This is a genomic window from Rickettsia endosymbiont of Urophora cardui (assembly GCF_964030725.1).
Classification (GTDB): domain Bacteria; phylum Pseudomonadota; class Alphaproteobacteria; order Rickettsiales; family Rickettsiaceae; genus Rickettsia.
Window position 1 is genome coordinate 230,686 of the sequence record NZ_CAXIPY010000007.1, and the last position, 57,671, is coordinate 288,356.

Below are 57,671 nucleotides of genomic sequence, written 5' to 3' on the forward strand. Positions count from 1 at the left end.
AGTATCGTCAAATATTACTGCTTTACGTCTTCTGATAGTATGAAAATATACAACAATATTTCCTGAAGCCATGTTTTTAAGTAAGGCATTCCTTATATTCTTTTTAATATCTAAATCTTCATCATCGGCTGTTTCAAAAGAAAAGCCATTTATTTTAATAACTTGTACAAGCGAATTATCTTTAGTTAGAATGGTATTACTATCCCAATGGCATTTATAAGGGATAAAATGCGAAGTAGGTCTATCTTGTTTCGCTCTTAATTCATTAGCTGCTCTAGTTCTAAATAACTTCATTGTGTAACTCAACTTAACTATTTTGATTTTTGGTTCTTATAATGTCATTCCCGCTTAAGGCTTTGCCTGCCTGGATTGCAAAGCACCCTAAGGTAAGTCATACCTTGGCTTGTCCACGGTATCCAGAAAATAATAAAAAATACTAATTTTATTAGTATTTTTAACTGGATCCCGTGAATAAATCACGGGATGACAGAGGAAAAATCGATCCACGCGGGTAAAACCTTAAGCGGGAATGACATATAATCCACACAATAGGCTAATCCCTAATAGGAATGATATTAAATTCAAATTCCGTATGAATTTGCCCCATAATAAAATTTATTAGGACATTGGCTAGTCCTAGACATTTTATTCATATACAACTCTATAAATCGTGGCTCTTTAAAGCATATAATATAGGCTATTAAATGTAGACCTGCTGCAATAAATAAAATCATAATGCCGTTATTCCAAATAAATACTATCATAGTCATGATCATATTTAATGCTGCAAATTTAATACTCACACCAAATATCATGGGTGGTCTAGTTAGCCCTACGAATAAAAGATCGGTTGCTAATGTTCCTGCCATATCCTTTTCCTCTTTTATATTTTTTATTCAATAATAAACATAAACTTAAAAATTCTTAATATAAATTTATATTTTTATTTGCAAACATAGTTACTGAAGTTTTGACAAAAATTCTAATTTTTCTGACTAAAGTAAAAATTTATGAAGAACTCGGCCGCAAGCGACCGAGTTTCAAAACAGGTTAAACTGCTTTGTTTCTTTTTCAATTTTATCCATTGCGTTTAGTTGATTTTGGTATCCACACACAGTGATACATTATTCTAAAAACATGATGACTATTACGCCTCAATTCCATTCTACTAAATTATAATATGCCAACGCTTATATTATAACGCTATCCATCTAGGGAGCAAGCTCCCTAGATTTTCGCTATGCGGTTAAAGTTAAATATTTAGTGCTTTTATCAGCTTAAAAGCGATATTTCTACAATTTAAAGTAAATTATTTGATATATAATACAAATTATAGATTGATACACTCGCCACTTTTTTTAATAAAAATTTTTTGTCAAAACTTCAGTAGTTAATAATATTGAGTTTGGTATCTTACTATTAACAAAATGCACATTATTACCTATACTTTCAATCACCTTAATCTCTCAGGGTTTAATTCCCCGAAGCTCTGCTTCGTGATATCATAAGAAACAACTAAAACTTTTTTAGATACCTCGTAGCTCTGCTGCGAGGAGCATCATTTTGCTATTTTGATTAATTCTTCTTCTAAATAATGATTACTATCATTTAGCATTGATTTTAACAAATTAGCATTTTGTATTTTCATATTATACTAAAATCCTCTAAATATCTGGGACATTTCATATGGAAATATTAGATGCTCTGCTCCTAAAGTAACAGCAATTGTCGCAGCAGTTAAATTAACATTTAGTAAATGGGTCTTTTCTTGGTCATCATTAGCAAAAGGAGTGATTACAGGTATAGCTTATTTCACTAAGGTCCTTACATGGTGGTAATGTTTAATATGTCATATAATAAGGCATCCCACAAATTTAGTGTCAGTATCTTAATGGATTAAGCTATATAATATTACTATCTTCAACATTTAATAGAATTTCTGGGTTAACTATAATAGGCTCGCTTACAAAGCCAATATCTATAACGTCACGATTTGCAACTCTTCTATGTCAGGAGTTTCGCACTTAGCAAAGTTGCGAATCAGTTAAAAGCCATCTGATATTGTTTTGAATTGATGTTTTTATAACTTCCCAAGTTTGTTGATATAAAGTAATGTTTTCATTTATCCTCCTTTTATTCATATCAAGCCAGGCAAATACTGCAAGGCAAATATGATTTCTTTGAGCTCGGCCCGTGCGTGCCTGACAGCGTTCAATACCACAAGTTTGTTTTAATTCTCGATGATAAACCTCTATAGACCAACGTGCCTTAACAATTTTCTCTATTTGCTCACGTGTGGGATTTTCCAAGTTCGTTGTTATGTAATCAATGCGACCATTCTTTGCCACAAACTTAAATACCGTGGCTTTGTTGCATAAATAAGATTTGTAGAGCAAGAGTGGTGATAATCTGGTAAGATGTCCTGAATTCAAAATAATCCAGATTATATGAGATCTCGGAAGAAAGCCCCTTTTAGTAAATCACGCAAGTATTCTAAATATAAAATAACGAATTGGTCAGAATATAATAATTTTTTACGCAATAGGGGTCGCATAGATTTTATGATTGCCAGTGATTTGGCGATTGGCTGGTATGCTGATTACAGAGAGGAAATGAAACGAGGAAGACCTAGACGCTATAGTGATCACGCTATATTACAGTGTTTGAAGATCAGATGCTTATTCGGTCTTAAGTTACGCCAAACCCAAGGCTTTATAAACTGGCTCTTTGAAATATCGGGTTTATCTATTAGATGTCCAGACTATACAACATTAAGTAAGCGTATGAAGTCATTAGATCTTAGGTATTTACATGGAAATCAAGATAAAGAATTTAGTTGTATTTCAATGGATAGTACAGGGATACAAGCCTACACATGGAACGAATGGCTAGAAAATAAGCATGGTAAGCAATATAAGCGTCGCATATGGCAAAAGCTACATATCGTTATAGAAGATCAAGGTATGATACTTGCCGATAGTACCACAGAGCATACTATAGATGATAGATCACAGATTGGACTACTAATAGCTAATGTCAGAGCCAAGGATTTTCTGGGAGATCGAGGGTATGACGGTGAATCTACATATCAATTGTTGAGAAAGAAGAAGATAAAACCAGTTATTAGACCCCCAAACTCTTCAGTAAAAGTTCAATCGCTTAGGGATAAAACTGAGAGAGATGCAGCTGTTATATATCAACAAAACAAAGGATACCAAGCATGGAGGGTAAAGAATAATTATGGTAGAAGGGAGCGTGTAGAGAACACGTTCTTTCGATTTAAAACTTCTTTTGGTAGTAAGTTTCTATCAAGACATGATCAAGATATGACAAAAGAAATGTCTATTAAATGCCACTTATTAAACAAAATGTTTGAAATTGGTAAACCTATCTCTGTGCCTGTTGGCTAGGCTAGCATTGCGGGGTTAGGGGCAGTATATTCAAAAGCTTATTTATGCAACAAAGCCAGAATGAAGGAGCTAAATTTTGGCTTGGTAATTTTACTGAAATGAAGAATCGAGGAGTAAAAGATATCTTAATTGCTTGTAGTGATAATCTAACTGGTATGTCTGATGCTATTGCATCAGTATATCCGAAAACTGAACATCAAATTTGTATTGTCCATCAGATCAGGAATAGCCTCAAATATGTATCATATAAAGATAGAAAGCAATTAGCAGCGGATTTGAAACTAATCTATACTTCTGCTACTGAAAAAGAAGCAGAATTAGCTCTTGAGTCATTTGATCAAAAATGGAGTAAGCAATATCCGCATATAGCTAAATCTTGGTATAATAATTGGGATAATTTGATAATTTTCTTGCAATATCCAAAGGAGATTCGTAAGATTATTTACACTACAAATGCGATAGAATCGCTGAATAGCCAATTGAGAAAAGTTACTAAGAATAAACGCATCTTTCCAAATGATGACGCAGTATTTAAAGTTTTATATCTGACAATTGATTATATGTAATAGTTGAGATTATATCTTACATTTAGTAAAATAAATTAATTATTAAATGGAGATAAAGAATGAACTTAAATCAAAAAATAATAAAACCAAAATTAGGTTTACTTGAATTAGCTAAGAGCCTTGGTAGTATATCATCAGCATGTAAAGCGATGGGATATAGTAGAGATAGTTATTACAGATTTAAAGAACTGTATGAAACTGGTGGCGAAGAAGCGTTGTATGAAATTAGTCGAAGAAAGCCAATAATAGCGAATAGAGTTGATCCTGCTGTAGAGAAAGCAGTACTAGATATGGCAATAGAATATCCAGCATATGGTCAGCTAAGAGTATCAAATGAGCTTAAAAAAACTGGTGTACTTGTATCACCTGGGGGAGTAAGATCAATTTGGTTACGTAATGATTTAAACAACATCAGTAAAAGACTTAAAGCATTAGAAGCAAAAATGGCTCAAGATGGTATTGTGCTTACTGAGGCACAATTACAAGTGCTAGAGAAGCGTCGTAATGAAAAAGAAGCTCATGGAGAAATTGAGACACAGCATCCAGGGTATCTAGGATGCCAAGATACATATTATGTAGGCAACTTTAAGGGTATAGGTAAGGTTTATTCTCAGGTATTTATTGATAGCTACAGCAGAGTAGCTGATGTTAAACTATATACTGATAAAACAGCTTTAACTGCTGCTGATATGCTTAATGACCGAGTGTTACCATGGTATGAGACTCAAGGGATACCAATACTTCGTATTCTTACAGATCGTGGGTCAGAATATAAGGGGAATATAGAGCATCATGCTTTTGAATTATTTCTAAGTATCGAAGGTATAGAGCATACTACTACTAAAGCATATTCTCCTCAAACAAACGGTATGTGTGAGCGTTTTAATAAAACAATGAAACAAGAATTCTTTGATACAGCTATGCGGAAAAAGATTTATACAAATCTTGATGACCTACAATTAGATCTTGATATCTGGCTAGAGTATTTCAATAATGAAAGACCTCATTCTGGTAAATATTGTTATGGTAAAACTCCTATGCAAACTTTTAAGGATAGTAAGAAATTAGCTGTTGAAAAGAATAATGAAATCTTGTATCTTGAATATGTATCTGACAGTCAAAATTTAACTGACAATCAGGTACGAAATTTATAGTGTCTGTAAGATCAAATCTTGACTTCTACAGATTATATTACCAAAAAATGGTCTATGCCTATCCCCAATTGGAATGAAGCTATGGCTCATTTTATGATCAAATTTGATGGTAGAATTTAATGGTTCACGAAATTTACACAATTGATGAGACAGAGCCATTTCTTGTGCCAAAAAATATCATGAAGGACAGTTTAGGCATTCAGGAGAGCCTTTTTATACAGGAGTTTCGCACTTAGCAAAATTGTGTATTAGTTAGAAGCCATTTAATGTTGTTCTGAATTGATGTTTTTATAACTTCCCAAGTTTGTTGATATAAAGTAATTTTTTCATTTATCCTCCTTTTGTTCATATCAAGCCATGCCAATACAGCAAGGCAAATATGATTTCTTTGAGCTCGACCCGTGCGTGCCTGACAGCATTCAATACCACAAGTTTGTTTTAATTCTCGATGATAAACTTCTATAGACCAACGTGCCTTAACAATTTTCTCTATTTGCTCACGTGTAGGATTCTCTAAATTAGTTGTTATGTAATCAATGCGACCATTTTTTGCCACAAACTTAAATACCGTAACCCAACCGTATCCACGTAGGTGAATTTTTAGCCCTTCATCGGGAATCTCCAAAGTGTCCAAGCTAACATTACGATTAACTTTTCTATTTTTTCTTAGGTTAGTAACCCATATCCAACCTAAATTACGTATATGTTTTAAATTATCCAAACCACTATACCTAGCATCCATGACTATGGCATCAGGATTGATACCTCTTTCTTTAGCTAAAGTAAGCATATCACAAAAATGCTCGTTCTTTGTTTTGCCATCAGTTTCTTTATCATATATTCTATAATCTACAGGAGTAGATTGATCAATTTGAGTATTGTAATGCAGTAAGTTTACCATTCCTATACCAGGTATAACATCATGTACAGCCCCAGAATATTGATAATTTACAATCTCGATCCTCTTACTGTATTGCTTTGACAATAAGGTGTCATCTCCTACTAATAAACAAGGGGCCTCTAGATCAAGATATTTTGACACTTTGCTATAGATTTCGCTAGGGCGAAAATCCTTACTCTTTAACCATCGACTTGCACTATCGTGCGATAGATCTACTGGGCTTACTTCAGATAATGCTTTGCCAGTATATCTTACACTACTTGCTTGTAAAAATGATTTATATAAATCTTTACTACATTTTGATCTTGTCATTTTTATCTAAAACTATTTTTCTCTAGATTAGCATATTCTTTGCTAAGTGCGAAACTCCTGAGTTAGTAGGTAAAGATTAAAAATCCCTACTAACTATGCCACGCCTGTATTCGTTGGATTTTGGATACTTGCATGTTCTGCTCAGCATTTAGTAAGCCTCATACACGGAACATTTACCTTTTCATAGAATATGCAGAGTTTAATAAGGAACTCAAAGGTACAACCTTGATGGAACACCAGCAACGCTAGTGACTAAAACAGAAATACCGTCTATAATAAACAAACCTAAGCTTGTTAAAAAAGCTAAAAATAGTACAGATGTTTCGAAAACTGTTAGCAACGTAATAGAACAACAACACAATGAATGAAAAAGATATTAGTAGCACAGAAGAAGATTTAAGTGTAGATAGCGATGCTGATGATGCTAGCAGCAACAGTGCAAGTGCTACTTGCAATGATGGTTCTTCTGAGCGTCCAAGGCATGATGCCCTTATTCGCAAGGCTCTAGAGAACCCAATAGTAGCCAAAGAGTTCTTTGAGATGCATCTACCAAAAGAGATTAAGGCTATGTTCTCTTCCCATACCCTTAAGATGGAAAAAGAAAGCTTTGTTGAAGCCGATCTTAAGAACTCTATATCTGATATTCTATTTTCTGCTAAGTTTAAAGATAATACTGGTTATTTATGGATTCTTTTAGAGCATCAAAGTACTCCTGATCACTTCATGGCTTTTAGACTCTTTAAATACATGATGGATATTATAGGAAGACATTTAACCTTAAAACCAAATTGTAAACATTTACCGCTCGTCTACCCACTAGTGTTTTACAATGGTAAAAAGCAATATAATGCTCCAAAGAATATTTGGGATCTATGCCAGCATAAAGAACTAATGCAAGATATTTGGACTAAAGATCATCAAGTAATTAATGTCCATGATATTCCCGATGAGGAATTAAAGAAGAAAGCGTGGGCTGGAATATTGCAGTTCTTCATGAAACATATTCATGAAAGAGATTTACTTAAAAGATGGTATGAGGTAGCAGAGCTATTACCAGAACTTGCTAAACTTAATATTGGTATAGATTACCTAGAGCTGATATTAACCTATACATTGATTAAAATTGAAAAATCTGATAAAATAGAGTTAGAAAAAATACTTAAAAGTCGTCTTAATACCGAACAAGGAGAAAAACTTATGACTAGTCTTGCTCATCATTGGAAAGAAGAAGGTATACAACAAGGCATGCAGATTGGGGAAGCTAAAGGCATGCAGATTGGGGAAGCTAAAAAAACTATGGAAGTAGCTAACAATATGATTGCTGCTGGCTCTGATACTGACTTTATCGCTAAAGTCACTGGTCTTTCAATTGATGAAATAAATAAACTAAAAAACAGTTAGTTAAATATTATGCAAACAGCAAAATCTACATTAAAGCTTAAAGTACCAGTTAGTGTTGTGACTCCAATCCTTAAAAAACAAGTAGGAGTATTCGATAAGCAAACAGTACAAAACAAACCTGTTAATACTAACATTACTAAGGATATTAAGCCTGATACTAGTAAGAGCACTAAAGCTCAAGAGAGTAAAGCTGCTCAAGCTCAAATTAAAGAAGAAAAAGCAATCGCTTTAGCCAAAGAGCAAAAAGAAGCCCTAAAGGCTAAACTGTCGAAATGGAAAGAAGAATCAAAACAAATCTTAAAATTACTGCAATCAAAATATCCTCTATGCTTTTCTATCCCTGCAAAACCTCTTGCTATAGGTATTAGTAAAGAAAGTTCTAGAGAAAGATAATTTCTCAAAACAACAAATTAAGAGATTTTTTAGAAGATACTGCTCTGATTACAGATATAAAAAACTTCTTGTTGAAGGAGCCCAGCGTTTTAACTTAGATGGGACGAATGCTAGCTTAGTTACTAAAGAAGAAGTGCCTACAAAAACTAACAAATTCTCTAAACTTAAAAAATCTTAAATTTCTGTTCTTTACAGATATTCTTTTTAAACAAAAAGTAAAACTCCTTTTATCATCATTTTTTTGAAAAAATTATTCGGAATAACATATGCAAACAAAACGCTCATACAATAATTCTGTTTTCATCGATGAAAATACAGATCCAAAAATAGACGGCATAATTCCATACAATTATAAAAAACGACGTGAGGAATTAAATCAGATAGTAAAGCGTCAAGTAGCAAAACAACAACAAAAATTAACACAAAAAAACAAATCTATAGTAAGATAGTTAATTTTTTATTAAGATATTAGTATAATATTAATTTGTATTGTTATCATCACCTAGCTCTAGGATCTGTACAAATAACTGTGTTAATTTCTGTAAAAGTCAAGATTTGATATGACACCCTATACAATATAGATTACCCCTCCCCTACTAATTCTTTATCTTCAATTACTGGGGCATAGCTACTATATGCAAGCCTATGAGCATAATCCGAATCCTTAGGTTCGTTAACAACTTCTTGGGTTATCTCACATTTTGCACTACTACATTTTTTACCAAATAATAAGTACCCCAACAATAAATTACCTTGCCAATCTACTACTAATTTATTATTGACACTATCTCTTATAGTAGATGTTTTATCACCTATAAGTTTAGTTGCATCTTGTGATATTGTCTGTTTTGCGTCAATGGCATTATGCATTATTATAGGATGTAGTCTACTATCAGTATTACTTTTACCAATATCATCTTTAAAATCTAGCATATTATTATCATAATTGTCGCCAACTATCTTTGGCAATTTATCTACTATACGCCCCCGATGATGATCTGCAATATCCTTATGATGATGATCTCCTCTATGAAAAATTTCTCCATGATGATGACGATGTTTATGATAATACGTATTTTCTAAATCTTTGCTTCTTATAGTTAGATCTTCTATATCATAATCTTTATATGGCATTGGTGTTGGAAGTTGGAACTGCTCGACATCCATACCATACTCTTTTGCCAACTGTATAGCTGTCTTATTATCTTTATTCTTTAGATTTAAATTGGCGTTATTCTCTAGAAGCATCTCAAATATTTTGATATTACGTATTCCTGCTGATAAATGTATTGGTGTATTACCACGCATATCCTGTATATTTATATTAACTTTGTATCCTATTAGATATTCAACCAACTCTTCATTACTACTAGCTACAGCTAAATGTATAGCTGTATACCCATCTTTATCTACAATGTTTAGATCCACTTTGTTTTTGATTAATAAACCGATGATCTCTTTTGCATTATTTTTGACTGCTAAATGTAATATACTACTGCCTGAATAATCACGAAAATTTATAAAGCATGATATCATTTTATAATCACCACTGATTAAGGCTAATTTTACTATCGTATCACCATTATTATTTTCTATATATAATAATATACCATCCATTACTGCATTTAATAGTAACTCAACAACTTCTATAGCATGTTTTTTAACTGCTAAATGTAAAGCTGTATCATCATGATTATTCTGAATACTTAAATTAGCATTATGTTGAACTAAAATAGATATTATTTTTTTAGTCTTAGTATCAATGTTACTATTTATAACATCTGTTTTAATATCTCGTGTAGTGCGTCCCCCCCTATATCTGATATTATTTGTTGCAATGTGTAACGGGGTTTCGCCTAAATGATTCCTTGCATCTATATTTGCGTTATTATTTATACATAATTCAACCATTTCTACATCATTATTTGCTGCGGCATGATGTAGAGGAGTATTGCCAAAACTATCTACAACATTTAAATTTGCTCCATGTTCTATTAAGTTTTCTAATATCTCACTATCGCTATTGTCTACTCTACTATATGATCCTATAGCTTTTGCATAGGCTGCTCCACCCGCACCCATAATACCTCCTCCTATTACTCCGCTGCTTACTCCTCCTATTACTCCTCCTATTACTCCGCTGCCTACTCCTACTCCTACTATTGTTGGTATTGCACTATCTCCATCATCATTCTTTGCGTTTACATCTATTAGATCATTCACTAATTCTTTGTTCTTGATAGCTGTTGCTATAATTACAGGAGTATTACCTTTTGCATCTTGAGCATTAACATTTGCTCCTTTCTCTATTAATAACTTGCAGATATCCGTATTATTATTCTTGATTGCTAAATGTATTGGGCTATCACCATCATAGTTATGTATATTTAAATTTGCTCCTTCCTCTATTAATAACTTAATTACTGCTTTATCATTCTTTTTAATAGCATAATATAAGGCTGTATTACCTTTTGTATCTTGAGCATTAACATTTGCTCCTTTCTCTATTAATAACTTGCAGATATCCGTATTATTATTCTTGATTGCTAAATGTATTGGGCTTAAATTTGCTCCTTCCTCTATTAATAACTTAATTACTGCTTTATCATTCTTTTTAATAGCATAATATAAGGCTGTATTACCTTTTGTATCTTGAGCATTAACATTTGCACCTTTCTCTATTAATAATCTTGTCCATGCTATATTCAATGCCTCTACCGAATGAATTATAAATGTTTCCTTACTGATTATTTCTAATATATTTAAATCTTTAATATTATCTAAGACTCTGCTTAATTGACTGATATCTTGACTAGCAAAAGCCTTTTGTATCTTAATACGCAATACCTCAATATCCACCCCATGTATCTTACTATATAATGCAGCATAAAAACTATGAATAAGCTTACTAAAGCTATCACAACTCTCAACATCTACCACTAATTGCTTCCAATGTATTAATTTCAGTAACTCAAAACCTAGCATATGTGGCTTTAAGTCACGTTTACAATCATCTAAAAACTGCTTATTAATTATAATTTTATTATGAACTTCACTAGTACTTCTCTTATGTTTTGTCTGCAATATGGAAGCTACTCCAGCCCAAATCATACAATCTAAAGATGCTGCAAAACTGCTCTGATCGTCCTCTATCACTTGTGGTAGCATACCAATATTTATTAAGGTTCCTTGACGGATTATATCATTCTCAAGCTCACTTGCTATATCTCTTCTGAGTACTTGTAATTCATGATCATTATATGATCGTAAGCTATTTTGTATAGCATAAATATTTGCATTCCTATCACCTAATAATCGCTGACTAATCCTATGTACATTATCTAATGCAAATAATCCACAATTATGACCATCTCTTTGTTGTATAATACTTATATCATGCACTAATATCTTATTCTGATCTAAAATCTCTACTATGTTACTAGCAATATGATTGCCTAAAGAATCAGTATAATAAGCATGATGTTGATTATTGACTCTATGTAAAACTATACTAACCCAATGACTACCACCATGACCATCTTGTCCTATATTGAGGATGATAGTGCATGGCCTGATATAATTGCTAGCACGGGTAAATTCCAGTATTAATTAAGCCAGATTTATATTTTCTTCCCATACCTCATTGGGTGTTTTATAACCGAGCACTTTTCTTGGTAAATTATTTAAAAAATCCTCAATTTCTTGTAATTGCTTTATTGTTAATTTTTTTATATCTAAAGATTTAGAGTATACTCTGTGCACCATTGAGTTAATCTTCTCTATCAATGGTTGGTAAATTCCAGTATTAATTAAGCCAGATTTATATTTTCTTCCCATACCTCATTGGGTGTTTTATAACCGAGCACTTTTCTTGGTAAATTATTTAAAAAATCCTCAATTTCTTGTAATTGCTTTATTGTTAATTTTTTTATATCTAAAGATTTAGAGTATACTCTGTGCACCATTGAGTTAATCTTCTCTATCAATGGTTTTTGCCATGGAGAATGGCTTTGTTGCATAAATAAGATTTGTAGAGCAAGAGTGGTGATAATCTGGTAAGATGTCCTGAATTCAAAATAATCCAGATTATATGAGATCTCGGAAGAAAGCCCCTTTTAGTAAATCACGCAAGTATTCTAAATATAAAATAACGAATTGGTCAGAATATAATAATTTTTTACGCAATAGGGGTCGCATAGATTTTATGATTGCCAGTGATTTGGCGATTGGCTGGTATGCTGATTACAGAGAGGAAATGAAACGAGGAAGACCTAGACGCTATAGTGATCACGCTATATTACAGTGTTTGAAGATCAGATGCTTATTCGGTCTTAAGTTACGCCAAACCCAAGGCTTTATAAACTGGCTCTTTGAAATATCGGGTTTATCTATTAGATGTCCAGACTATACAACATTAAGTAAGCGTATGAAGTCATTAGATCTTAGGTATTTACATGGAAATCAAGATAAAGAATTTAGTTGTATTTCAATGGATAGTACAGGGATACAAGCCTACACATGGAACGAATGGCTAGAAAATAAGCATGGTAAGCAATATAAGCGTCGCATATGGAAAAAGCTACATATCGTTATAGAAGATCAAGGTATGATACTTGCCGATAGTACCACAGAGCATACTATAGGTGATAGATCACAGATTGGACTACTAATAGCTAATGTCAGAGCCAAGGATTTTCTGGGAGATCGAGGGTATGACGGTGGGCTTTGTTGCATAAATAAGATTTGTAGAGCAAGAGTGGTGATAATCTGGTAAGATGTCCTGAATTAAAAATAATCCAGATTATATGAGATCTCGGAAGAAAGCCCCTTTTAGTAAATCACGCAAGTATTCTAAATATAAAATAACGAATTGGTCAGAATATAATAATTTTTTACGCAATAGGGGTCGCATAGATTTTATGATTGCCAGTGATTTGGCGATTGGCTGGTATGCTGATTACAGAGAGGAAATGAAACGAGGAAGACCTAGACGCTATAGTGATCACGCTATATTACAGTGTTTGAAGATCAGATGCTTATTCGGTCTTAAGTTACGCCAAACCCAAGGCTTTATAAACTGGCTCTTTGAAATATCGGGTTTATCTATTAGATGTCCAGACTATACAACATTAAGTAAGCGTATGAAGTCATTAGATCTTAGGTATTTACATGGAAATCAAGATAAAGAATTTAGTTGTATTTCAATGGATAGTACAGGGATACAAGCCTACACAGGGAACGAATGGCTAGAAAATAAGCATGGTAAGCAATATAAGCGTCGCATATGGAAAAAGCTACATATCGTTATAGAAGATCAAGGTATGATACTTGCCGATAGTACCACAGAGCATACTATAGATGATAGATCACAGATTGGACTACTAATAGCTAATGTCAGAGCCAAGGATTTTCTGGGAGATCGAGGGTATGACGGTGAATCTACATATCAATTGTTGAGAAAGAAGAAGATAAAACCAGTTATTAGACCCCCAAACTCTTCAGTAAAAGTTCAATCGCTTAGGGATAAAACTGAGAGAGATGCAGCTGTTATATATCAACAAAACAAAGGATACCAAGCATGGAGGGTAAAGAATAATTATGGTAGAAGGGAGCGTGTAGAGAACACGTTCTTTCGATTTAAAACTTCTTTTGGTAGTAAGTTTCTATCAAGACATGATCAAAATATGACAAAAGAAATGTCTATTAAATGCCACTTATTAAACAAAATGTTTGAAATTGGTAAACCTATCTCTGTGCCTGTTGGCTAGGCTAGCATTGCGGGGTTAGGGGCAGTATATTCAAAAGCTTATTTATGCAACAAAGCCATAGCTCGCGATATATAGGGACAAAGATTGGCCGTGATAAAAGCACTATATGTTATGAACTCAAGAGAATGAGGCATAATTATAGACCAGATAGGGCTAACACACTTGCTTGCAGTTTAAGGCAAGGTAAGAGAAAAAGAAAATTAGATATTGATAATAATTTACGAGCAGAAATAATAAAGCAGTTAACACAGGGTATTTCACCAGATATAATTTCAGGTAGACGTAAACTATCACGAGATACTGTCAATATTTCTACAGAGAGTATATACCAGTTTATTTATACATCTCCTATAGCACAAAGGCAAAAATTATATTTATCTTTAGCAAGAAAAAGGAAAAATAGGTTGCATCATGGTACAAGAATCAGAAACAAAAGAATTACAATACCAAATCGCGTTTCCATTACTGAAAGACCAGAGATAAATAGAAAGATAGCAGCAATAGGTCATTTAGAAGGTGATTTAACTTTTAACAAAGGTAATCAAAGTCGTAATATAGGCGCTCTTGTGGATATCAGAACACAAAAAGTGTTTCTCACTTTAAACCGTTCAAAAAGAACACAAGATGTGATTGGTAACATGAATAAAAAACTTAAACAATTGTCGCATATAATCAAAAGCATAACGTTAGATAATGGCAAAGAATTTACCAATCATGAACAACTATTGCCAAAATCTGAACGAAAAGTATATTTTTGCAATCCTTATTCTCCATGGCAAAAACCATTGATAGAGAAGATTAACTGTAGAAGTTAAGATTTGATCTTACAGACACTATAAATTTTGCCCCTGATTGTCAGTTAAATTTTGACTGTCAGATACATATTCAAGATACAAGATTTCATTATTCTTTTCAACAGCTAATTTCTTACTATCCTTAAAAGTTTGCATAGGAGTTTTTCCATAACAATATTTACCAGAATGAGGTCTTTCATTATTGAAATACTCTAGCCAGATATCAAGATCTAATTGTAGGTCATCAAGAGCTGTATAAATCTTTTTCCGCATAGCTGTATCAAAGAATTCTTGTTTCATGGTTTTATTAAAACGCTCACACATACCGTTTGTTTGAGGAGAATATGCTTTAGTAGTAGTATGCTCTATACCTTCGATAGTCCGTCCGCCAAAACTCTAAAAGCCTTATAGGCAATAGGGTTTTAAGGCAAAAATGCATAGTAAAATCCATAAGAAAATGAAAGGTTTTATATCAAAAGCTTATGGAAATACAAAAAAATGACAATAAAAAAATGAATGCATTTTGGGAAATAGTGTGGTTTTTAATACAAAAATTTAAAATCAGCCCTCAAAATTAGAGTAATTTGCTCTAAAATCGCACTATTTTTGGAAATTAGTGACACAAGTGATATTTTTTAGAGTTTTGGCGGAGGGACTCGATACTTAGAAATAATTCAAAAGCATGATGCTCTATATTCCCCTTATATTCTGACCCACGATCTGTCAGAATACGAAGTATTGGTATCCCTTGAGTCTCATACCATGGTAACACTCGGTCATTAAGCATATCAGCAGCAGTTAAAGCTGTTTTATCAGTATATAGTTTAACATCAGCTACTCTGCTGTAGCTATCAATAAATACCTGAGAATAAACCTTACCTATACCCTTAAAGTTGCCTACATAATATGTATCTTGGCATCCTAGATACCCTGGATGCTGTGTCTCAATTTCTCCATGAGCTTCTTTTTCATTACGACGCTTCTCTAGCACTTGTAATTGTGCCTCAGTAAGCACAATACCATCTTGAGCCATTTTTGCTTCTAATGCTTTAAGTCTTTTACTGATGTTGTTTAAATCATTACGTAACCAAATTGATCTTACTCCCCCAGGTGATACAAGTACACCTGTCTTTTTAAGCTCATTTGATACTCTTAGCTGACCATATGCTGGATATTCTATTGCCATATCTAGTACTGCTTTCTCTACAGCAGGATCAACTCTATTCGCTATTATTGGCTTTCTTCGACTAATTTCATACAACGCTTCTTCGCCACCAGTTTCATACAGTTCTTTAAATCTGTAATAACTATCTCTACTATATCCCATCGCTTTACATGCTGATGATATACTACCAAGGCTCTTAGCTAATTCAAGTAAACCTAATTTTGGTTTTATTATTTTTTGATTTAAGTTCATTCTTTATCTCCATTTAATAATTAATTTATTTTACTAAATGTAAGATATAATCTCAACTATTACAGATTAACTCAATGGTGCACAGAGTATACTCTAAATCTTTAGATATAAAAAAATTAACAATAAAGCAATTACAAGAAATTGAGGATTTTTTAAATAATTTACCAAGAAAAGTGCTCGGTTATAAAACACCCAATGAGGTATGGGAAGAAAATATAAATCTGGCTTAATTAATACTGGAATTTACCACTGTTTTTGTTGAAATGCTTTATAAGAAGGTTTGCCTGAACCTTGATTCTGTACATAATTACGTAATTTCTGCTCATCACCATGTTTACCTACTGTGCTCATAAAATATCCTTTACTCCAAAACTCACTTCCCCATAATTTTTCTTTAAGATTTGGATATTTCTCAAACATTTTCTTAGAAGTAATACTTTTTATGATTTGAGTTATTTTTGTTGGGCTATACATTGGTATTGACTGTAATAAAAAATGTACGTGATCTTTATCTACTCCTATTTCTAAAAATCTAATTTCATAACGATCTTCTATGTGCTCACAAATTTTACACAAATAATCATCTAGTTCTTGATTGAATATTACTCTTCTATACTTTGCCGGCGTTACTAAATGATATATTAGTACTGTGACATTATGACTCTTATGTATATAACTGCTTTCTTCCATTCAAGTAGTATATCACGACGCAGAGCTCCGGGGAATTAAACCCTGAGAGATTAAATATTCTCTCTTAGCCAATCGAAAACTTTGTTGATCCAGCTGCTATTTTCATCAAGTTTCATATGGGAAAATTCTTTTTGCTGTTTTAGAGCGTGAATTTTTAGCATACCTATAACTGCCGAATAAGCAGCGGGATTATAGTCTTCAGTAAAGCCATCAATAAGCTCTGGCTTACCTATTCTAGTTTGTTTCTCAAAAACCTTACTTGAAAGCTCCTTTAAACCTCTAAGCTGCGATCCGCCTCCAGTAATAACAGTACGATACACTGATATTTGTCCTTTTATTGCCTTATCATATTCAGACTTTACCATTAACAATATTTCTGCCGCTCTTGCTTTTATTACTTCAGCAAGTTTATAAACCGTTACTGCTCCTGCAGGGCTATGGTGAGCATCAACATTAAAATCTTCCATATTAATAATACTATCTTTATCAAAAGAGGATAAAATTGCGTTACCATATAAAATCTTTAATTTTTCAGCTGTAGCAAGGTCAGTACCGAAAACTTTTGCAATATCAGAACTAATATGAAAACTACCTATATTTACGTGTCCTGTATATATCAATTTACCGGCAAAGAAAATACCAAAAGAAGTGGTTTTATCACCTATATCTATAATCAATGAACCGAGGTTTTTTTCATCATTTGTAAGACAGCTAATCGCAGAAGCATAAATGGCTAGAGTAATATTTGTAACTTCAATATGGCATTTAGCAAAACACTGCACGATATTTGATAGCATATTTGACTCAGCTGCAATAATATGTAATTCACAGCCAAGCTCTCTTCCGTACATACCTATAGGATTTTCAACCCTATTATTATCAAGAATAAACTCAAGAGGAAAGTAATGAATAATTTCTTGATCCTTAAATTTAAACTCCTGTAATGCTTTTTGTAAAAGCTTTTTTATATCTTGCTCGGTTATAGTGGCTGTACTAATTTTAATAGTATAATTTATATAATAAGATTTAGTAGTAGCTCCTGATAGCGATAATATAACTTTTTTGATATTTTTATTACAATCTTTTTCTAACGCATAAATTGCTGAAACAATACTACTTTCAGCATTCTTTAAATCTGTTATAACCCCTGATTTTATGCCTTTAGAGTGATGTAAATTTTGACTTGCTACCTTAATCTCACCTTTTTTACTAATATAGGCAGCAATCGCAGCAATTTTACTACTGCCAAAATCAAGTGCTACAAAATTCGATATTTTCTCTTTCATTTTTTATGTTTGTTGTAATTCCAAAAACGTCATTGCGAGGAGTATAGCGACGAGGTAATCTCGTTAAACGTCCTGAGATTGCCACGTCGATGCATTGCATCTCCTCGCAATGACGAGTCTAATTAATACTTCTCAATATAGTACTTATTCTTGTCTCTCAAATCTAACTGTTTGTAGTTTTGATTAAATAGTTTATTTGCTTTATTGAGTGCATCTATATATTTTAAAGCTTCTTCAAAATTCTTTGCCGGTAATTTAATATTTATTCCACCCTTAAGATTTAAATCCCATCTTCTATCCCCACATCTAATAGCAGATGAGGTTTTATTTATTAATGCCGGATATTTTTGTAGCTCATTTACTAGCTTGCTAGCATATATATTTGCCCCCTCCCCTACAACATGTAATAAATGAGGAAATGGCTCTATGTTCTTACTGATTTCATAACCCTCTTCATCAATTAAGAAGAGTTGATTATGGATCTGCCAAATGGCAATAGGTTCTCTTTCAAACAGTTTTATATATATAGTGTTTGGTAATCTTCTTGAAACATATACTTCCTTAATCCATCTATTATTCTTTAAATTATTCCTAATTTTATCTAAATTAAGAGCAAAAATAGAACTACCTTTTTTAGCATTTAAAACTTTTAATATTGTAGGTTCATCAACATTTTGTTGTCCCTCAATTATTACATTCTCAAGTTTAAAGCCAAGTTCTGTAGTTGTTTGATATATATTTGTTGTTAAATAGCTTTTTAACGAAGCAAAATATTTTGTGAAAGCAAACAAACATATAAAGATAATTAAAACGATTTTAAGTATTAATATTGTTTTCTTATAGATTAGTCCTAACTTTCGACGCAATGAAATGTTATTGTTTTTTTTAGCGGTATTTTTTTTATTTGAGCTTGTTTTTTTTCTCATGATTCAAAGCTTGCTGTCTTTAAAATTTCTTCAATCAAATTAACAAAATTTATACCTGCATGAGCTGCAATTTCTGGTACTATCGATAAAGGAGTCATGCCAGGATGCGTATTTATTTCTAAAGCGTATAATTTATTTGTACTGTCTTCTAAAATAAATTCAGCTCTAGCCGCCCCCTTACAATTCACTGTATTATAAATCTTTTCCGACTCTTTAAGCAATTTATCATATATATCGGTAGGCAAAGGAGCAGGACATAGATGCTCGGCAAATCCTTCAGTATATTTAGTTTCATAATCATAGAAACGGTTTTTTAATAGCTTAATTTCTAAAGCTCCTAAGGCTTTACCGTTTAACACTGCTACTTGTAATTCACGCCCTTTTATATATTTCTCTATTATTACCTCATCACCATAAGGCAAATCATAATTAGCAAAGTTAAAATCATCTTTCTCAAATATCACCTCAACACCAATACTTGAGCCTTGTGTAAGCGGCTTAATCACGTATGGGCGTTTTATAGGATCAGTTTTAACATTATCGTTTTTATTTATGACAATACTTTCTGCCATATTAATGTTATTGGTTAAAAACCAGCTTCTAGAATGTACTTTATCAAAAGCAAGGCTTGAGGCTAAAACCCCGCTATGAGTATAAGGAATTCGCATAATATTAAGCAGTCCAGGCAGGCAACCATCTTCACCATATGTGCCATGCAGACAATTAAAAACAATATCAGGCTTTATTTCATTCAGCTTAACAGCAATATCAGCTCCCATATCTATAAAAGTAACTTTATATCCTGCTTCTATTAAAGCTTTGCCTACTCCCTCTGCTGATATCAGCGATACTTCACGTTCAGCAGACATACCGCCCGCTACTAATGCTATATGTTTCTTGCCTTTATCACTTAATATTTTAATTTCTGAGATTTCAACCCAATGTGTTTGATATTTATGCATATTTTATTTTTTTTAATAACGTCTTACAATAATGCGTGTATACATTCCACTTCTGTCATCCCGTGGCTTGTCCACGGGATCCAGTAAATTTAATCCCTGTTGGGTTAAATTCCCCGTGGCTTGCCACGATTATTTGAATCAAAGCAGGACGGTCCGCAGGAAAATTTGCCGTAAATACCCCGTAGGCTTGCCTCGGGGATAGGCAAATTTAGTTCTGCGAATTTATTTTATAATTTTTCTCTGGATCCCGTGGTCAAGCCACGGGATGACACTTTCCCGATTCGCTTTATTTCCCAATTTAATTTAACACCACTATCTTCAAATACTTTCTGTTGGACGAAGTTACCTAGATCCTCTAATGCTTTAGCGGTAGCATTTCCATTGTTTATCATAAAGTTACAGTGAAGTTCTGAGATAGAAGCGTCGCCTATTCTATAGCCTCTAAGTCCTGCTTTGTCAATAAGTTGCCACGATTTAAATCCTTTCGGATTTGCAAAAGTACTGCCGCCAGTACGCTCCTTGATAGGCTGCGTTGATGATCTTGCAGCATTTATTTCATTCATCCGCACTAATATATCTTCACTATTACCTTTATTAACTTTAAAAACAGCTTTGAGAATAATTAAATCTTTTGGCAAATTATTACCACGATATTTAAAACCAATTTCTTTGTTGGTAAATGTTAGAAAGTTTCCTGCAAAATCAATAGCTTCGATTCTTACAACAATATCTTTAAACTCACGTCCGTAAGCTCCGGCATTCATCGCAACACCACCGCCGATAGTTCCAGGGATGCCGACTAAAAACTCAAAGCCGCTAATAGCATTTACCTGACAAAATTTAGCTAAACTAAAATTAAGGCAACTACTACCAACTATTAAATGACCATCATCCGTACAATCGATATTGCTAAAATTTTGACCAAGCTTTATGGTGACGCCCTCTATACCTCCGTCTCGTATGATAATATTCGAGCCTACACCAAAGGTAGTTATTGGTAATTTTTGTTTATTTTGCACTAAGAAGCTTGCTAAATCTTCGCTATCTACAGGCTTAAAAAATATTTCAGCATTACCGCCTACTTTAAACCATGTTAAATGCTTTAAGTTATAGTCTTTCCTATATTCACCTTTTACTATAGGGAGGTTCATGACAAATTACCAAATTTTTGTGGTAATTCATTTGCAAAATTTGAAATATTACCTGCTCCCATCATAATGATCATATCACCAGGTGATGCTTTATTCATTATAACTTCTACAGTGTCATCTAATTTTGCTAAGAAATGTGCTTGATTATGATATTTGAGCTTAGTAATATTATCAATTAAACTTTGCCCACTAATCCCCTCTATAGGGCTTTCACCTGCCGCATATACATCTGTAATATAAAGTAAATCCGCATCATCAAAGCAACGCATAAAATCATCAAATAAATGCTGCATTCTTGAATATCTATGTGGCTGGAAAATGGCAATAACCTTACCATGCTGTTTGTTTGCTATGTTTTTAGCAGTAGATAATGTTGCCTTAATTTCTTCAGGGTGATGAGCATAATCATCAATAACCGAAGCATGATTATATTCAGCCACTTTAGTAAATCTTCTTTTTACTCCTTTAAAGCTATTAAAGCCGTTTTTAATAGCCTTAATACCGAAATCTAACTCCAACCCTACACTGATTGCAGCAAGGCTATTTAAAATATTATGCCTTCCTGGAGTGGGAATAGTAATTTTTGCTATAATTGTAACACCACTTACATTTGGCAAACTAATTTTTACATCAAAGGTAGATGAAGTAATATCTGTACTAATATTAAACGCGGTAATATGAGCATCATCGGAATCAATACCATAAGTGATAACTTTCCGCTCGGTAATATTATTTACTAACTCACGTACTATTTTATGGTCAATACAACAAACGGCAAAACCATAAAAAGGTAAATTTGTAATGAAACTCCTAAAGGCATTAATTAATGTATCAAAATCTTTGTAATAATCTAAATGTTCCGGATCAATATTGGTTATTATTGCAATAGTCGACGGAATACTGATAAAAGTTGCATCTGACTCATCTGCTTCAGCAATTAAATAGTTACTTGAACCAAGATAAGCATTTGTTGACCTATTATTAATAATACCACCATTAATGACTGTAGGATGTAAACCAGCTGCCTCAAATAAGCAAGCAACTAAAGAAGTGGTAGTAGTCTTACCATGCGAACCAGATACCGCTACCGAGCATTTTAACCTCATAAGTTCAGCAAGCATTTCTGCACGTCTGATAATTGGGATTTTACGCTCCAAAGCTTCTTTTACTTCCGGATTATTTCGATTAATTGCCGAAGAAACAACAACATACGAGACATTTGTAATATTTTGTGGTGTATGACCAACAAATATTTTAATGCCATATGCTTCTAAACGTTTGGTATTATAATTTTCTGATAAATCAGAGCCTTGCACCTTATAACCAAGATTATGTAATATCTCAGCAATGCCGCTCATTCCAACGCCGCCAATGCCAATAAAATGTATAGTTTCTAAAGTTTGATTAGTTTTTTTTAATTCAAGTAACAGCATTTAAGTTAATTTTTAAAATTGAGTTGTGCATATATGGTTTTAGGGATTTTGTCAAGTACTATAAAACGTCATTGCGAGAAGATGCATAGCATCGCCGAAGCAATCTCAGAATGTTAATACTAGATTGCCGCGTCGAAACTGCGTTTCTCCTCGCAATGACACTACTCCACCCTATCAAATTTTGCTTCGGAGTAGTAATTGCCTTGCAAGCCACCTACTTTTAGATCTATTAAAAACTTAGCTATTTCGCCATTTTCGACAAATTCAGCTACTGTTTCAATATTTAAATCTTCTGAGATCTTTATTAGTCTTGCAACAAAATATCTACTTTGTACATCGCTTGTAATACTACGGACATATTTGCCATCAATTTTTATAATATCAATAGGCAAGCTTTGAAGTTGTTTAAAGGAAGTAAAGCCTGAGCCGAAATCGTCTAAAGCAAATTTACAACCAAACTTACGTAACTTATTGATAAATACGTTTATTTTATCATAATTCTCGTTAAAAGAAGTCTCGGTAATTTCGATAATTAAACGATCTCGAACATCATAAGTTTTTAATAAACTTTCTGCTATCTCCCATAAAGCTTCATCAGTCGTGCCAATATTTGAAATATTAACAGATAGCATTAAATTAGGATTGTTTACAAGCTCATGAATACTCATCTCTAAAACAATCTGATCAATTACAAAAATTAATCCTTTATTTTCAGCAATAGGAATTATAGGACCAACAGAAATATAAGCACCATTCTCATCCGGTATTCGAAGCAGACATTCATAATAATGTACTTTCAAAGTTTTTCGATCGATTATAGGCTGATAAGCAAATCGCATAGTTTTTTTAGCTAAAGCTTGTCTAAGCAAATTGAGTTGTAAATTAGACTTTTTTATATTCTCTAAATCATGATCATCAGAGTTATATTCACGATAATAATAATTATTATTCTGTGAAAGTAACATATTTAGTATTTTCTCAATCTCTTCTGCATTAGCACTTACTTTTGGGAACTCACTACTCGCAATACAACAATTTATATAGATTTCCGGTCGCTCATCATTTATATATAGCTGGGAAGATAAATATAACTTTCTGGCAAAACTTTTAATTAGATCAGAATCGGTAATATCTAATATAAATAATATGACATCTTTTTTTGTTTTTCTAAATTTTAGAGGAATATCAAGCTTTTTGCTTACATTTTCAATAATTTTTTCTAAATCCTGAATTATGAAATTCTTATTTGGTTCGATGAATACGATTTCATCATAATTCAATAATTTACAGGCAAAACATACTCCCCTCCCTACTTCATCCATTTCAGCTTGCAAAACTTTATATTCTGCGATTAATTCTGACATTGCCATTTTGATAATAAAATTATATATTCTAACAAATACTAAGATATTTTTTCTATAAATAAAATAAAAATATGAGCAGAATAGACAGGGTAACTAAAAGCTTAAGTGTCTTAAAACCACATTTTTGCGAAATAATAGACGAAAGTCATAAACATGCTAGTCATTATGACGGAATTCACAGCCATATTAAAATAAAAATCTCTGCGGAAATTTTACAAGGCAAAAGCCTAGTCGCCAATCATCGTACCATTAACAACCTCCTTGCCGATGAATTCCAAAATGGCTTGCATGCTCTATCACTTGAGGTATTTTAAAATGAAAACAAATGATTTATTAAAAGTAGCGACAGGTGCTAGCAGCGTTTTACATAAAGCGATAAATAATATAAAAGATAAAAGCTGCGACGTGATTGAGGATAAAATACTTAAAGGTAATTATGTTACTAGGGAAGAATTTGAACAATTACAAACCCTAGTAATAAAATTAAAGAAAGAAATAGCGGAGATGAAAAAATAATTATACTCCTAATAAATGAAAAGTTGGGTAGACGAAGTTTTATTTGAAAAAGAACATGGAGTCTGTAAGCCGAAGAGCGGAGCGTATACTTAATGATAGTACCGGACAGTTTTTGTTATGTGTCATTCCCGCGGAAGCTGGAATCCAGCATAAAGCAAGATACCTAAGCTTTTAATTTTAAAAACTTGCTGCTTTTATATTTATTTTTCTGGATTCCCGCCGTTGCTAAGAATGACATATAAGGTCACCTATACCTGAATAAAATATAACATTTTTTTAAAACTGTCAGGTATAGCTTAATCCATTAAGATACTGACACTAAATTGTCTATCCGCCAAAAACACTTCAAATCCTGATCATTTGTAATGGGATAGAGTTTTGACAACAAATTGCTAAGATTTTCAATAAAAATTAATAAGTTATGTTAATTTTTACTGATACATTTCTGTGTTGGTCTAATTTTGATATGGAGCTATTGTTAACGATTTTTTATCGTTCATCTAGTTTTTGCATGATGATATTTTTGATTTATGTGGAGTTAGACACGATTTGTAAATGATTTGCAATGCATCGTAAATTCAAACCAATAGCAGAGATTATTGGATTGATAATATCTCCTATCATACCTTTCAAGAAGTTTCTACCCATCCGACCATATTGCTTTAAGTGACCTATTATTGGTTCTATGGCACTGCGTCTCTTGATCATAGACTTGTCCTCTTGTAACAACTTCTTCCGCGTTTTTGGGGTATATACCTTACTCTTCTCCTTTACATTGCTACCACTATACCCAAGATCAACAAATGATTTCTTTATCTTGATTCCAGTGACACTCTCTACTGCTTCAAAGCTCTGATGCAATGTATGACCATCATAAGGATTATTATGAAACGATTTTGCGGATAAAACAAAATTTCTACGACCACTTACTACTACCGCTACTTTATTGCCAAACTCATATGGCTTGTTGCGTTTTCCCTTTCCTATACACTCTACTTCAGGGGCATGAAAACTATATAATACTTTGTTATCTTCTTTATATTGCTTTTTAGCTTCTCTTTTTAAAACAGATTGGTTATGTATTTGTTTTATTTTTTGCAATACTTCTTGATTTTTGAGAGACAAGTTTAATTGCTTATTTTTGATCTCACGCTCACATACTCTAATCAAACGACCCAGTAATATTTTTAAATGCTTCATTATTTTCCAACGCTTCTTGGCTTTACTATGTTCTTTATATTTCCATAGCTTTACTATATCGCGTTTATAGGTTCTAGCGTATGTTTCATTCAAATGTATACCCAAACTGTTGCAAAGCTTTACTATGCTAAGCCTAGCTTTATCCATTAAATAAACATCGTGTGGGTGTTTGATATTCTTAATTTGTACAGTCGTATCAGCGATGATTAATTCCAAATCTTTTTTTTTAATTGTGTTAGTTTTTATCCCAACCCTGATCAACTCCGATAATATCTCATTATATCCAGCTTCACCTAATACACTACGAAACCGTCGTATACTAGTTTCCGAGATAGCTATGTCTTTTTCTATATATTCCCACCCGCAGAAATACTGCCAATACATATTCTCTTTTAGCTCTTCCTCTGATAATGAATCTGAAAAATTATACATTGCTTGTAGCATCGTTATGCCAAGCATCACTCTATGACATTTTCTATTTCTACCAAATTTCTTAATACAAACATTTTTTGATAACCACTCTTCGAGCCTAGACCAATTTATTAATTCTCTTAATTTATATAGCTTATTATTTGGGTTTAATTCTTCTTTTAATTTATAACCAAACAGTTTCCCTTGTTCTTGCGATTTGATAATGTTGTCTATTGGCATTGACTGAAATCCATAAGGTTTATGACCATATTTTATCATTTTCTTACGGATTGTTGTATTACTTCTTGTCTTAAAACCATATTATCTATAAGGCTTGTAGAGTTTTGGCGGACGGACTAAATTCTGAAGTTTTGACAAAAATTCTAATTTTTCTGACTAAAGTAAAAATTTATATTTAAAGATGAAGAACTCGGCCGCAAGCGACCGAGTTTCAAAACAGGTTAAACTGCTTTGTTTCTTTTTCAATTTTATCCATTGCGTTTAGTTGATTTTGGTATCCACACAAAGTGATACATTATTCTAAAAACATGATGACTATTACGCCTCAATTCCATTCTACTAAATTATAATATGCCAACGCTTATATTATAACGCTATCCATCTAGGGAGCAAGCTCCCTAGATTTTCGCTATGCGGTTAAATATTTAGTGCTTTTATCAGCTTAAAAGCGATATTTCTACAATTTAAAGTAAATTATTTGATATATAATACAAATTATAGATTGATACACTCGCCACTTTTGTTCATAAAAATTTTTTGTCAAAACTTCAGTAAATTTGTGGGATGCCTTATTATATGACATATTAAACATTACCACCATGTAACTGCAGTTTTGACAAAAATTCTAATTTTTCTGACTAAAGTAAAAATTTATATTTAAAGTTAAATATTTAGTGCTTTTATCGTAAGCGTCTTGTAAAGGCGGTCTAGTATAAATAGTGAGCAATACATATTATTCTATAGTGGCATAAGCAAAGGATAATATAGTATGAAGAATATCACAATCCCCACTATTACAGAAGCACAAAAGAACCAAATCATTAGTGAATCATATCAAACAGGATTATTATATCCCAACTTGCAAAATACTTATGGAATATCTGTTAAAACATTATACAGTTGGCGTAGTAGACAGAAGAGTGACAAGATAAAAAAGGAAGTATATAATAATTCAAATAATCAATTTGTTGAATTATCAGTACACCACAATGAGCATATAATATTCAATAAAGCAGAATTAGTATTTACTGAAGTTTTGACAAAAAATTTTTAATGATGCTCCTCGCAGCAGAGCTACGAGGAGCATCATTTAAATATAGATATATCATGGCTCATTTAACGATAGATGAAAGATTTAAAATATACGAAATGAATAAGAGTGGTTATAGCTCGCGATATATAGGGACAAAGATTGGCCGTGATAAAAGCACTATATGTTATGAACTCAAGAGAATGAGGCATAATTATAGACCAGATAGGGCTAACACACTTGCTTGCAGTTTAAGGCAAGGTAAGAGAAAAAGAAAATTAGATATTGATAATAATTTACGAGCAGAAATAATAAAGCAGTTAACACAGGGTATTTCACCAGATATAATTTCAGGTAGACGTAAACTATCACGAGATACTGTCAATATTTCTACAGAGAGTATATACCAGTTTATTTATACATCTCCTATAGCACAAAGGCAAAAATTATATTTATCTTTAGCAAGAAAAAGGAAAAATAGGTTGCATCATGGTACAAGAATCAGAAACAAAAGAATTACAATACCAAATCGAGTTTCCATTACTGAAAGACCAGAGATAAATAGAAAGATAGCAGCAATAGGTCATTTAGAAGGTGATTTAACTTTTAACAAAGGTAATCAAAGTCGTAATATAGGCGCTCTTGTGGATATCAGAACACAAAAAGTGTTTCTCACTTTAAACCGTTCAAAAAGAACACAAGATGTGATTGGTAACATGAATAAAAAACTTAAACAATTGTCGCATATAATCAAAAGCATAACGTTAGATAATGGCAAAGAATTTACCAATCATGAACAACTATTGCCAAAATCTGAACGAAAAGTATATTTTTGCAATCCTTATTCTCCATGGCAAAAACCATTGATAGAGAAGAATGATGCTCCTCGCAGCAGAGCTACGAGGTATCTAAAAAAGTTTTAGTTGTTTCTTATGATATCACGAAGCAGAGCTTCGGGGAATTAAACCCTGAGAGATTAACTCAATGGTGCACAGAGTATACTCTAAATCTTTAGATATAAAAAAATTAACAATAAAGCAATTACAAGAAATTGAGGATTTTTTAAATAATTTACCAAGAAAAGTGCTCGGTTATAAAACACCCAATGAGGTATGGGAAGAAAATATAAATCTGGCTTAATTAATACTGGAATTTACCATTTACCAAGAAAAGTGCTCGGTTATAAAACACCCAATGAGGTATGGGAAGAAAATATAAATCTGGCTTAATTAATACTGGAATTTACCCTTCGGGGAATTAAACCCTGAGAGATTAAAAATTTTTTGTCAAAACTTCAGTTAATAATAATAACGATTTATAATTATTTATTTTTATAATATTTTTAGATATCAACTCCTTAACAATTCATTAATACTAACTTTAGCTCTCGTATTTTTATCAACTTGTTTTACGATTACAGCACAATAAAGTCCTGGTTTATCTGCTTCTTTATTAGGTAATACCCCTGGCACTACTACAGAGTAGGCAGGTACTCTACCATAGATAATCTCACCGCTATCTCTATAAACTATTTTTGTAGAAGCTCCGATAAAGACACCCATACTAACTACCGCTCCTTCTTCTACTATAACCCCTTCAGCGATTTCTGACCTTGCACCGATAAAGCAATTATCTTCGATAATAACGGGCTTTGCTTGCAGCGGTTCTAACACCCCGCCAATTCCGGTACCACCTGAGATATGACCATTTTTGCCGATTTGAGCACATGAACCAATAGTAGCCCATGTATCAATCATTGTACCCTCATCTATATAAGCCCCGATATTGATAAAAGACGGCATAATGACAACATTTTTAGCAATATATGTGCCGGTTCTAACAAACGATCCTGGGACTTTGCGTATGCCGGCTTCTTTAAACTTGTTAAGCTCAACATCAAAAGGAAATTTAGGTGCAACTTTATCATACCAACTATTATAATTATTATTATAAAGCTGTGATTCAGTCGTCATAAAATATAAAAGAATTGCTTTTTTTACCCATTCATTAACTTCCCAGTTGCTATTTTGTTTTTCACAAACACGAATAGTGCCTTTATTCAGGCTTTCTATAACATCATGCAGTATTTTTTTTAATGCTGAAAGTTTTACGGAATCTTGTAATAGCTTGTCCTTTATTTGCCAAGCTTCTTCAATTTCTTTGATGTATGTGAACATAATTTTTAACTGTTATATTGCTAAAAAACATAAATAACTTTATCATGAAGTCAAATATAAAAAAATTTACTATGTATATTGCTTGTCCTAATTGTCAAACAAAATTTATTGTCTCAAATAATCAAATAGGTATTAACGGACGACGAGTTAAATGCTCTAAATGTAGCCATATTTGGTATCAAAAAATAGATTATAAAACAAGTAAATTAAGTGATTTTGACGAAAATAAAGTTGAAGCTGTTAAAACACCTATTAAAAATGGATATGGTAATCAATTGTCTGCAAACGTACCAGTGATTTTGCCATATATTCCACCTAAGCGAAAATATAACGTCTTTCCATTCTTGTGGACTAGCTTCATAATTTTTTGTTTAGCTGTATTACTGCTAGATAGCTTTAAATCCTTGAGCAAGTATGATCAGCTAAAAATAGAGGAAATTAAATTAGGAAGCTCGCATAATGCTGGTGCTATAAAAATGTTTTATAAAATATCTAATAACTCTGAGTATTTAATATCTAATCCTTTAATTAAAGTTAGGGCGATGGATCATAATAATAGAGCTCTAGATGAATATATATCTGTTACAAAGCTTAAAGCAAAAATCCCTCCAAAGCAAGATACGTATGTAGAAATGGAAATCAAAGGGCTTCCAGCTGCTGCAAAATATATTGATGTTACTGTGGGAAATAGGCTTGGGTTGTTATTAGAATAGATTTGTCATTGCGAGGAAAAATTGAAAATTTTGTACGCGTGCAATCCAGTAAAATGCATAGCATTTTTATTATTTTTTCTGGCTTCCCACCACAAAGGAATGACCCCAAATGCTTTTGTTACCTAACTAGATTTACTTGAGCAAGGGCTGCGGCTTTGTTGCATAAATAAGCTTTTGAATATACTGCCCCTAACCCCGCAATGCTAGCCTAGCCAACAGGCACAGAGATAGGTTTACCAATTTCAAACATTTTGTTTAATAAGTGGCATTTAATAGACATTTCTTTTGTCATATTTTGATCATGTCTTGATAGAAACTTACTACCAAAAGAAGTTTTAAATCGAAAGAACGTGTTCTCTACACGCTCCCTTCTACCATAATTATTCTTTACCCTCCATGCTTGGTATCCTTTGTTTTGTTGATATATAACAGCTGCATCTCTCTCAGTTTTATCCCTAAGCGATTGAACTTTTACTGAAGAGTTTGGGGGTCTAATAACTGGTTTTATCTTCTTCTTTCTCAACAATTGATATGTAGATTCACCGTCATACCCTCGATCTCCCAGAAAATCCTTGGCTCTGACATTAGCTATTAGTAGTCCAATCTGTGATCTATCATCTATAGTATGCTCTGTGGTACTATCGGCAAGTATCATACCTTGATCTTCTATAACGATATGTAGCTTTTTCCATATGCGACGCTTATATTGCTTACCATGCTTATTTTCTAGCCATTCGTTCCCTGTGTAGGCTTGTATCCCTGTACTATCCATTGAAATACAACTAAATTCTTTATCTTGATTTCCATGTAAATACCTAAGATCTAATGACTTCATACGCTTACTTAATGTTGTATAGTCTGGACATCTAATAGATAAACCCGATATTTCAAAGAGCCAGTTTATAAAGCCTTGGGTTTGGCGTAACTTAAGACCGAATAAGCATCTGATCTTCAAACACTGTAATATAGCGTGATCACTATAGCGTCTAGGTCTTCCTCGTTTCATTTCCTCTCTGTAATCAGCATACCAGCCAATCGCCAAATCACTGGCAATCATAAAATCTATGCGACCCCTATTGCGTAAAAAATTATTATATTCTGACCAATTCGTTATTTTATATTTAGAATACTTGCGTGATTTACTAAAAGGGGCTTTCTTCCGAGATCTCATATAATCTGGATTATTTTTTAATTCAGGACATCTTACCAGATTATCACCACTTTTGCTCTACAAATTTTATTTATGCAACAAAGCCTTTAAGGATAGTAAGAAATTAGCTGTTGAAAAGAATAATGAAATCTTGTATCTTGAATATGTATCTGACAGTCAAAATTTAACTGACAATCAGGGGCAAAATTTATAGTGTCTGTAAGATCAAATCTTAACTTCTACAAACGTTATGCTTTTGATTATATGCGACAATTGTTTAAGTTTTTTATTCATGTTACCAATCACATCTTGTGTTCTTTTTGAACGGTTTAAAGTGAGAAACACTTTTTGTGTTCTGATATCCACAAGAGCGCCTATATTACGACTTTGATTACCTTTGTTAAAAGTTAAATCACCTTCTAAATGACCTATTGCTGCTATCTTTCTATTTATCTCTGGTCTTTCAGTAATGGAAACTCGATTTGGTATTGTAATTCTTTTGTTTCTGATTCTTGTACCATGATGCAACCTATTTTTCCTTTTTCTTGCTAAAGATAAATATAATTTTTGCCTTTGTGCTATAGGAGATGTATAAATAAACTGGTATATACTCTCTGTAGAAATATTGACAGTATCTCGTGATAGTTTACGTCTACCTGAAATTATATCTGGTGAAATACCCTGTGTTAACTGCTTTATTATTTCTGCTCGTAAATTATTATCAATATCTAATTTTCTTTTTCTCTTACCTTGCCTTAAACTGCAAGCAAGTGTGTTAGCCCTATCTGGTCTATAATTATGCCTCATTCTCTTGAGTTCATAACATATAGTGCTTTTATCACGGCCAATCTTTGTCCCTATATATCGCGAGCTATAACCACTCTTATTCATTTCGTATATTTTAAATCTTTCATCTATCGTTAAATGAGCCATGATATATCTATATTTAAATGATGCTCCTCGCAGCAGAGCTACGAGGTATCTAAAAAAGTTTTAGTTGTTTCTTATGATATCACGAAGCAGAGCTTCGGGGAATTAAACCCTGAGAGATTAAAAATTGATTATATCTGGCTTAATTAATTATAGAACTTTCCATATCTTTTACTCCTCGATTCTTCATTTCAGTAAAATTACCGAGCCAAAATTTAGCTCCTTCATTCTCACTTATCCATAAGCCTAAAATATCCTTTCTGCCAGATAAATCTATTCCTAAAGCTACATATACTGATTTATTAATAATAAGTTTATCTTGTCTTACTTTCACTACTAAACAGTCAAAATATACTATAGGGTATACTGATTCAAGAGGTCTACTCTGCCAAATCTTGACCTCATCTATTACTTCATCTGTAATCCTGCTGATTAGGCTCTCACTGATCTCAGCTCCATATAATTCTTGCAATTGTGTTTTAATATCAGACACACTCATACCCTTCGCATATAAGGATATTATCTTTTGGTCTAAGCCATCTATTCTTGTTTGTTTCTTTGAGACTATTATAGGTTCAAATTTACCTTGTCTGTCTCTTGGAACATTTAGCTCTATAGTACCATTCTCACTAATCAGATTCTTACTAAAACTACCATTCCTCGCATTCTCAGTTTCAGCTCTATCATACTTGCTATAACCTAAATGTTCTGACATCTCAGCATGCAGTGCTCGCTCTAAAATACCCTTGGTTAATTCCTTAATTAATCCATTCTGACTTAGTACTGTTTTTAAATCTACTCCACCTTCTATCAGCAAATCTATTGCTTCATTTATTTTTTTATTCTTCTCTATTTGCATTTCTGTTACCTATATTTTTAATTACTTCTAATATAGGCTCAACAAAAATTTACACAATCATTGCAAAAGACTCGAAGTTTTAAATCGAAAGAACGTGTTCTCTACACGCTCCCTTCTACCATAATTATTCTTTACCCTCCATGCTTGGTATCCTTTGTTTTGTTGATATATAACAGCTGCATCTCTCTCAGTTTTATCCCTAAGCGATTGAACTTTTACTGAAGAGTTTGGGGGTCTAATAACTGGTTTTATCTTCTTCTTTCTCAACAATTGATATGTAGATTCACCGTCATACCCTCGATCTCCCAGAAAATCCTTGGCTCTGACATTAGCTATTAGTAGTCCAATCTGTGATCTATCATCTATAGTATGCTCTGTGGTACTATCGGCAAGTATCATACCTTGATCTTCTATAACGATATGTAGCTTTTTCCATATGCGACGCTTATATTGCTTACCATGCTTATTTTCTAGCCATTCGTTCCCTGTGTAGGCTTGTATCCCTGTACTATCCATTGAAATACAACTAAATTCTTTATCTTGATTTCCATGTAAATACCTAAGATCTAATGACTTCATACGCTTACTTAATGTTGTATAGTCTGGACATCTAATAGATAAACCCGATATTTCAAAGAGCCAGTTTATAAAGCCTTGGGTTTGGCGTAACTTAAGACCGAATAAGCATCTGATCTTCAAACACTGTAATATAGCGTGATCACTATAGCGTCTAGGTCTTCCTCGTTTCATTTCCTCTCTGTAATCAGCATACCAGCCAATCGCCAAATCACTGGCAATCATAAAATCTATGCGACCCCTATTGCGTAAAAAATTATTATATTCTGACCAATTCGTTATTTTATATTTAGAATACTTGCGTGATTTACTAAAAGGGGCTTTCTTCCGAGATCTCATATAATCTGGATTATTTTTAATTCAGGACATCTTACCAGATTATCACCACTCTTGCTCTACAAATTTTATTTATGCAACAAAGCCCCTTATCCTAAATTAGCGTTACCAATGTATATCCCAACAAAAATAACGCAAATCATAAAAAGTATTACTTCTAAGAAAATGTTTGAGAAATATCCAAATCTTAAAGAAAAATTATGGGGAAGTGAGTTTTGGAGTAAAGGATATTTTATGAGCACAGTAGGTAAACATGGTGATGAGCAGAAATTACGTAATTATGTACAGAATCAAGGTTCAGGCAAACCTTCTTACAAAGCATTTCAACAAAAACAGTTAAAGCTTTTTGGATAGATACCTCGTAGCTCTGCTGCGAGGAGCATCATTTTAAGTAAAAGGTAAGATTCCCTAATAACTAAAAGGTTCTTAGTTTTGATGCTCAGACATTTTCTTATGGTACAAAGCTCCAAAATCTATCGGATCAATCATTAAAGGTTGAAATCCCGCATCTTGAGTACAACTTGCTATAATTTTTCTAGCGAATGGAAATATCATTGCCGGACAATGGACTGATAGCAAAATTTGATGTTGCTCAGGAGCAATATTAATTAAGTTAAATACACCTGCATATTTTAGCTCTACTTGAAACAATTTATATTTCTCATTTCTTGCTACTGCTTCAATATTTAATTCGACTTCATAAAAATTTTCTTCTGATAGATTAGTAATATTTATATCAAGAGACAAATCAATTTGAGGTCTATGTTCTAAAGCTGCCAAAGAAGATGGAGCATCAGGATTTTCAAGAGATAAATCTTTTATATATTGTGCATTAACAGAAATATGAGGCATCGCCTCGTTTGCATCGGTATTTATTGTACTCATAAAATCCTTTATTAAGAAAAATGGTTAAATGATGCTCCTCGCAGCAGAGCTACGAGGTATCTATCCAAAAAGCTTTAACTGTTTTTGTTGAAATGCTTTATAAGAAGGTTTGCCTGAACCTTGATTCTGTACATAATTACGTAATTTCTGCTCATCACCATGTTTACCTACTGTGCTCATAAAATATCCTTTACTCCAAAACTCACTTCCCCATAATTTTTCTTTAAGATTTGGATATTTCTCAAACATTTTTTTAGAAGTAATACTTTTTATGATTTGAGTTATTTTTGTTGGGCTATACATTGGTATTGACTGTAATAAAAAATGTACGTGATCTTTATCTACTCCTATTTCTAAAAATCTAATTTCATAACGATCTTCTATGTGCTCACAAATTTTACACAAATAATCATCTAGTTCTTGATTGAATATTACTCTTCTATACTTTGCCGGCGTTACTAAATGATATATTAGTACTGTGACATTATGACTCTTATGTATATAACTGCTTTCTTCCATTCAAGTAGTATATCACGAAGCAGAGCTTCGGGGAATTAAACCCTGAGAGATTAACATGCTTTTATATAAAATATATTTACATGTATCTTGCAACAAAAAAAGTAATAATTATGTTAAGGGCAAAGTTACACCTAATTGTTTCATATATTTTCCTTGACGATCTGCATAAGATAAGTCGCAAATTTGATCACCTTTTAAAAATAAAAATTGACAAGCTCCCTCATTTGCATAAATCTTAGCCGGCAGCGGGGTAGTATTTGAAAACTCTAGCGTTACATGCCCCTCCCATTCTGGTTCTAGAGGCGTAACATTTACTATTATACCGCACCTTGCATAAGTAGATTTACCAACACAAATAACTAATACGTCACGTGGTATTTTAAAATATTCTACAGTTCTACCAAGTGCAAAGCTATTGGGCGGAATAATGCATACATCCACTTCTCTATCAACTAAATTATATTTATCAAAATTTTTAGGATCAACCATAGTAGAGTTTATATTGGTGAATATTTTAAACTCATTTGATACTCTAGCATCATAACCATAAGAAGATAAACCATATGAAATAATTTTTTCTGAATCTTTAACCCTTACTTGCTTTTCTGCAAAAGGCTTAATCATTTTATGATTTATAACAGCTTCCCTTATCCATTTATCCGACATTATAGACATAATAAATTTATTATTTAGTTAGACTATAAGATATAACCGATAATTATTTTTAATACAAAGTAATTATGTTTATTTAAAAATTGTAATTGCTTTAACTTTAAACCACTTTAATAACATAAATTGTAATAATACAACATTATACATCTATAAATAAATAATTACAAATTAAAATATGTTTATTTATTGTAAGTTTTAAAAATTATATTATATTCAGCATAAAGTTAATTTAGCCGCTATAACGTAATAACCTTAATTATAGCATATAGTTTCACTAAATATATGGAGGTTTTAAAGTGAAAAAGTTATTATTAGCAAGTATTATTGGTCTTGCATCTACTACCAGTTTTGCCTCAGGAAGTACAACTCCTGTCATTTCTAGTTCTGATTCTGAAATAAAATTAGAAGGTTTTTATCTATTTGAAAGTGGTTTCTCGAATCAAAATCGTTTAGGTGAATTTGAAAATTTAAGTGACAATAGGAAAAAAACAGCGTTTTATACAGAGGCAGCATTTGCGGCTACTATAACTAAAACTATAAATGATGTAATAGGTGGGGTTAAAATAGTATTACAACCTACTACAAGATCAAAAACATCTACATCTTATAATGGTTCTCACATCTTTATTGAAACTAGTTACGGTAAAGTAGAACTTGGTTCTCCTTATGATGCAGGTAATAAACTTCGTATTACTGGTGGTCAAGTAGCTGCTGGATCAGGTGGATATTGGAGATATATTAACGTTGGTAGTAAATACATGCAATATGAAAAATTAAAACCCGATTTTGATACCGGCCCTAGCTTCTATATAGAGTCATTTTCTAACAATTTTGACGAATTTAATGTTAAAGCTGAGGCAGCTAGAAAGATTAGCTTCTATACCCCCAAAATGAAAGGTTTCCAAGCCGGTATATCTTATACTCTTGATTCTGCCAACACAGGTGGCAATAAAAATATAAATAATGTCGTATTTGATGATTCGATTACTGGTATTACTAATGTCCGCACTGGCATAAAGCGTAACATCGTAGAAAACGACGAAATTATTACTATTAATCAAAATGTTACAGATTCAGTATCTGGTGGTTCAACTTATGAACATGCACTTGGTGAAGATGCAGATTTAAAATTATCCATTACTGGTGAATATGGTAAACCTGCTCGCCTTGCTGTTCGTTCCAAAGTAATAGATAAAACATATACAGTATTAGATACTTATAAACTATCTAACTTAAAAGCTTATAATCTTGGTGCAGTTTTTACATATGGTAATTTCTCATGCGGTGCTTCTTATGGTAGCTTAGGAAAAAGTTTAACAACTCCTGAATACCATAAAAATGGTCGTAATACTTATTATTACAACGGAGCTATCGCTTATGGTCAAGGTCCTATTAAAACAAGCCTTAGCTATTTTAAATCTTCAAGATATAAGAACACTGTGGATACTATAACTGTAGCTACAGAATATAAAATTATGCCAGGTTTATTACCATATGCAGAAATTTCACATTTCCAAGCTAAAGGTAAACCAGTATATTATCCTGAAGCTCCTAACAAGAAAACTAAAGGTACTGTTGGTCTGATCGGTACAAAACTTAAGTTCTAATAAAAGTCATTGCGAGGAGAAACTGCAAGTTTCGACGCAACAATCTCATGAGGTAGTATAAAATTCCTAAGATTGCAACAGAGCGTCGCTCTCCTCGCAACCTGAATTCTGGATTAGCTAATTTTGAGATATAGCAGGTTTGTTAGGTTTCATACAGTATGCAATTAGTGCGGATAAGATATGTACAAAGGCATTCCAAATTGATCTATGTCTTTGTGTGTATGCTCGATCTCGAAAGAACCCTTCAGCACACTAAATACTGTTTCGATAATTGAGCGTTTGCGTAATAATATTTTTTCAAATAATGGCATAAGTTTATTTTTCATTTTCTTCTTTATGCCAGTTACTAACTTGAGTCCTTTACTGTATGGCTTTGTTGCATAAATAAGCTTTTGAATATACTGCCCCTAACCCCGCAATGCTAGCCTAGCCAACAGGCACAGAGATAGGTTTACCAATTTCAAACATTTTGTTTAATAAACCTGAATTCTGGAATGATGCTCCTCGCAGCAGAGCTACGAGGTATCTAAAAAAGTTTTAGTTGTTTCTTATGATATCACGAAGCAGAGCTTCGGGGAATTAAACCCTGAGAGATTAATAATAAGTTTATCTTGTCTTACTTTCACTACTAAACAGTCAAAATATACTATAGGGTATACTGATTCAAGAGGTCTACTCTGCCAAATCTTGACCTCATCTATTACTTCATCTGTAATCCTGCTGATTAGGCTCTCACTGATCTCAGCTCCATATAATTCTTGCAATTGTGTTTTAATATCAGACACACTCATACCCTTCGCATATAAGGATATTATCTTTTGGTCTAAGCCATCTATTCTTGTTTGTTTCTTTGAGACTATTATAGGTTCAAATTTACCTTGTCTGTCTCTTGGAACATTTAGCTCTATAGTACCATTCTCACTAATCAGATTCTTACTAAAACTACCATTCCTCGCATTCTCAGTTTCAGCTCTATCATACTTGCTACAACCTAAATGTTCTGACATCTCAGCATGCAGTGCTCGCTCTAAAATACCCTTGGTTAATTCCTTAATTAATCCATTCTGACTTAGTACTGTTTTTAAATCTACTCCGCCTTCTATCAGCAAATCTATTGCTTCATTTATTTTTTTATTCTTCTCTATTTGCATTTCTGTTACCTATATTTTTAATTACTTCTAATATAGGCTCAACAAAAATTTACACAATCATTGCAAAAGACTCCTCTTTTATCTTTCCGGTAATAATATCTCTCTTTTACCTGTATGATTTGGTAGGGATACTATCCCTTCTTTTTCCATTTTCTCAACTAAATTGGCAGCTTTGTTATAACCGATTCTAAGCGATCTTTGAATATAGCTAATGGAAGATTTTCGTTCATCACGTACTATCTGCACGGCTTTTTTATAAAGTACTTCATCTGATGTGCCATCACCGATATCAATACTACTATCATCTTCATCAGGCTGCTCTGTTACAGCGGATATATATTCTGGCGCGCCTGTTTCTTTTAAGTATTCCGTAATTTGCTCGATCTCAGATTCGTTAACAAAAGGTCCATGTACCCTAGTAATTTTAGAGGTATTGCCCATAAATAGCATATCACCCATACCAAGTAACTGCTCTGAACCCTGTTCGCCTAAGATAGTGCGGCTGTCGATTTTAGAGGTAACCTTAAAGCTGATACGGCTTGGGAAGTTAGCCTTGATTACACCAGTAATAACATCAACAGATGGTCTTTGTGTTGCCATAATAATATGGATGCCGGCAGCTCTTGCCATTTGAGCTAAACGCTGTATCAACATCTCGATATCTTTACCGGCAACTAGCATTAAATCAGCCATCTCATCAACAATCACCACTATGAACGGCAGCTTTTCCATATTCATTGCCACAGTTTCATAGATAGGTCTACCGGTTTCAGGATCAAAGCCTGTTTGAATTGACTTCTCAAGTATTCTTCCCTCTTTAACTGCTTCCTGAATCTTAGTATTATAGCCGGCAATATTCTTAACGCCGATATTGCTCATCATTCTATAACGGTTTTCCATTTCTTTGACTGCCCATTTCAGTGCTACTACTGCTTTAGTCGGTTCGGTTACAACGGGCGTTAATAAATGCGGTATCCCGTCATAAGCTGATAACTCAAGCATTTTTGGGTCAATCATGATAAAGCGGCACTCTTCAGGGGTATAGCGATATAACAGCGAGACGATCATAGCGTTAATTCCCACCGATTTACCTGAGCCGGTTGTCCCTGCAACAAGTAAGTGTGGCATTTTGGCAAGATCGGCAATAAGCGGTTTACCTGCCAAATCTTTACCTAAGACTAAAGGTAGCAGAGTTGATTTGTCTTGATATTCTGGTGTTTCTATTAACTCTTTTAAGCAAAAGAATTCTCGCTGCTTATTAGGTAGCTCAATACCAAGCACATTTTTACCAGGTACTACTGCAATCCTTGTTGATAGGGCTGAGAGTGAGCGGGCTATATCATCAGATAATCCTACTACTCTTGAGGTTTTAGTGCCTGCTGCCGGCTCAAACTCATATAAAGTTACTACCGGACCTTGGCTTATATTAATTATTTGTCCTTTCACACCAAAATCATTTAGTACAGTCAACAGCTCTTCGGCTTTTTGTTTCAATGCTGACGATGAAGCACCTTTTATATGATGACTTTCAGGGTTACGTAGTAGCGAAATTGGTGGCAATGCTGCTGCGTCATTGTGAGATATTTTAGGAGCAGCAGGTTTATTAAAGAATTTTATTGGATTTACAGGTGCTGGTTTAGCCATAATAGGCTTTGGCTCTGCTATAAATTTTATTTTTTCGCTTACCGGTTTTGTATCAGAAGGGGTAACCTTTATTTTATTATTTGCTTTGCCGGAAAATAATTTTGGCAAAGTTAATTGTGAAAATAGATTATAGAAAAAAGTTTGTATTTTATATGCTAAGAATTTACCTAATTTAATGATAAAGCTGCTTAAAGAAGTAAATTTAATTTCAAATAAAACAACAAATATAATAAATGTAAAAAATACTAATAATAAATGAAGCTGATTGGTGAATTGTTTAAGAAAATGAAAAATAATTATACCGGCTGCTCCACCACCATTAGAGGGTACGAATTCTAAATCAAAATTAGATAGTAAAGCTGCGGTGCTGAAAAGAGCAAGTAGCATTACCGATATACGAATAAAGGATTTACGATATTTCTGTTGCCAGCAATTCTTCCCCCAAATAAAACAAGAAAGCGGTATTATAAAAGCTGCCACCCCAAAAAATTGATATAAAAAATCAGATAGATAAGAACCAAAAATCCCTAATAAATTATTAGTATATCCAGTTGTTGCCGAATTAAAAGACGGGTCATCAAGCTTATATGATACAAGCATCGAAATAGTAGCAAGACCGATTATTCCTAAAATAACAGCTTGTACTTTACTATTTGAAAGAAATTTGTTTACGTAGTATAGCATTAAATACTTATTGATAGAAATTTACTATAACATACTATTTTGAAGTAAATTGTAGAAGTTAAGATTTGATCTTACAGACACTATAAATTTTGCCCCTGATTGTCAGTTAAATTTTGACTGTCAGATACATATTCAAGATACAAGATTTCATTATTCTTTTCAACAGCTAATTTCTTACTATCCTTAAAAGTTTGCATAGGAGTTTTTCCATAACAATATTTACCAGAATGAGGTCTTTCATTATTGAAATACTCTAGCCAGATATCAAGATCTAATTGTAGGTCATCAAGATCTGTATAAATCTTTTTCCGCATAGCTGTATCAAAGAATTCTTGTTTCATGGTTTTATTAAAACGCTCACACATACCGTTTGTTTGAGGAGAATATGCTTTAGTAGTAGTATGCTCTATACCTCCGATACTTAGAACCTGAATTCTGGAATGATGCTCCTCGCAGCAGGGCTTTGTTGCATAAATAAGCTTTTGAATATACTGCCCCTAACCCCGCAATGCTAGCCTAGCCAACAGGCACAGAGATAGGTTTACCAATTTCAAACATTTTGTTTAATAAGTGGCATTTAATAGACATTTCTTTTGTCATATTTTGATCATGTCTTGATAGAAACTTACTACCAAAAGAAGTTTTAAATCGAAAGAACGTGTTCTCTACACGCTCCCTTCTACCATAATTATTCTTTACCCTCCATGCTTGGTATCCTTTGTTTTGTTGATATATAACAGCTGCATCTCTCTCAGTTTTATCCCTAAGCGATTGAACTTTTACTGAAGAGTTTGGGGGTCTAATAACTGGTTTTATCTTCTTCTTGCTCAACAATTGATATGTAGATTCACCGTCATACCCTCGATCTCCCAGAAAATCCTTGGCTCTGACATTAGCTATTAGTAGTCCAATCTGTGATCTATCATCTATAGTATGCTCTGTGGTACTATCGGCAAGTATCATACCTTGATCTTCTATAACGATATGTAGCTTTTTCCATATGCGACGCTTATATTGCTTACCATGCTTATTTTCTAGCCATTCGTTCCCTGTGTAGGCTTGTATCCCTGTACTATCCATTGAAATACAACTAAATTCTTTATCTTGATTTCCATGTAAATACCTAAGATCTAATGACTTCATACGCTTACTTAATGTTGTATAGTCTGGACATCTAATAGATAAACCCGATATTTCAAAGAGCCAGTTTATAAAGCCTTGGGTTTGGCGTAACTTAAGACCGAATAAGCATCTGATCTTCAAACACTGTAATATAGCGTGATCACTATAGCGTCTAGGTCTTCCTCGTTTCATTTCCTCTCTGTAATCAGCATACCAGCCAATCGCCAAATCACTGGCAATCATAAAATCTATGCGACCCCTATTGCGTAAAAAATTATTATATTCTGACCAATTCGTTATTTTATATTTAGAATACTTGCGTGATTTACTAAAAGGGGCTTTCTTCCGAGATCTCATATAATCTGGATTATTTTTTAATTCAGGACATCTTACCAGATTATCACCACTCTTGCTCTACAAATTTTATTTATGCAATAAAGCCATTAACCAAGGGTATTTTAGAGCGAGCACTGCATGCTGAGATGTCAGAACATTTAGGTTATAGCAAGTATGATATAGCTAACGCGGAAAGGTTTTTACCATAGTTTTTGTATTTACTCACATATTCACCAGATCTAAATCCTATTAAACATTGCTGGACTAACTTTAAAAACTGTTTACGTAAAATTATTGATCAATGCCTAAGTTTTTCCTAATCTGTGGTAGAAACATTTCCGTGTTAGCTATAGAGCTGAAACTGAGAATGCGAGGAATGGTAGTTTTAGTAAGAATCTGATTAGTGAGAATGGTACTATAGAGATAAATGTTCCAAGAGACAGACAAGGTAAATTTGAACCTATAATAGTCTCAAAGAAACAAACAAGAATAGATGGCTTAGACCAAAAGATAATATCCTTATATGCGAAGGGTATGAGTGTGTCTGATATTAAAACACAATTGCAAGAATTATATGGAGCTGAGATCAGTGAGAGCCTAATCAGCAGGATTACAGATGAAGTAATAGATGAGGTCAAGATTTGGCAGAGTAGACCTCTTGAATCAGTATACCCTATAGTATATTTTGACTGTTTAGTAGTGAAAGTAAGACAAGATAAACTTATTATTAATAAATCAGTATATGTAGCTTTAGGAATAGATTTATCTGGCAGAAAGGATATTTTAGGCTTATGGATAAGTGAGAATGAAGGAGCTAAATTTTGGCTTGGTAATTTTACTGAAATGAAGAATCGAGGAGTAAAAGATATCTTAATTGCTTGTAGTGATAATCTAACTGGTATGTCTGATGCTATTGCATCAGTATATCCGAAAACTGAACATCAAATTTGTATTGTCCATCAGATCAGGAATAGCCTCAAATATGTATCATATAAAGATAGAAAGCAATTAGCAGCGGATTTGAAACTAATCTATACTTCTGCTACTGAAAAAGAAGCAGAATTAGCTCTTGAGTCATTTGATCAAAAATGGAGTAAGCAATATCCGCATATAGCTAAATCTTGGTATAATAATTGGGATAATTTGATAATTTTCTTGCAATATCCAAAGGAGATTCGTAAGATTATTTACACTACAAATGCGATAGAATCGCTGAATAGCCAATTGAGAAAAGTTACTAAGAATAAACGCATCTTTCCAAATGATGACGCAGTATTTAAAGTTTTATATCTGACAATTGATTATATTACCAAAAAATGGTCTATGCCTATCCCCAATTGGAATGAAGCTATGGCTCATTTTATGATCAAATTTGATGGTAGAATTTAATGGTTCACGAAATTTACACAATTGATGAGACAGAGCCTCCCATACCTCATTGGGTGTTTTATAACCGAGCACTTTTCTTGGTAAATTATTTAAAAAATCCTCAATTTCTTGTAATTGCTTTATTGTTAATTTTTTTATATCTAAAGATTTAGAGTATACTCTGTGCACCATTGAGTTAAGGTAAATTCCAGTATTAATTAAGCCAGATTTATATTTTCGTCCCATACCTCATTGGGTGTTTTATAACCGAGCACTTTTCTTGGTAAATTATTTAAAAAATCCTCAATTTCTTGTAATTGCTTTATTGTTAATTTTTTTATATCTAAAGATTTAGAGTATACTCTGTGCACCATTGAGTTAATCTTCTCTATCAATGGTTTTTGCCATGGAGAATAAGGATTGCAAAAATATACTTTTCGTTCAGATTTTGGCAATAGTTGTTCATGATTGGTAAATTCTTTGCCATTATCTAACGTTATGCTTTTGATTATATGCGACAATTGTTTAAGTTTTTTATTCATGTTACCAATCACATCTTGTGTTCTTTTTGAACGGTTTAAAGTGAGAAACACTTTTTGTGTTCTGATATCCACAAGAGCGCCTATATTACGACTTTGATTACCTTTGTTAAAAGTTAAATCACCTTCTAAATGACCTATTGCTGCTATCTTTCTATTTATCTCTGGTCTTTCAGTAATGGAAACTCGATTTGGTATTGTAATTCTTTTGTTTCTGATTCTTGTACCATGATGCAACCTATTTTTCCTTTTTCTTGCTAAAGATAAATATAATTTTTGCCTTTGTGCTATAGGAGATGTATAAATAAACTGGTATATACTCTCTGTAGAAATATTGACAGTATCTCGTGTGACTAACGAATATTAGAATTACCCTCAACGAACATTAAAATTACCTATAAAAAAGAAGTAACTATGGACAGTAAAATCGAATAAAAATTTATTTTTAAATATTTAAATATTATTCGAGAATTACTGATGACATGTACAAATAACCAAGTAGGTATTTTAATGCAAAAGATCAAAAAATATAATCAGATAATTTCTGCTGCAAAAGCAGGTATGAGTGTAAAAACGGCACGTAAGTATTTACGTATTAATAAGTATCCAAGCGAATTACGCACAATACGTAAATATAGGACACGTAAGGATCCATTTGTGAAGCACTGGGATGAAATAGAATCAATGCTAGAATCAGCACCGGAGTTGCAAGCAACTACCATATTAGCATATTTGACAGAAAAGTATCATGGGAATTATAATGGGAAGCAATTACGCTGTTTGCAGAAAAGGTTGAAACAATGGAGAGCTGCACATGGTAAGGATAAGACAGTAATCTTTTTACAAAATATTCTTCCTGGCAAACAGAGTCAGTCTGATTGGAGCAATATGAATCAATTGGGTATTTGTATTGGTGGGCAACCATATCCTCACTTACTATTTCATTTTATGTTGCCTTATTCATGTTGGGAAACTTTTAGCATATGCCATAGTGAAAGTTTTGATACATTAGCATCAGGGTTTGAAAAAGCTGTATGGGAGTTGAGCATCGTACAGATAATTTAAGTGCAGCTACCAAGCAATGTGGTAATAGTAGACAATTTACAGAAAGATGGCAAGAATTGCTTGGTTATTACAATGTTGCACCATCGCGAAATAATCCAGGCGTCAGTCATGAAAATGGTTCTGTTGAAAAAAGTCATGATACATTTAAGCAAGCAGTGAATCAACATCTGCTATTACGTGGATCACGTAATTTTGTTGATTTAAAAGCTTATGAATTATTCCTTACACAAATTAAAGAAAAGCGAAATAGCTGTAGAAAAGAAAAATTAGCTGAAGAATTAGTTCATTTACAAGAGTTACCAATCAGGAAATGGAATGCACCTACAATATTATCAGTACGTGTTAATCCAAGCAGTACAGTTAGTATTTTATCTGTAGCTTATTCTGTGCCTAGTCGCTTAATAGGTTATACTTTAAAAGCTTATATTTATTCTGAAGAAATAGAGCTTTACTATGGTAACAAATGTTTACAAAAAATGTCTAGAATCAGCAATGGCTATGTTATTGATTATAGACATATTATTGATAGTTTAGTACGTAAACCTGGAGCATTTGTTCAATATCAATATTATGAAGCTTTATTCCCACGTGCTATATTTCGTCAGGTATGACCAGCTTATCTCTATATATCCATATAAAGGGCATAAAATATATCTTAAAATATTACAATTAGCAAAAATGTATGGAGAATTGAATGTAGTTACTGCATTAGAAGTGCTATTAGAAAAGAAGATTGAGCCAATAATTGATCATATTACAGATTTACTAAATAGCCAGACTCAAACTGTTTGTTCAGTAAAAATTAATCAACCAATACTGTCTGAATATGATCAATTACATTGCTTTAAAACAATGGAGGTTGCATGAGTAAACAGATAATAACTCCGCAACCGCTAAATAATTTACTCAAGAACCTTTGCTTACCTACTTTTGCATCGTGCTATAAATCAGTTGCAGAAAGCTTTGAGCAAGAAAAGAAAACATATATAGATTATCTACAGGAGTTAGCCATACGTGAGTTAGAACATAGACAACAACAACGTATTGCCAGATTGCTGAAGCAAGCAAAACTCTCTCGAGATAAGTTATTAAGCAACTTTGATATTAAGCGTATCCCAGGATTATCGCCAACTAAGATCCAATATCTTGCACAAGGAGAATTTATGGATCGCTATGAAAATATACTTATTTTTGGTAATCCTGGCACTGGCAAAAGTCATCTTAGTATAGGTTTAGCACGTGAGTGGTGTCTTGCTGGTAGACGTGTATTATATACAACAGCAGCTAATTTGGTTCAACAATTACTAGAAGCAAAGCTTAGTTTAAAACTTAAGCAAATTATTAAAAAATTCGATTATTTTGAAATATTGATAATTGATGATATATCATATGTACCATATAATCGTGAAGAAACTGATGTTTTATTTACCTTATTAGCTGAACGTTATGAAATGCGTAGTGTATTAATTACTAGCAATTTAGTTTTTGCAAAATGGAATACTATTTTTAAAGATGAAATGACTACGTCAGCAGTTATTGACAGATTGGTTCACCATTCTTCAATTCTTGAACTCAATACTGAAAGTTATAGAATCGCTACAGCTAAAGGCAAAAAATTAACTATAAAATCGGAGGATAATAATGTAACACTTTAGACAATATTTTTTACTCAAAAATGGGTAATTTTAATATTCGTCATGGGTAATTCTAATGTTCGTTCATCAAATGTTGGAAAGTTCTATAATTAATTAAGCCAGATATAATCAATTTTTAATCTCTCAGGGTTTAATTCCCCGAAGCTCTGCTTCGTGATATCATAAGAAACAACTAAAACTTTTTTAGATACCTCGTAGCTCTGCTGCGAGGAGCATCATTTAAATATAGATATATCATGGCTCATTTAACGATAGATGAAAGATTTAAAATATACGAAATGAATAAGAGTGGTTATAGCTCGCGATATATAGGGACAAAGATTGGCCGTGATAAAAGCACTATATGTTATGAACTCAAGAGAATGAGGCATAATTATAGACCAGATAGGGCTAACACACTTGCTTGCAGTTTAAGGCAAGGTAAGAGAAAAAGAAAATTAGATATTGATAATAATTTACGAGCAGAAATAATAAAGCAGTTAACACAGGGTATTTCACCAGATATAATTTCAGGTAGACGTAAACTATCACGAGATACTGTCAATATTTCTACAGAGAGTATATACCAGTTTATTTATACATCTCCTATAGCACAAAGGCAAAAATTATATTTATCTTTAGCAAGAAAAAGGAAAAATAGGTTGCATCATGGTACAAGAATCAGAAACAAAAGAATTACAATACCAAATCGAGTTTCCATTACTGAAAGACCAGAGATAAATAGAAAGATAGCAGCAATAGGTCATTTAGAAGGTGATTTAACTTTTAACAAAGGTAATCAAAGTCGTAATATAGGCGCTCTTGTGGATATCAGAACACAAAAAGTGTTTCTCACTTTAAACCGTTCAAAAAGAACACAAGATGTGATTGGTAACATGAATAAAAAACTTAAACAATTGTCGCATATAATCAAAAGCATAACGTTAGATAGTCCGTCCGCCAAAACTCTACAAGCCTTATAGATAATATGGTTTTAAGACAAGAAGTAATACAACAATCCGTAAGAAAATGATAAAATATGGTCATAAACCTTATGGATTTCAGTCAATGCCAATAGACAACATTATCAAATCGCAAGAACAAGGGAAACTGTTTGGTTATAAATTAAAAGAAGAATTAAACCCAAATAATAAGCTATATAAATTAAGAGAATTAATAAATTGGTCTAGGCTCGAAGAGTGGTTATCAAAAAATGTTTGTATTAAGAAATTTGGTAGAAATAGAAAATGTCATAGAGTGATGCTTGGCATAACGATGCTACAAGCAATGTATAATTTTTCAGATTCATTATCAGAGGAAGAGCTAAAAGAGAATATGTATTGGCAGTATTTCTGCGGGTGGGAATATATAGAAAAAGACATAGCTATCTCGGAAACTAGTATACGACGGTTTCGTAGTGTATTAGGTGAAGCTGGATATAATGAGATATTATCGGAGTTGATCAGGGTTGGGATAAAAACTAACACAATTAAAAAAAAAGATTTGGAATTAATCATCGCTGATACGACTGTACAAATTAAGAATATCAAACACCCACACGATGTTTATTTAATGGATAAAGCTAGGCTTAGCATAGTAAAGCTTTGCAACAGTTTGGGTATACATTTGAATGAAACATACGCTAGAACCTATAAACGCGATATAGTAAAGCTATGGAAATATAAAGAACATAGTAAAGCCAAGAAGCGTTGGAAAATAATGAAGCATTTAAAAATATTACTGGGTCGTTTGATTAGAGTATGTGAGCGTGAGATCAAAAATAAGCAATTAAACTTGTCTCTCAAAAATCAAGAAGTATTGCAAAAAATAAAACAAATACATAACCAATCTGTTTTAAAAAGAGAAGCTAAAAAGCAATATAAAGAAGATAACAAAGTATTATATAGTCCGTCCGCCAAAACTCTACAAGCCTTATAGATAATATGGTTTTAAGACAAGAAGTAATACAACAATCCGTAAGAAAATGATAAAATATGGTCATAAACCTTATGGATTTCAGTCAATGCCAATAGACAACATTATCAAATCGCAAGAACAAGGGAAACTGTTTGGTTATAAATTAAAAGAAGAATTAAACCCAAATAATAAGCTATATAAATTAAGAGAATTAATAAATTGGTCTAGGCTCGAAGAGTGGTTATCAAAAAATGTTTGTATTAAGAAATTTGGTAGAAATAGAAAATGTCATAGAGTGATGCTTGGCATAACGATGCTACAAGCAATGTATAATTTTTCAGATTCATTATCAGAGGAAGAGCTAAAAGAGAATATGTATTGGCAGTATTTCTGCGGGTGGGAATATATAGAAAAAGACATAGCTATCTCGGAAACTAGTATACGACGGTTTCGTAGTGTATTAGGTGAAGCTGGATATAATGAGATATTATCGGAGTTGATCAGGGTTGGGATAAAAACTAACACAATTAAAAAAAAAGATTTGGAATTAATCATCGCTGATACGACTGTACAAATTAAGAATATCAAACACCCACACGATGTTTATTTAATGGATAAAGCTAGGCTTAGCATAGTAAAGCTTTGCAACAGTTTGGGTATACATTTGAATGAAACATACGCTAGAACCTATAAACGCGATATAGTAAAGCTATGGAAATATAAAGAACATAGTAAAGCCAAGAAGCGTTGGAAAATAATGAAGCATTTAAAAATATTACTGGGTCGTTTGATTAGAGTATGTGAGCGTGAGATCAAAAATAAGCAATTAAACTTGTCTCTCAAAAATCAAGAAGTATTGCAAAAAATAAAACAAATACAGGAGTTTCGCACTTAGCAAAATTGTGTATTGAGTCTTTTGCAATGATTGTGTAAATTTTTGTTGAGCCTATATTAGAAGTAATTAAAAATATAGGTAACAGAAATGCAAATAGAGAAGAATAAAAAAATAAATGAAGCAATAGATTTGCTGATAGAAGGCGGAGTAGATTTAAAAACAGTACTAAGTCAGAATGGATTAATTAAGGAATTAACCAAGGGTATTTTAGAGCGAGCACTGCATGCTGAGATGTCAGAACATTTAGGTTATAGCAAGTATGATAGAGCTGAAACTGAGAATGCGAGGAATGGTAGTTTTAGTAAGAATCTGATTAGTGAGAATGGTACTATAGAGCTAAATGTTCCAAGAGACAGACAAGGTAAATTTGAACCTATAATAGTCTCAAAGAAACAAACAAGAATAGATCAGGAGTTTCGCACTTAGCAAAGTTGCGAATCAGTTAAAAGCCATCTGATATTGTTTTGAATTGATGTTTTTATAACTTCCCAAGTTTGTTGATATAAAGTAATGTTTTCATTTATCCTCCTTTTATTCATATCAAGCCAGGCAAATACTGCAAGGCAAATATGATTTCTTTGAGCTCGGCCCGTGCGTGCCTGACAGCGTTCAATACCACAAGTTTGTTTTAATTCTCGATGATAAACCTCTATAGACCAACGTGCCTTAACAATTTTCTCTATTTGCTCACGTGTGGGATTGTCCAAGTTCGTTGTTATGTAATCAATGCGACCATTCTTTGCCACAAACTTAAATACCGTAACCCAACCGTATCCACGTAGGTGAATTTTTAGCCCCTCATCGGGTATCTCTAAACTTTCCAAGCTAACATTATGATTAACTTTTCTATTTTTCCTTAGGGTGGTAACCCATAGCCAGCCTAAATTACGTATATGTTTTAAATTCTTCAACCCGCTATACCAAGCATCCATGACTATGGCATCAGGATTGAGACCTCTTTCTTTAGCTAAAGTAAGCATATCACAAAAATGCTCATTCTTTGTTTTACCATCAGTGTCTTTATCATATATTCTATAATCTACGGGAGTAGATTGAGCAATTTTAGTATTGTAATGTAGTAAGTTTACCATTCCTATACCAGGTATAACATCATGTACAGCTCCAGAATATTGATAACGTACAAGCTCAATCTTCTGACTGTATTGCTTTGATAATAAGGTGTCATCCCCCACTAATAAACACGGTGCTTCCCAATCTATATATTTTGACACTTCCTTATAGATTTCGCTAGGACGAAAATCCTTACTCTTTAACCATCGACTTGCACTATCGTGAGATAGATCTACTGGACTCACTTCAGATAATGCCTTGCTAGTATATCTGACACTACTTGCTTGTAAAAATGATTTATATAAGTCCTTGCTACATTTTGTTCTTGTCATTTTTATCTAAAACTATTTTTCTCTAGATTAACATACTTTTTGCTAAGTGCGAAACTCCTGTAGATGGCTTAGACCAAAAGATAATATCCTTATATGCGAAGGGTATGAGTGTGTCTGATATTAAAACACAATTGCAAGAATTATATGGAGCTGAGATCAGTGAGAGCCTAATCAGCAGGATTACAGATGAAGTAATAGATGAGGTCAAGATTTGGCAGAGTAGACCTCTTGAATCAGTATACCCTATAGTATATTTTGACTGTTTAGTAGTGAAAGTAAGACAAGATAAACTTATTATTAATAAATCAGTATATGTAGCTTTAGGAATAGATTTATCTGGCAGAAAGGATATTTTAGGCTTATGGATAAGTGAGAATGAAGGAGCTAAATTTTGGCTTGGTAATTTTACTGAAATGAAGAATCGAGGAGTAAAAGATATCTTAATTGCTTGTAGTGATAATCTAACTGGTATGTCTGATGCTATTGCATCAGTATATCCGAAAACTGAACATCAAATTTGTATTGTCCATCAGATCAGGAATAGCCTCAAATATGTATCATATAAAGATAGAAAGCAATTAGCAGCGGATTTGAAACTAATCTATACTTCTGCTACTGAAAAAGAAGCAGAATTAGCTCTTGAGTCATTTGATCAAAAATGGAGTAAGCAATATCCGCATATAGCTAAATCTTGGTATAATAATTGGGATAATTTGATAATTTTCTTGCAATATCCAAAGGAGATTCGTAAGATTATTTACACTACAAATGCGATAGAATCGCTGAATAGCCAATTGAGAAAAGTTACTAAGAATAAACGCATCTTTCCAAATGATGACGCAGTATTTAAAGTTTTATATCTGACAATTGATTATATTACCAAAAAATGGTCTATGCCTATCCCCAATTGGAATGAAGCTATGGCTCATTTTATGATCAAATTTGATGGTAGAATTTAATGGTTCACGAAATTTACACAATTGATGAGACAGAGCCTGTGTATTAGTTAGAAGCCATTTAATGTTGTTCTGAATTGATGTTTTTATAACTTCCCAAGTTTGTTGATATAAAGTAATGTTTTCATTTATCCTCCTTTTGTTCATATCAAGCCAGGCCAATACAGCAAGGCAAATATGATTTCTTTGAGCTCGACCCGTGCGTGCCTGACAGCATTCAATACCACAAGTTTGTTTCAATTCTCGATGATAAACTTCTATAGACCAACGCGCCTTAACAATTTTCTCTATTTGCTCACGTGTAGGATTCTCTAAATTAGTTGTTATGTAATCAATGCGACCATTTTTTGCCACAAACTTAAATACCGTAACCCAACCGTATCCACGTAGGTGAATTTTTAGCCCTTCATCGGGAATCTCTAAAGTTTCCAAGCTAACATTACGATTAACTTTTCTATTTTTTCTTAGGTTGGTAACCCATATCCAACCTAAATTACGTATATGTTTTAAATTATCCAAACCACTATACCAAGCATCCATAACTATAGCATCAGGCTTGATACCTCTTTCTTTAGCTAAAGTAAGCATATCACAAAAATGCTCGTTCTTTGTTTTACCATCAGTTTCTTTATCATATATTCTATAATCTACAGGAGTAGATTGATCAATTTGAGTATTGTAATGCAGTAAGTTTACCATTCCTATACCAGGTATAACATCATGTACAGCCCCAGAATATTGATAATTTACAAGCTCGATCCTCTTACTGTATTGCTTTGACAATAAGGTGTCATCTCCTACTAATAAACAAGGATCTTCCAGATCAATATATTTTGACACTTTGCTATAGATTTCGCTAGGGCGAAAATCCTTACTCTTTAACCATCGACTTGCACTATCGTGCGATAGATCTAATGGACTTACTTCAGATAATGCTTTGCTAGTATATCTTACACTACTTGCTTGTAAGAATGATTTATATAAATCTTTGCTACATTTTGATCTTGTCATTTTTATCTAAAACTATTTTTCTCTAGATTAGCATATTATTTGCTAAGTGCGAAACTCCTGAAATACATAACCAATCTGTTTTAAAAAGAGAAGCTAAAAAGCAATATAAAGAAGATAACAAAGTATTATATAGTCCGTCCGCCAAAACTCTACAAGCCTTATAGATAATATGGTTTTAAGACAAGAAGTAATACAACAATCCGTAAGAAAATGATAAAATATGGTCATAAACCTTATGGATTTCAGTCAATGCCAATAGACAACATTATCAAATCGCAAGAACAAGGGAAACTGTTTGGTTATAAATTAAAAGAAGAATTAAACCCAAATAATAAGCTATATAGTCTATCCGCCAAAAACACTTCAAATCCTGATCATTTGTAATGGGATAGAGTTTTGACAACAAATTGCTAAGATTTTCAATAAAAATTAATAAGTTATGTTAATTTTTACTGATACATTTCTGTGTTGGTCTAATTTTGATATGGAGCTATTGTTAACGATTTTTTATCGTTCATCTAGTTTTTGCATGATGATATTTTTGATTTATGTGGAGTTAGACACGATTTGTAAATGATTTGCAATGCATCGTAAATTCAAACCAATAGCAGAGATTATTGGATTGATAATATCTCCTATCATACCTTTCAAGAAGTTTCTACCCATCCGACCATATTGCTTTAAGTGACCTATTATTGGTTCTATGGCACTGCGTCTCTTGATCATAGACTTGTCCTCTTGTAACAACTTCTTCCGCGTTTTTGGGGTATATACCTTACTCTTTTCCTTTACATTGCTACCACTATACCCAAGATCAACAAATGATTTCTTTATCTTGATTCCAGTGACACTCTCTACTGCTTCAAAGCTCTGATGCAATGTATGACCATCATAAGGATTATTATGAAACGATTTTGCGGATAAAACAAAATTTCTACGACCACTTACTACTACCGCTACTTTATTGCCAAACTCATATGGCTTGTTGCGTTTTCCCTTTCCTATACACTCTACTTCAGGGGCATGAAAACTATATAATACTTTGTTATCTTCTTTATATTGCTTTTTAGCTTCTCTTTTTAAAACAGATTGGTTATGTATTTGTTTTATTTTTTGCAATACTTCTTGATTTTTGAGAGACAAGTTTAATTGCTTATTTTTGATCTCACGCTCACATACTCTAATCAAACGACCCAGTAATATTTTTAAATGCTTCATTATTTTCCAACGCTTCTTGGCTTTACTATGTTCTTTATATTTCCATAGCTTTACTATATCGCGTTTATAGGTTCTAGCGTATGTTTCATTCAAATGTATACCCAAACTGTTGCAAAGCTTTACTATGCTAAGCCTAGCTTTATCCATTAAATAAACATCGTGTGGGTGTTTGATATTCTTAATTTGTACAGTCGTATCAGCGATGATTAATTCCAAATCTTTTTTTTTAATTGTGTTAGTTTTTATCCCAACCCTGATCAACTCCGATAATATCTCATTATATCCAGCTTCACCTAATACACTACGAAACCGTCGTATACTAGTTTCCGAGATAGCTATGTCTTTTTCTATATATTCCCACCCGCAGAAATACTGCCAATACATATTCTCTTTTAGCTCTTCCTCTGATAATGAATCTGAAAAATTATACATTGCTTGTAGCATCGTTATGCCAAGCATCACTCTATGACATTTTCTATTTCTACCAAATTTCTTAATACAAACATTTTTTGATAACCACTCTTCGAGCCTAGACCAATTTATTAATTCTCTTAATTTATATAGCTTATTATTTGGGTTTAATTCTTCTTTTAATTTATAACCAAACAGTTTCCCTTGTTCTTGCGATTTGATAATGTTGTCTATTGGCATTGACTGAAATCCATAAGGTTTATGACCATATTTTATCATTTTCTTACGGATTGTTGTATTACTTCTTGTCTTAAAACCATATTATCTATAAGGCTTGTAGAGTTTTGGCGGACGGACTATATAAATTAAGAGAATTAATAAATTGGTCTAGGCTCGAAGAGTGGTTATCAAAAAATGTTTGTATTAAGAAATTTGGTAGAAATAGAAAATGTCATAGAGTGATGCTTGGCATAACGATGCTACAAGCAATGTATAATTTTTCAGATTCATTATCAGAGGAAGAGCTAAAAGAGAATATGTATTGGCAGTATTTCTGCGGGTGGGAATATATAGAAAAAGACATAGCTATCTCGGAAACTAGTATACGACGGTTTCGTAGTGTATTAGGTGAAGCTGGATATAATGAGATATTATCGGAGTTGATCAGGGTTGGGATAAAAACTAACACAATTAAAAAAAAAGATTTGGAATTAATCATCGCTGATACGACTGTACAAATTAAGAATATCAAACACCCACACGATGTTTATTTAATGGATAAAGCTAGGCTTAGCATAGTAAAGCTTTGCAACAGTTTGGGTATACATTTGAATGAAACATACGCTAGAACCTATAAACGCGATATAGTAAAGCTATGGAAATATAAAGAACATAGTAAAGCCAAGAAGCGTTGGAAAATAATGAAGCATTTAAAAATATTACTGGGTCGTTTGATTAGAGTATGTGAGCGTGAGATCAAAAATAAGCAATTAAACTTGTCTCTCAAAAATCAAGAAGTATTGCAAAAAATAAAACAAATACATAACCAATCTGTTTTAAAAAGAGAAGCTAAAAAGCAATATAAAGAAGATAACAAAGTATTATATAGTTTTCATGCCCCTGAAGTAGAGTGTATAGGAAAGGGAAAACGCAACAAGCCATATGAGTTTGGCAATAAAGTAGCGGTAGTAGTAAGTGGTCGTAGAAATTTTGTTTTATCCGCAAAATCGTTTCATAATAATCCTTATGATGGTCATACATTGCATCAGAGCTTTGAAGCAGTAGAGAGTGTCACTGGAATCAAGATAAAGAAATCATTTGTTGATCTTGGGTATAGTGGTAGCAATGTAAAGGAAAAGAGTAAGGTATATACCCCAAAAACGCGGAAGAAGTTGTTACAAGAGGACAAGTCTATGATCAAGAGACGCAGTGCCATAGAACCAATAATAGGTCACTTAAAGCAATATGGTCGGATGGGTAGAAACTTCTTGAAAGGTATGATAGGAGATATTATCAATCCAATAATCTCTGCTATTGGTTTGAATTTACGATGCATTGCAAATCATTTACAAATCGTGTCTAACTCCACATAAATCAAAAATATCATCATGCAAAAACTAGATGAACGATAAAAAATCGTTAACAATAGCTCCATATCAAAATTAGACCAACACAGAAATGTATCAGTAAAAATTAACATAACTTATTAATTTTTATTGAAAATCTTAGCAATTTGTTGTCAAAACTCTATCCCATTACAAATGATCAGGATTTGAAGTGTTTTTGGCGGATAGACTATATAGTTTTCATGCCCCTGAAGTAGAGTGTATAGGAAAGGGAAAACGCAACAAGCCATATGAGTTTGGCAATAAAGTAGCGGTAGTAGTAAGTGGTCGTAGAAATTTTGTTTTATCCGCAAAATCGTTTCATAATAATCCTTATGATGGTCATACATTGCATCAGAGCTTTGAAGCAGTAGAGAGTGTCACTGGAATCAAGATAAAGAAATCATTTGTTGATCTTGGGTATAGTGGTAGCAATGTAAAGGAGAAGAGTAAGGTATATACCCCAAAAACGCGGAAGAAGTTGTTACAAGAGGACAAGTCTATGATCAAGAGACGCAGTGCCATAGAACCAATAATAGGTCACTTAAAGCAATATGGTCGGATGGGTAGAAACTTCTTGAAAGGTATGATAGGAGATATTATCAATCCAATAATCTCTGCTATTGGTTTGAATTTACGATGCATTGCAAATCATTTACAAATCGTGTCTAACTCCACATAAATCAAAAATATCATCATGCAAAAACTAGATGAACGATAAAAAATCGTTAACAATAGCTCCATATCAAAATTAGACCAACACAGAAATGTATCAGTAAAAATTAACATAACTTATTAATTTTTATTGAAAATCTTAGCAATTTGTTGTCAAAACTCTATCCCATTACAAATGATCAGGATTTGAAGTGTTTTTGGCGGATAGACTAGATAATGGCAAAGAATTTACCAATCATGAACAACTATTGCCAAAATCTGAACGAAAAGTATATTTTTGCAATCCTTA

Annotated in this window: 47 protein-coding genes and 23 pseudogenes (2 of these 70 only partly in view); 33 read left to right on the forward strand and 37 right to left on the reverse strand. The window is 32.8% G+C overall.

All coding sequences use genetic code 11. The features are described 5' to 3' along the window. From AAHI98_RS15065 to AAHI98_RS15090, 4 genes and pseudogenes are all read right to left on the reverse strand, one after another. On the reverse strand, positions 1-294 hold the start of the coding sequence (locus AAHI98_RS15065; protein ID WP_342226354.1) for a VirB4 family type IV secretion/conjugal transfer ATPase. 2,124 nt of this gene lie to the left of the window's left edge; only the first 294 of its 2,418 coding nucleotides appear in the window; the start codon lies at positions 292-294; its stop codon lies beyond the left edge, outside the window. A gap of 287 nt (positions 295-581) precedes the next feature. Continuing rightward, entirely contained in the window at positions 582-869 is a 288-nt protein-coding gene (locus AAHI98_RS15075; protein WP_011477926.1) for a type IV secretion system protein VirB3, read from the reverse strand. A 689-nt stretch (positions 870-1,558) separates the two neighbouring features. Further along, positions 1,559-1,804: pseudogene (locus tag AAHI98_RS15080) on the reverse strand (acetylglutamate kinase); the annotation flags it as partial. A gap of 220 nt (positions 1,805-2,024) precedes the next feature. Continuing rightward, a pseudogene (locus tag AAHI98_RS15090) lies at positions 2,025-2,363 on the reverse strand (transposase); the annotation flags it as partial. An 84-nt stretch (positions 2,364-2,447) separates the two neighbouring features. Between AAHI98_RS15090 and AAHI98_RS15095 the strand changes: the two are divergent. From AAHI98_RS15095 to AAHI98_RS15105, 3 genes and pseudogenes are all read left to right on the forward strand, one after another. Next, on the forward strand, positions 2,448-3,410 hold the full coding sequence (locus AAHI98_RS15095; protein WP_342226357.1) for an IS5 family transposase: 963 nt from the start codon (positions 2,448-2,450) through the stop codon (positions 3,408-3,410). 53 nt (positions 3,411-3,463) lie between these two features. Further along, a pseudogene (locus tag AAHI98_RS15100) lies at positions 3,464-3,967 on the forward strand (IS256 family transposase); the annotation flags it as partial. A 68-nt stretch (positions 3,968-4,035) separates the two neighbouring features. Next, a complete protein-coding gene (locus AAHI98_RS15105; protein WP_342225236.1) occupies positions 4,036-5,130 on the forward strand; it encodes an IS481 family transposase in 1,095 nt (364 codons plus the stop codon). Between the two features lie 232 nt (positions 5,131-5,362). Here the strand turns inward: AAHI98_RS15105 and AAHI98_RS15110 are convergent, their stop codons facing one another. After that, the gene (locus tag AAHI98_RS15110; RefSeq protein ID WP_342225736.1) at positions 5,363-6,343 is read right to left on the reverse strand and encodes an IS701 family transposase; all 981 of its coding nucleotides are present in this window, start codon (positions 6,341-6,343) and stop codon (positions 5,363-5,365) included. A gap of 360 nt (positions 6,344-6,703) precedes the next feature. Between AAHI98_RS15110 and AAHI98_RS15115 the strand changes: the two genes are divergently transcribed. The 4 genes from AAHI98_RS15115 (at position 6,704) to AAHI98_RS15130 (ending at position 8,586) form a co-directional block, all read left to right on the forward strand. Further along, the gene (locus AAHI98_RS15115; RefSeq protein WP_342226358.1) at positions 6,704-7,744 is read left to right on the forward strand and encodes an Rpn family recombination-promoting nuclease/putative transposase; all 1,041 of its coding nucleotides are present in this window, start codon (positions 6,704-6,706) and stop codon (positions 7,742-7,744) included. 9 nt (positions 7,745-7,753) lie between these two features. Continuing rightward, positions 7,754-8,137 carry a hypothetical protein gene (locus tag AAHI98_RS15120; protein WP_342226359.1) on the forward strand — a complete coding sequence of 128 codons (384 nt, stop codon included), beginning with the start codon at positions 7,754-7,756 and terminating at the stop codon, positions 8,135-8,137. A 16-nt stretch (positions 8,138-8,153) separates the two neighbouring features. Next, positions 8,154-8,315: a ProQ/FINO family protein gene (locus AAHI98_RS15125; RefSeq protein ID WP_342226670.1), complete on the forward strand. Its 162-nt coding sequence runs from the start codon at positions 8,154-8,156 to the stop codon at positions 8,313-8,315. Between the two features lie 88 nt (positions 8,316-8,403). Further along, positions 8,404-8,586, forward strand: coding sequence for a hypothetical protein (locus AAHI98_RS15130; protein WP_342224685.1), 183 nt, complete (start codon positions 8,404-8,406; stop codon positions 8,584-8,586). A gap of 133 nt (positions 8,587-8,719) precedes the next feature. On the opposite strand, the gene AAHI98_RS15135 is transcribed toward AAHI98_RS15130, so the two are convergent. From AAHI98_RS15135 to AAHI98_RS15145, 3 genes and pseudogenes are all read right to left on the reverse strand, one after another. Further along, positions 8,720-11,539, reverse strand: coding sequence for an ankyrin repeat domain-containing protein (locus tag AAHI98_RS15135; RefSeq protein WP_342226360.1), 2,820 nt, complete (start codon positions 11,537-11,539; stop codon positions 8,720-8,722). Between the two features lie 207 nt (positions 11,540-11,746). Then, a pseudogene (locus AAHI98_RS15140) lies at positions 11,747-11,929 on the reverse strand (IS30 family transposase); the annotation flags it as partial. 17 nt (positions 11,930-11,946) lie between these two features. Beyond that, positions 11,947-12,144 (reverse strand): annotated as a pseudogene (locus tag AAHI98_RS15145) (IS30 family transposase); the annotation flags it as partial. A gap of 83 nt (positions 12,145-12,227) precedes the next feature. On the opposite strand from AAHI98_RS15145, the gene AAHI98_RS15150 reads away from it, so the two are divergent. The 3 genes and pseudogenes from AAHI98_RS15150 to AAHI98_RS15160 form a co-directional block, all read left to right on the forward strand. Further along, complete coding sequence (locus AAHI98_RS15150) at positions 12,228-12,911, forward strand: IS5 family transposase (protein WP_342226363.1); 684 nt, start codon at positions 12,228-12,230, stop codon at positions 12,909-12,911. A 31-nt stretch (positions 12,912-12,942) separates the two neighbouring features. Next, positions 12,943-13,905 (forward strand): IS5 family transposase, encoded by a 963-nt coding sequence (locus tag AAHI98_RS15155; RefSeq protein WP_342224734.1) that lies wholly within the window; start codon positions 12,943-12,945, stop codon positions 13,903-13,905. A gap of 44 nt (positions 13,906-13,949) precedes the next feature. Beyond that, positions 13,950-14,708, forward strand: a pseudogene (locus tag AAHI98_RS15160) (IS30 family transposase); the annotation flags it as partial. A 30-nt stretch (positions 14,709-14,738) separates the two neighbouring features. Here the strand turns inward: AAHI98_RS15160 and AAHI98_RS15165 are convergent. Continuing rightward, positions 14,739-15,077 (reverse strand): annotated as a pseudogene (locus AAHI98_RS15165) (integrase core domain-containing protein); the annotation flags it as partial. A 253-nt stretch (positions 15,078-15,330) separates the two neighbouring features. Further along, positions 15,331-16,116, reverse strand: a pseudogene (locus AAHI98_RS15170) (helix-turn-helix domain-containing protein); the annotation flags it as partial. 62 nt (positions 16,117-16,178) lie between these two features. On the opposite strand from AAHI98_RS15170, the pseudogene AAHI98_RS15175 reads away from it, so the two are divergent. After that, positions 16,179-16,346 (forward strand): annotated as a pseudogene (locus tag AAHI98_RS15175) (IS30 family transposase); the annotation flags it as partial. A gap of 13 nt (positions 16,347-16,359) precedes the next feature. Here AAHI98_RS15175 and tnpA (AAHI98_RS15180) read toward each other — a convergent pair. The 7 genes from tnpA (AAHI98_RS15180) to AAHI98_RS15210 form a co-directional block, all read right to left on the reverse strand. Next, a complete protein-coding gene (gene tnpA, locus AAHI98_RS15180; protein WP_342226365.1) occupies positions 16,360-16,806 on the reverse strand; it encodes an IS200/IS605 family transposase in 447 nt (148 codons plus the stop codon). A 50-nt stretch (positions 16,807-16,856) separates the two neighbouring features. Beyond that, the gene (gene ftsA / locus AAHI98_RS15185; RefSeq protein ID WP_342226366.1) at positions 16,857-18,092 is read right to left on the reverse strand and encodes a cell division protein FtsA; all 1,236 of its coding nucleotides are present in this window, start codon (positions 18,090-18,092) and stop codon (positions 16,857-16,859) included. Between the two features lie 122 nt (positions 18,093-18,214). Next, complete coding sequence (locus AAHI98_RS15190; RefSeq protein WP_342226367.1) at positions 18,215-19,018, reverse strand: cell division protein FtsQ/DivIB; 804 nt, start codon at positions 19,016-19,018, stop codon at positions 18,215-18,217. Then, positions 19,015-19,980, reverse strand: coding sequence for a D-alanine--D-alanine ligase (locus tag AAHI98_RS15195; protein WP_342226368.1), 966 nt, complete (start codon positions 19,978-19,980; stop codon positions 19,015-19,017). The genes AAHI98_RS15190 and AAHI98_RS15195 overlap by 4 nt, the downstream gene beginning before the upstream one ends. A gap of 227 nt (positions 19,981-20,207) precedes the next feature. After that, positions 20,208-21,131, reverse strand: a complete 924-nt coding sequence (murB, locus tag AAHI98_RS15200) for a UDP-N-acetylmuramate dehydrogenase (protein WP_342226369.1) — start codon at positions 21,129-21,131, stop codon at positions 20,208-20,210. After that, positions 21,128-22,564: a UDP-N-acetylmuramate--L-alanine ligase gene (gene murC / locus AAHI98_RS15205; RefSeq protein WP_342226370.1), complete on the reverse strand. Its 1,437-nt coding sequence runs from the start codon at positions 22,562-22,564 to the stop codon at positions 21,128-21,130. Before murC ends, murB begins: the two co-directional genes overlap by 4 nt. Positions 22,565-22,725: 161 nt before the next feature. Beyond that, on the reverse strand, positions 22,726-23,943 hold the full coding sequence (locus AAHI98_RS15210; RefSeq protein ID WP_342226671.1) for an EAL domain-containing protein: 1,218 nt from the start codon (positions 23,941-23,943) through the stop codon (positions 22,726-22,728). A gap of 56 nt (positions 23,944-23,999) precedes the next feature. Between AAHI98_RS15210 and AAHI98_RS15215 the strand changes: the two genes are divergently transcribed. Further along, positions 24,000-24,242 carry a BolA family protein gene (locus tag AAHI98_RS15215; RefSeq protein ID WP_342226371.1) on the forward strand — a complete coding sequence of 81 codons (243 nt, stop codon included), beginning with the start codon at positions 24,000-24,002 and terminating at the stop codon, positions 24,240-24,242. Between the two features lies 1 nt (position 24,243). Then, entirely contained in the window at positions 24,244-24,444 is a 201-nt protein-coding gene (locus tag AAHI98_RS15220; RefSeq protein WP_342226372.1) for a hypothetical protein, read from the forward strand. A gap of 528 nt (positions 24,445-24,972) precedes the next feature. On the opposite strand, the gene AAHI98_RS15225 is transcribed toward AAHI98_RS15220, so the two are convergent. After that, positions 24,973-26,334 carry an IS5 family transposase gene (locus AAHI98_RS15225; protein WP_342224717.1) on the reverse strand — a complete coding sequence of 454 codons (1,362 nt, stop codon included), beginning with the start codon at positions 26,332-26,334 and terminating at the stop codon, positions 24,973-24,975. A gap of 730 nt (positions 26,335-27,064) precedes the next feature. Between AAHI98_RS15225 and AAHI98_RS15230 the strand changes: the two genes are divergently transcribed. Beyond that, a complete protein-coding gene (locus AAHI98_RS15230) occupies positions 27,065-27,349 on the forward strand; it encodes a hypothetical protein (protein ID WP_342226373.1) in 285 nt (94 codons plus the stop codon). Between the two features lie 53 nt (positions 27,350-27,402). Then, positions 27,403-28,465 (forward strand): annotated as a pseudogene (locus AAHI98_RS15235) (IS30 family transposase). Between the two features lie 209 nt (positions 28,466-28,674). Here AAHI98_RS15235 and dapD read toward each other — a convergent pair. After that, the gene (dapD, locus tag AAHI98_RS15245; RefSeq protein ID WP_342226375.1) at positions 28,675-29,502 is read right to left on the reverse strand and encodes a 2,3,4,5-tetrahydropyridine-2,6-dicarboxylate N-succinyltransferase; all 828 of its coding nucleotides are present in this window, start codon (positions 29,500-29,502) and stop codon (positions 28,675-28,677) included. Positions 29,503-29,573: 71 nt separating this feature from the next. Between dapD and AAHI98_RS15250 the strand changes: the two genes are divergently transcribed. Continuing rightward, positions 29,574-30,215, forward strand: a complete 642-nt coding sequence (locus AAHI98_RS15250; protein ID WP_342226672.1) for an MJ0042-type zinc finger domain-containing protein — start codon at positions 29,574-29,576, stop codon at positions 30,213-30,215. Between the two features lie 208 nt (positions 30,216-30,423). Here the strand turns inward: AAHI98_RS15250 and AAHI98_RS15255 are convergent, their stop codons facing one another. Continuing rightward, positions 30,424-31,386: an IS5 family transposase gene (locus AAHI98_RS15255; protein WP_342224734.1), complete on the reverse strand. Its 963-nt coding sequence runs from the start codon at positions 31,384-31,386 to the stop codon at positions 30,424-30,426. A 79-nt stretch (positions 31,387-31,465) separates the two neighbouring features. On the opposite strand from AAHI98_RS15255, the pseudogene AAHI98_RS18320 reads away from it, so the two are divergent. Next, positions 31,466-31,579, forward strand: a pseudogene (locus AAHI98_RS18320) (IS481 family transposase); the annotation flags it as partial. A gap of 32 nt (positions 31,580-31,611) precedes the next feature. Here the strand turns inward: AAHI98_RS18320 and AAHI98_RS15260 are convergent. The 3 genes and pseudogenes from AAHI98_RS15260 to AAHI98_RS15270 form a co-directional block, all read right to left on the reverse strand. Next, positions 31,612-32,298 (reverse strand): annotated as a pseudogene (locus tag AAHI98_RS15260) (IS30 family transposase); the annotation flags it as partial. Between the two features lie 160 nt (positions 32,299-32,458). After that, a pseudogene (locus tag AAHI98_RS15265) lies at positions 32,459-33,154 on the reverse strand (IS256 family transposase); the annotation flags it as partial. A gap of 57 nt (positions 33,155-33,211) precedes the next feature. Further along, complete coding sequence (locus tag AAHI98_RS15270) at positions 33,212-34,069, reverse strand: IS5 family transposase (protein WP_342226378.1); 858 nt, start codon at positions 34,067-34,069, stop codon at positions 33,212-33,214. Between the two features lie 108 nt (positions 34,070-34,177). Here AAHI98_RS15270 and tnpA (AAHI98_RS15275) point away from each other — a divergent pair, with 108 nt between their 5' ends. Beyond that, on the forward strand, positions 34,178-34,420 hold the full coding sequence (gene tnpA / locus AAHI98_RS15275) for an IS200/IS605 family transposase (RefSeq protein ID WP_342226379.1): 243 nt from the start codon (positions 34,178-34,180) through the stop codon (positions 34,418-34,420). A 72-nt stretch (positions 34,421-34,492) separates the two neighbouring features. Here the strand turns inward: tnpA (AAHI98_RS15275) and secB are convergent, their stop codons facing one another. The 3 genes from secB to dcd form a co-directional block, all read right to left on the reverse strand. Next, the gene (secB, locus tag AAHI98_RS15280) at positions 34,493-34,951 is read right to left on the reverse strand and encodes a protein-export chaperone SecB (RefSeq protein WP_011477947.1); all 459 of its coding nucleotides are present in this window, start codon (positions 34,949-34,951) and stop codon (positions 34,493-34,495) included. A gap of 60 nt (positions 34,952-35,011) precedes the next feature. Then, on the reverse strand, positions 35,012-35,470 hold the full coding sequence (gene tnpA / locus AAHI98_RS15285; protein ID WP_342224823.1) for an IS200/IS605 family transposase: 459 nt from the start codon (positions 35,468-35,470) through the stop codon (positions 35,012-35,014). A gap of 108 nt (positions 35,471-35,578) precedes the next feature. Next, the gene (dcd, locus tag AAHI98_RS15290; protein ID WP_342226380.1) at positions 35,579-36,145 is read right to left on the reverse strand and encodes a dCTP deaminase; all 567 of its coding nucleotides are present in this window, start codon (positions 36,143-36,145) and stop codon (positions 35,579-35,581) included. A gap of 293 nt (positions 36,146-36,438) precedes the next feature. Between dcd and AAHI98_RS15295 the strand changes: the two genes are divergently transcribed. Beyond that, the gene (locus AAHI98_RS15295) at positions 36,439-37,749 is read left to right on the forward strand and encodes a porin (protein ID WP_342226381.1); all 1,311 of its coding nucleotides are present in this window, start codon (positions 36,439-36,441) and stop codon (positions 37,747-37,749) included. A 117-nt stretch (positions 37,750-37,866) separates the two neighbouring features. Here AAHI98_RS15295 and AAHI98_RS15300 read toward each other — a convergent pair. The 5 genes and pseudogenes from AAHI98_RS15300 to AAHI98_RS15320 all read right to left on the reverse strand — a co-directional run. Continuing rightward, positions 37,867-38,150, reverse strand: a pseudogene (locus AAHI98_RS15300) (transposase); the annotation flags it as partial. 186 nt (positions 38,151-38,336) lie between these two features. Beyond that, positions 38,337-38,894, reverse strand: a pseudogene (locus AAHI98_RS15305) (IS256 family transposase); the annotation flags it as partial. A gap of 84 nt (positions 38,895-38,978) precedes the next feature. After that, positions 38,979-41,228: a DNA translocase FtsK gene (locus tag AAHI98_RS15310; RefSeq protein ID WP_342226383.1), complete on the reverse strand. Its 2,250-nt coding sequence runs from the start codon at positions 41,226-41,228 to the stop codon at positions 38,979-38,981. Between the two features lie 80 nt (positions 41,229-41,308). Beyond that, positions 41,309-41,656, reverse strand: a pseudogene (locus tag AAHI98_RS15315) (integrase core domain-containing protein); the annotation flags it as partial. Positions 41,657-41,744: 88 nt separating this feature from the next. Further along, on the reverse strand, positions 41,745-42,707 hold the full coding sequence (locus tag AAHI98_RS15320; protein ID WP_342226292.1) for an IS5 family transposase: 963 nt from the start codon (positions 42,705-42,707) through the stop codon (positions 41,745-41,747). 330 nt (positions 42,708-43,037) lie between these two features. Between AAHI98_RS15320 and AAHI98_RS15325 the strand changes: the two are divergent. Next, positions 43,038-44,075: pseudogene (locus tag AAHI98_RS15325) on the forward strand (IS256 family transposase); the annotation flags it as partial. On the opposite strand, the gene AAHI98_RS15330 reads toward AAHI98_RS15325, so the two are convergent. Together AAHI98_RS15330 and AAHI98_RS15335 are read right to left on the reverse strand one after the other, a co-directional pair. Beyond that, positions 43,971-44,300 (reverse strand): hypothetical protein, encoded by a 330-nt coding sequence (locus tag AAHI98_RS15330; protein ID WP_342226384.1) that lies wholly within the window; start codon positions 44,298-44,300, stop codon positions 43,971-43,973. The pseudogene AAHI98_RS15325 and the gene AAHI98_RS15330 sit on opposite strands and share 105 nt — an antisense overlap. After that, positions 44,273-44,947, reverse strand: a pseudogene (locus AAHI98_RS15335) (IS30 family transposase); the annotation flags it as partial. The pseudogene AAHI98_RS15335 and the gene AAHI98_RS15330, both read right to left, overlap by 28 nt. A 123-nt stretch (positions 44,948-45,070) precedes the next feature. On the opposite strand from AAHI98_RS15335, the gene AAHI98_RS15340 reads away from it, so the two are divergent. The 8 genes and pseudogenes from AAHI98_RS15340 to AAHI98_RS15375 all read left to right on the forward strand — a co-directional run. Then, positions 45,071-45,658 carry a hypothetical protein gene (locus AAHI98_RS15340; protein WP_342226385.1) on the forward strand — a complete coding sequence of 196 codons (588 nt, stop codon included), beginning with the start codon at positions 45,071-45,073 and terminating at the stop codon, positions 45,656-45,658. Next, positions 45,628-46,269 (forward strand): Mu transposase domain-containing protein, encoded by a 642-nt coding sequence (locus AAHI98_RS15345; RefSeq protein ID WP_342226386.1) that lies wholly within the window; start codon positions 45,628-45,630, stop codon positions 46,267-46,269. The genes AAHI98_RS15340 and AAHI98_RS15345 overlap by 31 nt, the downstream gene beginning before the upstream one ends. A 79-nt stretch (positions 46,270-46,348) precedes the next feature. Continuing rightward, the gene (locus tag AAHI98_RS15350) at positions 46,349-46,525 is read left to right on the forward strand and encodes a hypothetical protein (protein WP_342224661.1); all 177 of its coding nucleotides are present in this window, start codon (positions 46,349-46,351) and stop codon (positions 46,523-46,525) included. Further along, complete coding sequence (gene istB, locus AAHI98_RS15355; RefSeq protein ID WP_342225796.1) at positions 46,522-47,313, forward strand: IS21-like element helper ATPase IstB; 792 nt, start codon at positions 46,522-46,524, stop codon at positions 47,311-47,313. The genes AAHI98_RS15350 and istB overlap by 4 nt, the downstream gene beginning before the upstream one ends. Before the next feature lie 236 nt (positions 47,314-47,549). Continuing rightward, positions 47,550-48,245, forward strand: a pseudogene (locus tag AAHI98_RS15360) (IS30 family transposase); the annotation flags it as partial. 76 nt (positions 48,246-48,321) lie between these two features. Next, positions 48,322-49,230 carry a transposase gene (locus tag AAHI98_RS15365; RefSeq protein ID WP_342224860.1) on the forward strand — a complete coding sequence of 303 codons (909 nt, stop codon included), beginning with the start codon at positions 48,322-48,324 and terminating at the stop codon, positions 49,228-49,230. A gap of 46 nt (positions 49,231-49,276) precedes the next feature. Then, the gene (locus AAHI98_RS15370) at positions 49,277-50,104 is read left to right on the forward strand and encodes a transposase (RefSeq protein WP_342226387.1); all 828 of its coding nucleotides are present in this window, start codon (positions 49,277-49,279) and stop codon (positions 50,102-50,104) included. A 93-nt stretch (positions 50,105-50,197) separates the two neighbouring features. Beyond that, positions 50,198-50,512, forward strand: a pseudogene (locus tag AAHI98_RS15375) (transposase); the annotation flags it as partial. Between the two features lie 14 nt (positions 50,513-50,526). Here AAHI98_RS15375 and AAHI98_RS15380 read toward each other — a convergent pair. Beyond that, the gene (locus AAHI98_RS15380; RefSeq protein ID WP_342224818.1) at positions 50,527-51,507 is read right to left on the reverse strand and encodes an IS701 family transposase; all 981 of its coding nucleotides are present in this window, start codon (positions 51,505-51,507) and stop codon (positions 50,527-50,529) included. Between the two features lie 59 nt (positions 51,508-51,566). Between AAHI98_RS15380 and AAHI98_RS15385 the strand changes: the two are divergent. Then, a pseudogene (locus tag AAHI98_RS15385) lies at positions 51,567-52,466 on the forward strand (IS256 family transposase); the annotation flags it as partial. Between the two features lie 36 nt (positions 52,467-52,502). Here AAHI98_RS15385 and AAHI98_RS15390 read toward each other — a convergent pair. Together AAHI98_RS15390 and AAHI98_RS15395 are read right to left on the reverse strand one after the other, a co-directional pair. Continuing rightward, a pseudogene (locus tag AAHI98_RS15390) lies at positions 52,503-53,474 on the reverse strand (IS701 family transposase); the annotation flags it as partial. Between the two features lie 22 nt (positions 53,475-53,496). Beyond that, positions 53,497-53,619 carry a hypothetical protein gene (locus tag AAHI98_RS15395; RefSeq protein ID WP_342226391.1) on the reverse strand — a complete coding sequence of 41 codons (123 nt, stop codon included), beginning with the start codon at positions 53,617-53,619 and terminating at the stop codon, positions 53,497-53,499. Between the two features lie 65 nt (positions 53,620-53,684). On the opposite strand from AAHI98_RS15395, the gene AAHI98_RS15400 reads away from it, so the two are divergent. Further along, positions 53,685-53,858: a hypothetical protein gene (locus AAHI98_RS15400; RefSeq protein ID WP_342226392.1), complete on the forward strand. Its 174-nt coding sequence runs from the start codon at positions 53,685-53,687 to the stop codon at positions 53,856-53,858. A 162-nt stretch (positions 53,859-54,020) separates the two neighbouring features. Here the strand turns inward: AAHI98_RS15400 and AAHI98_RS15405 are convergent, their stop codons facing one another. Next, on the reverse strand, positions 54,021-55,382 hold the full coding sequence (locus AAHI98_RS15405; protein WP_342224717.1) for an IS5 family transposase: 1,362 nt from the start codon (positions 55,380-55,382) through the stop codon (positions 54,021-54,023). 65 nt (positions 55,383-55,447) lie between these two features. Here AAHI98_RS15405 and AAHI98_RS15410 point away from each other — a divergent pair, with 65 nt between their 5' ends. The 3 genes and pseudogenes from AAHI98_RS15410 to AAHI98_RS15420 form a co-directional block, all read left to right on the forward strand. Next, the gene (locus AAHI98_RS15410; RefSeq protein ID WP_342226393.1) at positions 55,448-56,695 is read left to right on the forward strand and encodes an IS5 family transposase; all 1,248 of its coding nucleotides are present in this window, start codon (positions 55,448-55,450) and stop codon (positions 56,693-56,695) included. A 190-nt stretch (positions 56,696-56,885) separates the two neighbouring features. Beyond that, complete coding sequence (locus tag AAHI98_RS15415) at positions 56,886-57,389, forward strand: transposase (protein ID WP_342224861.1); 504 nt, start codon at positions 56,886-56,888, stop codon at positions 57,387-57,389. Positions 57,390-57,591: 202 nt separating this feature from the next. Beyond that, positions 57,592-57,671 (forward strand): annotated as a pseudogene (locus AAHI98_RS15420) (transposase); its annotated part runs 196 nt beyond the window's last position; the annotation flags it as partial.

Excerpts from the sequence above, each read along its gene's own strand:
- dapD (WP_342226375.1), bottom strand. The coding sequence starts at position 29,502 with ATGTTCACATACATCAAAGAAATTGAAGAAGCTTGGCAAATAAAGGAC.
- AAHI98_RS15230 (WP_342226373.1), top strand. The coding sequence starts at position 27,065 with ATGAAGAATATCACAATCCCCACTATTACAGAAGCACAAAAGAACCAA.
- AAHI98_RS15195 (WP_342226368.1), bottom strand. The coding sequence starts at position 19,980 with ATGCATAAATATCAAACACATTGGGTTGAAATCTCAGAAATTAAAATA.
- murC (WP_342226370.1), bottom strand. The coding sequence starts at position 22,564 with ATGCTGTTACTTGAATTAAAAAAAACTAATCAAACTTTAGAAACTATA.
- AAHI98_RS15105 (WP_342225236.1), top strand. The coding sequence starts at position 4,036 with ATGAACTTAAATCAAAAAATAATAAAACCAAAATTAGGTTTACTTGAA.
- secB (WP_011477947.1), bottom strand. The coding sequence starts at position 34,951 with ATGAGTACAATAAATACCGATGCAAACGAGGCGATGCCTCATATTTCT.
- tnpA (WP_342226365.1), bottom strand. The coding sequence starts at position 16,806 with ATGGAAGAAAGCAGTTATATACATAAGAGTCATAATGTCACAGTACTA.
- AAHI98_RS15320 (WP_342226292.1), bottom strand. The coding sequence starts at position 42,707 with ATGAGATCTCGGAAGAAAGCCCCTTTTAGTAAATCACGCAAGTATTCT.
- AAHI98_RS15365 (WP_342224860.1), top strand. The coding sequence starts at position 48,322 with ATGATAAAATATGGTCATAAACCTTATGGATTTCAGTCAATGCCAATA.
- dcd (WP_342226380.1), bottom strand. The coding sequence starts at position 36,145 with ATGTCTATAATGTCGGATAAATGGATAAGGGAAGCTGTTATAAATCAT.
- AAHI98_RS15115 (WP_342226358.1), top strand. The coding sequence starts at position 6,704 with ATGAATGAAAAAGATATTAGTAGCACAGAAGAAGATTTAAGTGTAGAT.
- AAHI98_RS15380 (WP_342224818.1), bottom strand. The coding sequence starts at position 51,507 with ATGACAAGAACAAAATGTAGCAAGGACTTATATAAATCATTTTTACAA.
- AAHI98_RS15255 (WP_342224734.1), bottom strand. The coding sequence starts at position 31,386 with ATGAGATCTCGGAAGAAAGCCCCTTTTAGTAAATCACGCAAGTATTCT.
- AAHI98_RS15130 (WP_342224685.1), top strand. The coding sequence starts at position 8,404 with ATGCAAACAAAACGCTCATACAATAATTCTGTTTTCATCGATGAAAAT.
- AAHI98_RS15095 (WP_342226357.1), top strand. The coding sequence starts at position 2,448 with ATGAGATCTCGGAAGAAAGCCCCTTTTAGTAAATCACGCAAGTATTCT.
- istB (WP_342225796.1), top strand. The coding sequence starts at position 46,522 with ATGAGTAAACAGATAATAACTCCGCAACCGCTAAATAATTTACTCAAG.
- tnpA (WP_342226379.1), top strand. The coding sequence starts at position 34,178 with ATGTATATCCCAACAAAAATAACGCAAATCATAAAAAGTATTACTTCT.
- AAHI98_RS15225 (WP_342224717.1), bottom strand. The coding sequence starts at position 26,334 with ATGATAAAATATGGTCATAAACCTTATGGATTTCAGTCAATGCCAATA.
- AAHI98_RS15250 (WP_342226672.1), top strand. The coding sequence starts at position 29,574 with ATGTATATTGCTTGTCCTAATTGTCAAACAAAATTTATTGTCTCAAAT.
- AAHI98_RS15110 (WP_342225736.1), bottom strand. The coding sequence starts at position 6,343 with ATGACAAGATCAAAATGTAGTAAAGATTTATATAAATCATTTTTACAA.
- AAHI98_RS15215 (WP_342226371.1), top strand. The coding sequence starts at position 24,000 with ATGAGCAGAATAGACAGGGTAACTAAAAGCTTAAGTGTCTTAAAACCA.
- AAHI98_RS15330 (WP_342226384.1), bottom strand. The coding sequence starts at position 44,300 with ATGGGACGAAAATATAAATCTGGCTTAATTAATACTGGAATTTACCTT.
- AAHI98_RS15345 (WP_342226386.1), top strand. The coding sequence starts at position 45,628 with ATGGGAGTTGAGCATCGTACAGATAATTTAAGTGCAGCTACCAAGCAA.
- AAHI98_RS15190 (WP_342226367.1), bottom strand. The coding sequence starts at position 19,018 with ATGAGAAAAAAAACAAGCTCAAATAAAAAAAATACCGCTAAAAAAAAC.
- tnpA (WP_342224823.1), bottom strand. The coding sequence starts at position 35,470 with ATGGAAGAAAGCAGTTATATACATAAGAGTCATAATGTCACAGTACTA.
- AAHI98_RS15400 (WP_342226392.1), top strand. The coding sequence starts at position 53,685 with ATGATAAAATATGGTCATAAACCTTATGGATTTCAGTCAATGCCAATA.
- AAHI98_RS15120 (WP_342226359.1), top strand. The coding sequence starts at position 7,754 with ATGCAAACAGCAAAATCTACATTAAAGCTTAAAGTACCAGTTAGTGTT.
- AAHI98_RS15220 (WP_342226372.1), top strand. The coding sequence starts at position 24,244 with ATGAAAACAAATGATTTATTAAAAGTAGCGACAGGTGCTAGCAGCGTT.
- ftsA (WP_342226366.1), bottom strand. The coding sequence starts at position 18,092 with ATGAAAGAGAAAATATCGAATTTTGTAGCACTTGATTTTGGCAGTAGT.
- AAHI98_RS15150 (WP_342226363.1), top strand. The coding sequence starts at position 12,228 with ATGAGATCTCGGAAGAAAGCCCCTTTTAGTAAATCACGCAAGTATTCT.
- AAHI98_RS15340 (WP_342226385.1), top strand. The coding sequence starts at position 45,071 with ATGACATGTACAAATAACCAAGTAGGTATTTTAATGCAAAAGATCAAA.
- AAHI98_RS15155 (WP_342224734.1), top strand. The coding sequence starts at position 12,943 with ATGAGATCTCGGAAGAAAGCCCCTTTTAGTAAATCACGCAAGTATTCT.
- AAHI98_RS15370 (WP_342226387.1), top strand. The coding sequence starts at position 49,277 with ATGATAAAATATGGTCATAAACCTTATGGATTTCAGTCAATGCCAATA.
- AAHI98_RS15310 (WP_342226383.1), bottom strand. The coding sequence starts at position 41,228 with ATGCTATACTACGTAAACAAATTTCTTTCAAATAGTAAAGTACAAGCT.
- AAHI98_RS15270 (WP_342226378.1), bottom strand. The coding sequence starts at position 34,069 with ATGAGATCTCGGAAGAAAGCCCCTTTTAGTAAATCACGCAAGTATTCT.
- murB (WP_342226369.1), bottom strand. The coding sequence starts at position 21,131 with ATGAACCTCCCTATAGTAAAAGGTGAATATAGGAAAGACTATAACTTA.
- AAHI98_RS15075 (WP_011477926.1), bottom strand. The coding sequence starts at position 869 with ATGGCAGGAACATTAGCAACCGATCTTTTATTCGTAGGGCTAACTAGA.
- AAHI98_RS15405 (WP_342224717.1), bottom strand. The coding sequence starts at position 55,382 with ATGATAAAATATGGTCATAAACCTTATGGATTTCAGTCAATGCCAATA.